47 protein-coding genes and 1 tRNA gene (1 of these 48 only partly in view) are annotated in these 51,380 nt (G+C 68.7%); 31 read left to right on the top strand and 17 right to left on the bottom strand.

The window, feature by feature from the left end; all coding sequences use genetic code 11:
* A partial coding sequence (locus IXW21_RS13875; RefSeq protein WP_194764836.1) for a helix-turn-helix domain-containing protein occupies nt 1-205 on the bottom strand: 205 nt, incomplete at its 3' end.
* 94 nt (nt 206-299) lie between these two features.
* Complete coding sequence (locus tag IXW21_RS13870) at nt 300-863, bottom strand: GNAT family N-acetyltransferase (protein ID WP_194764835.1); 564 nt, start codon at nt 861-863, stop codon at nt 300-302.
* Nucleotides 864-940: 77 nt separating this feature from the next.
* Between IXW21_RS13870 and mfd the strand changes: the two genes are divergently transcribed.
* Entirely contained in the window at nt 941-4,504 is a 3,564-nt protein-coding gene (mfd, locus tag IXW21_RS13865; RefSeq protein WP_194764834.1) for a transcription-repair coupling factor, read from the top strand.
* 16 nt (nt 4,505-4,520) lie between these two features.
* Here the strand turns inward: mfd and IXW21_RS13860 are convergent, their stop codons facing one another.
* Nucleotides 4,521-5,402 (bottom strand): SDR family oxidoreductase, encoded by an 882-nt coding sequence (locus IXW21_RS13860; RefSeq protein WP_194764833.1) that lies wholly within the window; start codon nt 5,400-5,402, stop codon nt 4,521-4,523.
* A 174-nt stretch (nt 5,403-5,576) separates the two neighbouring features.
* Between IXW21_RS13860 and IXW21_RS13855 the strand changes: the two genes are divergently transcribed.
* The 4 genes from IXW21_RS13855 (at nt 5,577) to IXW21_RS13840 (ending at nt 10,981) form a co-directional block, all read left to right on the top strand.
* Complete coding sequence (locus tag IXW21_RS13855) at nt 5,577-5,738, top strand: hypothetical protein (RefSeq protein WP_194764832.1); 162 nt, start codon at nt 5,577-5,579, stop codon at nt 5,736-5,738.
* A gap of 38 nt (nt 5,739-5,776) precedes the next feature.
* Nucleotides 5,777-6,463, top strand: coding sequence for a gamma carbonic anhydrase family protein (locus IXW21_RS13850; protein ID WP_228528524.1), 687 nt, complete (start codon nt 5,777-5,779; stop codon nt 6,461-6,463).
* Complete coding sequence (locus tag IXW21_RS13845; RefSeq protein WP_194764831.1) at nt 6,460-9,399, top strand: aminotransferase; 2,940 nt, start codon at nt 6,460-6,462, stop codon at nt 9,397-9,399. The genes IXW21_RS13850 and IXW21_RS13845 overlap by 4 nt, the downstream gene beginning before the upstream one ends.
* A gap of 154 nt (nt 9,400-9,553) precedes the next feature.
* Complete coding sequence (locus IXW21_RS13840; protein WP_194764830.1) at nt 9,554-10,981, top strand: APC family permease; 1,428 nt, start codon at nt 9,554-9,556, stop codon at nt 10,979-10,981.
* A gap of 97 nt (nt 10,982-11,078) precedes the next feature.
* Here the strand turns inward: IXW21_RS13840 and gdhA are convergent, their stop codons facing one another.
* Complete coding sequence (gene gdhA, locus IXW21_RS13835) at nt 11,079-12,449, bottom strand: NADP-specific glutamate dehydrogenase (RefSeq protein WP_194764829.1); 1,371 nt, start codon at nt 12,447-12,449, stop codon at nt 11,079-11,081.
* A gap of 144 nt (nt 12,450-12,593) precedes the next feature.
* On the bottom strand, nt 12,594-15,281 hold the full coding sequence (locus tag IXW21_RS13830; RefSeq protein ID WP_323742258.1) for a phosphoenolpyruvate carboxylase: 2,688 nt from the start codon (nt 15,279-15,281) through the stop codon (nt 12,594-12,596).
* 105 nt (nt 15,282-15,386) lie between these two features.
* Between IXW21_RS13830 and nhaA the strand changes: the two genes are divergently transcribed.
* From nhaA to IXW21_RS13810, 4 genes are all read left to right on the top strand, one after another.
* The gene (gene nhaA, locus IXW21_RS13825) at nt 15,387-16,553 is read left to right on the top strand and encodes a Na+/H+ antiporter NhaA (RefSeq protein WP_194764827.1); all 1,167 of its coding nucleotides are present in this window, start codon (nt 15,387-15,389) and stop codon (nt 16,551-16,553) included.
* Between the two features lie 68 nt (nt 16,554-16,621).
* Nucleotides 16,622-17,233: a MazG family protein gene (locus tag IXW21_RS13820; protein WP_228528564.1), complete on the top strand. Its 612-nt coding sequence runs from the start codon at nt 16,622-16,624 to the stop codon at nt 17,231-17,233.
* Between the two features lie 65 nt (nt 17,234-17,298).
* Nucleotides 17,299-18,570, top strand: a complete 1,272-nt coding sequence (locus IXW21_RS13815) for a histidine--tRNA ligase (RefSeq protein ID WP_228528563.1) — start codon at nt 17,299-17,301, stop codon at nt 18,568-18,570.
* Between the two features lie 51 nt (nt 18,571-18,621).
* The gene (locus IXW21_RS13810) at nt 18,622-19,431 is read left to right on the top strand and encodes an SGNH/GDSL hydrolase family protein (RefSeq protein WP_194764824.1); all 810 of its coding nucleotides are present in this window, start codon (nt 18,622-18,624) and stop codon (nt 19,429-19,431) included.
* Here IXW21_RS13810 and IXW21_RS13805 read toward each other — a convergent pair.
* The gene (locus IXW21_RS13805; protein WP_194764823.1) at nt 19,403-19,924 is read right to left on the bottom strand and encodes a VOC family protein; all 522 of its coding nucleotides are present in this window, start codon (nt 19,922-19,924) and stop codon (nt 19,403-19,405) included. The genes IXW21_RS13810 and IXW21_RS13805 overlap by 29 nt on opposite strands.
* Nucleotides 19,925-20,009: 85 nt before the next feature.
* On the opposite strand from IXW21_RS13805, the gene IXW21_RS13800 reads away from it, so the two are divergent.
* Nucleotides 20,010-20,813 (top strand): helix-turn-helix domain-containing protein, encoded by an 804-nt coding sequence (locus IXW21_RS13800; RefSeq protein ID WP_194764822.1) that lies wholly within the window; start codon nt 20,010-20,012, stop codon nt 20,811-20,813.
* On the opposite strand, the gene IXW21_RS13795 is transcribed toward IXW21_RS13800, so the two are convergent.
* Both IXW21_RS13795 and IXW21_RS13790 read right to left on the bottom strand, forming a co-directional pair.
* The gene (locus IXW21_RS13795) at nt 20,814-22,040 is read right to left on the bottom strand and encodes an APC family permease (RefSeq protein WP_194764821.1); all 1,227 of its coding nucleotides are present in this window, start codon (nt 22,038-22,040) and stop codon (nt 20,814-20,816) included.
* Nucleotides 22,041-22,089: 49 nt separating this feature from the next.
* Complete coding sequence (locus IXW21_RS13790; protein WP_194764820.1) at nt 22,090-22,560, bottom strand: PaaI family thioesterase; 471 nt, start codon at nt 22,558-22,560, stop codon at nt 22,090-22,092.
* Between the two features lie 99 nt (nt 22,561-22,659).
* On the opposite strand from IXW21_RS13790, the gene IXW21_RS13785 reads away from it, so the two are divergent.
* From IXW21_RS13785 to IXW21_RS13740, 10 genes are all read left to right on the top strand, one after another.
* On the top strand, nt 22,660-23,010 hold the full coding sequence (locus IXW21_RS13785) for a GntR family transcriptional regulator (RefSeq protein ID WP_194764819.1): 351 nt from the start codon (nt 22,660-22,662) through the stop codon (nt 23,008-23,010).
* Entirely contained in the window at nt 23,007-24,026 is a 1,020-nt protein-coding gene (locus IXW21_RS13780; RefSeq protein ID WP_194764818.1) for a DUF1648 domain-containing protein, read from the top strand. The genes IXW21_RS13785 and IXW21_RS13780 overlap by 4 nt, the downstream gene beginning before the upstream one ends.
* 67 nt (nt 24,027-24,093) lie before the next feature.
* Nucleotides 24,094-25,044, top strand: a complete 951-nt coding sequence (locus tag IXW21_RS13775; protein WP_194764817.1) for a CPBP family intramembrane glutamic endopeptidase — start codon at nt 24,094-24,096, stop codon at nt 25,042-25,044.
* A 31-nt stretch (nt 25,045-25,075) separates the two neighbouring features.
* The gene (locus IXW21_RS13770) at nt 25,076-25,735 is read left to right on the top strand and encodes an O-methyltransferase (RefSeq protein WP_194764816.1); all 660 of its coding nucleotides are present in this window, start codon (nt 25,076-25,078) and stop codon (nt 25,733-25,735) included.
* A 100-nt stretch (nt 25,736-25,835) separates the two neighbouring features.
* On the top strand, nt 25,836-27,116 hold the full coding sequence (gene eno, locus IXW21_RS13765; RefSeq protein ID WP_194764815.1) for a phosphopyruvate hydratase: 1,281 nt from the start codon (nt 25,836-25,838) through the stop codon (nt 27,114-27,116).
* A 171-nt stretch (nt 27,117-27,287) separates the two neighbouring features.
* Entirely contained in the window at nt 27,288-27,710 is a 423-nt protein-coding gene (locus tag IXW21_RS13760) for a septum formation initiator family protein (RefSeq protein ID WP_323742257.1), read from the top strand.
* A 61-nt stretch (nt 27,711-27,771) separates the two neighbouring features.
* Nucleotides 27,772-28,314, top strand: coding sequence for a DUF501 domain-containing protein (locus IXW21_RS13755; protein ID WP_194764814.1), 543 nt, complete (start codon nt 27,772-27,774; stop codon nt 28,312-28,314).
* Between the two features lie 11 nt (nt 28,315-28,325).
* Nucleotides 28,326-29,615 carry a S8 family serine peptidase gene (locus IXW21_RS13750; RefSeq protein ID WP_228528523.1) on the top strand — a complete coding sequence of 430 codons (1,290 nt, stop codon included), beginning with the start codon at nt 28,326-28,328 and terminating at the stop codon, nt 29,613-29,615.
* Between the two features lie 39 nt (nt 29,616-29,654).
* On the top strand, nt 29,655-31,079 hold the full coding sequence (locus IXW21_RS13745) for an NAD(P)/FAD-dependent oxidoreductase (RefSeq protein ID WP_194764812.1): 1,425 nt from the start codon (nt 29,655-29,657) through the stop codon (nt 31,077-31,079).
* Between the two features lie 296 nt (nt 31,080-31,375).
* A complete protein-coding gene (locus IXW21_RS13740) occupies nt 31,376-32,203 on the top strand; it encodes a cation-transporting ATPase (RefSeq protein ID WP_194764811.1) in 828 nt (275 codons plus the stop codon).
* Between the two features lie 20 nt (nt 32,204-32,223).
* Here the strand turns inward: IXW21_RS13740 and IXW21_RS13735 are convergent.
* Nucleotides 32,224-32,296 (bottom strand) — tRNA-Leu (locus tag IXW21_RS13735).
* 135 nt (nt 32,297-32,431) lie between these two features.
* Between IXW21_RS13735 and IXW21_RS13730 the strand changes: the two genes are divergently transcribed.
* The 3 genes from IXW21_RS13730 to IXW21_RS13720 all read left to right on the top strand — a co-directional run bounded on the left by IXW21_RS13730 (nt 32,432) and on the right by IXW21_RS13720 (nt 35,644).
* Nucleotides 32,432-33,679, top strand: a complete 1,248-nt coding sequence (locus IXW21_RS13730; protein WP_194764810.1) for an alanine racemase — start codon at nt 32,432-32,434, stop codon at nt 33,677-33,679.
* Nucleotides 33,676-34,989: a D-arabinono-1,4-lactone oxidase gene (locus IXW21_RS13725; RefSeq protein WP_194764809.1), complete on the top strand. Its 1,314-nt coding sequence runs from the start codon at nt 33,676-33,678 to the stop codon at nt 34,987-34,989. Before IXW21_RS13730 ends, IXW21_RS13725 begins: the two co-directional genes overlap by 4 nt.
* Before the next feature lie 88 nt (nt 34,990-35,077).
* The gene (locus IXW21_RS13720; protein ID WP_194764808.1) at nt 35,078-35,644 is read left to right on the top strand and encodes a LemA family protein; all 567 of its coding nucleotides are present in this window, start codon (nt 35,078-35,080) and stop codon (nt 35,642-35,644) included.
* A gap of 73 nt (nt 35,645-35,717) precedes the next feature.
* Here IXW21_RS13720 and IXW21_RS13715 read toward each other — a convergent pair whose 3' ends face one another.
* Both IXW21_RS13715 and IXW21_RS13710 read right to left on the bottom strand, forming a co-directional pair.
* Complete coding sequence (locus IXW21_RS13715; protein WP_194764807.1) at nt 35,718-36,203, bottom strand: hypothetical protein; 486 nt, start codon at nt 36,201-36,203, stop codon at nt 35,718-35,720.
* Complete coding sequence (locus IXW21_RS13710; RefSeq protein ID WP_194764806.1) at nt 36,200-37,462, bottom strand: winged helix-turn-helix domain-containing protein; 1,263 nt, start codon at nt 37,460-37,462, stop codon at nt 36,200-36,202. Before IXW21_RS13710 ends, IXW21_RS13715 begins: the two co-directional genes overlap by 4 nt.
* A gap of 76 nt (nt 37,463-37,538) precedes the next feature.
* On the opposite strand from IXW21_RS13710, the gene IXW21_RS13705 reads away from it, so the two are divergent.
* Together IXW21_RS13705 and ilvA are read left to right on the top strand one after the other, a co-directional pair.
* Nucleotides 37,539-38,735: an AI-2E family transporter gene (locus IXW21_RS13705; protein ID WP_194764805.1), complete on the top strand. Its 1,197-nt coding sequence runs from the start codon at nt 37,539-37,541 to the stop codon at nt 38,733-38,735.
* Nucleotides 38,732-39,961, top strand: coding sequence for a threonine ammonia-lyase (gene ilvA, locus IXW21_RS13700; RefSeq protein ID WP_194764804.1), 1,230 nt, complete (start codon nt 38,732-38,734; stop codon nt 39,959-39,961). The genes IXW21_RS13705 and ilvA overlap by 4 nt, the downstream gene beginning before the upstream one ends.
* A 71-nt stretch (nt 39,962-40,032) precedes the next feature.
* On the opposite strand, the gene greA is transcribed toward ilvA, so the two are convergent.
* Both greA and IXW21_RS13690 read right to left on the bottom strand, forming a co-directional pair.
* Nucleotides 40,033-40,524, bottom strand: a complete 492-nt coding sequence (gene greA, locus IXW21_RS13695; protein ID WP_194764803.1) for a transcription elongation factor GreA — start codon at nt 40,522-40,524, stop codon at nt 40,033-40,035.
* A 96-nt stretch (nt 40,525-40,620) separates the two neighbouring features.
* Nucleotides 40,621-41,007, bottom strand: coding sequence for a DUF4307 domain-containing protein (locus IXW21_RS13690; RefSeq protein ID WP_194764802.1), 387 nt, complete (start codon nt 41,005-41,007; stop codon nt 40,621-40,623).
* A 69-nt stretch (nt 41,008-41,076) separates the two neighbouring features.
* Between IXW21_RS13690 and IXW21_RS13685 the strand changes: the two genes are divergently transcribed.
* On the top strand, nt 41,077-41,361 hold the full coding sequence (locus tag IXW21_RS13685) for a hypothetical protein (RefSeq protein ID WP_194764801.1): 285 nt from the start codon (nt 41,077-41,079) through the stop codon (nt 41,359-41,361).
* A gap of 40 nt (nt 41,362-41,401) precedes the next feature.
* Here IXW21_RS13685 and trhA read toward each other — a convergent pair whose 3' ends face one another.
* Complete coding sequence (gene trhA, locus IXW21_RS13680) at nt 41,402-42,130, bottom strand: PAQR family membrane homeostasis protein TrhA (RefSeq protein WP_323742256.1); 729 nt, start codon at nt 42,128-42,130, stop codon at nt 41,402-41,404.
* 97 nt (nt 42,131-42,227) lie between these two features.
* On the opposite strand from trhA, the gene IXW21_RS13675 reads away from it, so the two are divergent.
* From IXW21_RS13675 to IXW21_RS13655, 5 genes are all read left to right on the top strand, one after another.
* Nucleotides 42,228-43,007: an isoprenyl transferase gene (locus IXW21_RS13675; RefSeq protein ID WP_194764851.1), complete on the top strand. Its 780-nt coding sequence runs from the start codon at nt 42,228-42,230 to the stop codon at nt 43,005-43,007.
* A 35-nt stretch (nt 43,008-43,042) separates the two neighbouring features.
* On the top strand, nt 43,043-44,173 hold the full coding sequence (locus IXW21_RS13670) for an aminotransferase class V-fold PLP-dependent enzyme (RefSeq protein WP_194764800.1): 1,131 nt from the start codon (nt 43,043-43,045) through the stop codon (nt 44,171-44,173).
* A gap of 158 nt (nt 44,174-44,331) precedes the next feature.
* Nucleotides 44,332-45,711 (top strand): PhoH family protein, encoded by a 1,380-nt coding sequence (locus tag IXW21_RS13665; RefSeq protein WP_194764799.1) that lies wholly within the window; start codon nt 44,332-44,334, stop codon nt 45,709-45,711.
* Between the two features lie 139 nt (nt 45,712-45,850).
* A complete protein-coding gene (locus IXW21_RS13660) occupies nt 45,851-48,082 on the top strand; it encodes a carbon starvation CstA family protein (protein WP_194764798.1) in 2,232 nt (743 codons plus the stop codon).
* Nucleotides 48,082-48,288: a YbdD/YjiX family protein gene (locus tag IXW21_RS13655; RefSeq protein ID WP_194764797.1), complete on the top strand. Its 207-nt coding sequence runs from the start codon at nt 48,082-48,084 to the stop codon at nt 48,286-48,288. The genes IXW21_RS13660 and IXW21_RS13655 overlap by 1 nt, the downstream gene beginning before the upstream one ends.
* Before the next feature lie 100 nt (nt 48,289-48,388).
* On the opposite strand, the gene IXW21_RS13650 is transcribed toward IXW21_RS13655, so the two are convergent.
* The 3 genes from IXW21_RS13650 to IXW21_RS13640 form a co-directional block, all read right to left on the bottom strand.
* Nucleotides 48,389-49,225, bottom strand: a complete 837-nt coding sequence (locus tag IXW21_RS13650; RefSeq protein ID WP_194764796.1) for a DUF559 domain-containing protein — start codon at nt 49,223-49,225, stop codon at nt 48,389-48,391.
* Nucleotides 49,226-49,425: 200 nt separating this feature from the next.
* On the bottom strand, nt 49,426-50,844 hold the full coding sequence (locus tag IXW21_RS13645) for a class II fumarate hydratase (RefSeq protein ID WP_194764795.1): 1,419 nt from the start codon (nt 50,842-50,844) through the stop codon (nt 49,426-49,428).
* 113 nt (nt 50,845-50,957) lie between these two features.
* A protein-coding gene (locus tag IXW21_RS13640) for a carbonic anhydrase (RefSeq protein WP_194764794.1) crosses the window boundary here: on the bottom strand, nt 50,958-51,380 show its 3' portion. Its footprint extends 228 nt past the window's final position; only the last 423 of its 651 coding nucleotides appear in the window; its start codon lies off the right edge, out of view — the gene reads right to left on this strand; the stop codon is at nt 50,958-50,960.

The following is a 51,380-nucleotide window of genomic DNA, read 5'->3' as shown; positions in this document are numbered from 1 at the left end:
TCCGCGCAGGATGGGACCTGGCGACACTGGACCGGTCCACCAGCCCCGCGGGGCCGGACTCGCGGAACCTGCGCCACCACCGCCACGCCGTCGTGCGCGAGATACCCATCTCCGCCGCCACATGCGCGACGGCACGACCGGACTGGATGCGCTGAACCATGATCAACCTGCCGGCCGGAGTCAGCCGGGCATTAGCGTGGGACACGAGAAGCCTCCGTGTGATCGAGCTGCAGAACTAGACAGCTCCAACTCGACACCGGAGGCTTCTCCTACGTCAACAACGATCTGGGTCAGTACAACTAGAGCACCGGCCAGGCGACCGGGGTGCGGTCGTCGGTCGCGAGCAGCCCGGCGAGCCAGCCGTCATCACGACCGCGCTGGCTCGTGAGGCCCTGACGGGACATGCCCTCGTAGCGGAACCCGAGCGCACGTGCAGCGCGGGCGGAGGGGATGTTGCCGACCACGGCGCGCCAGCCGAGGCGCGCGACGTCGAGTTCGCGGAAGGCCCAGTCGACGACCTCGAGACCCGCCTCGACCAGATAGCCGTTGCCGCGGGCCTCGGGGGTGACCCAGTATCCGATCTCGGCGTACCCGCCCGCCGGATGCCCGACGATGTGGTGCAACCCGATCGAGGCGACGAGCTCGTCGTCGCGATAGGCGCACCAGATCGCCTGGCTGCCGCCCGCCCACCACTCGCCGATCAGACGCACGTACTCCTCGGCGTCCGAGCGGAAGTACGGGCTGGGCACGGTCGTCCACCGGGTGATCTCGGGATCCTGGCAGGCAGCCGTGATCGCGTCGACGTCCGCCTCGTCGGGCACATGGAGGACGAGGCGTTCGGTGGTGAGGGTGACCGGTTCCATCCGAGAATCCTATGGCGGCGATCACGGCACTCTCGGGCATCGGGCCCGGTGTCGGTGGCCGCGACTAGGCTTGTCCGGTGACTGTTCCGGGGATTCTGCGCGCCTTGGAAGAGGCGTCTCTTTTTCGTGACGCCCTCAGCTGGGCGCAGACCGATGCCGATCTCGGCCTCGTCGACGGCCTCGACGCCCCGGCGCTCGCCGGGCTGCTCGAGAAGCGTCGCGCCGCCGGGCATCCCGCCGCACTGCTCGCCGTCGTACCGACCGGGCGGCGCGCCGAGAGTCTCGCCGCGGCGCTCGGCGCCTACATCCCCGACGCCGAGATCCTGACGTTCCCCGCCTGGGAGACGCTGCCGCACGAGCGCCTCAGCCCGAGCCCCGACACGGTCGGCCATCGACTGCAGACGCTCCGCCGCATCGCGGAGTGGCCGGGGGGCCACCCGCTCGTCGTGGTGGCCTCGGTGCGGGCGGCGCTGCAGCCGATCGCCGGCAATCTCGGCGAGATCCCCCCGCTCGAGCTGCGCGCGGGCACGCGGGGACACGAACTCGACCGCGTCGTCGAGCAGCTGGTCGAGCGCGCGTACTCGCGCGTCGACATGGTGTCGCGTCGTGGGGAGTTCGCGGTTCGCGGCGGCATCCTCGACGTCTTCCCGGCGATCTCGGAGCATCCCTTCCGTGTCGAGTTCTTCGGCGACGAGGTCGATCAGATCCGCGCGTTCTCGGTCGCCGATCAGCGCTCGCTCCCGGGCGACGTCACCGGCGTCGACCTCCCGCCGAGCCGTGAGCTCCTGCTGACGCCCGATGTGCGCGATCGTGCACGGGCTCTGATCGATGGCTTCCCGGCCATCGCCGGAATGCTCGAGAAGATGTCCGAGGGCATTCCCGTCGAAGGCATGGAGTCTCTGCTCCCGGCAGTGTCGGGTCCCCTCAAGTCGCTCGCCGAATACCTGCCCGAGGGCAGCGCCACCGCGGTCGTCGACCCCGAGCGATCCAGTGCCCGAGCCATCACGCTCGGAGAGACGAACCGCGAGTTCCTCGATGCCGCATGGAGTGCCGCGACCTCGGGCGCCTCGGCGCCCATCGATCTGGGCGCCGGAGACTTTCTCACCATCGCGCGACTCCGTGAGGTCGTGCGCGACCGCGGCGGCGTGTGGTGGCGGCTCAGCCCGTTCTCGATCGGAGGCGAGGACGCCGAGACGATCGACGCCGCCGTGATCCCGTCGTTCCATGGCAACGTCGACGGTGCGATCTCGTTCGTCGACGCCAAGGTCGCCGAGGGCTGGCGGGTGGTCATCATCGCAGCCGGCGCGGGTCTCGTCGACCGGGCGCGTGACGTGCTCTCCGATCGCGGGGTGGCTGCGCGCGTGGTCGAGAGGCTCGACGACGCGCCGGACATGAGCGTCGCGACGCTCGTCACCGGATCCGTCGAGGCGGGATTCCAGATCGCCGAGGCGAAGCTCGCCGTCCTCACCGACAACGAGTTCTACGGCCGCACCATCGGCGGCGACCAGCGTGTCGTCAAGAAGCTCGCATCCCGCCGCAAGAACGTCGTCGACCCGCTGCAGCTCAAGCAGGGCGACTTCGTCGTGCACAACACGCACGGGATCGGCCGGTTCGTCGAGATGACGCAGCGCGAGGTCTCGACCGGCGGACGCAATGCGACCAAGTCGACGCGAGACTACCTCGTGCTCGAATACGCGCCTTCGAAGCGCGGCTACCCGGGTGACAAACTGTTCGTCCCCACCGATCAGCTCGACCTGCTGTCGAAGTACGTCGGCGGTGAGGGCCCGACCCTCTCGAAGATGGGCGGCAGCGACTGGTCGCAGGCCAAGGGCAAGGCCCGCAAGGCCGTGCGCGACATCGCGGTCGAGCTCGTCAAGCTGTATTCGGCGCGCATGAGCGCGAAGGGCCACGCGTTCGGCCCCGACACCCCCTGGCAGCGGGAGCTCGAAGAGGCGTTCCCGTTCGCCGAGACCCTCGACCAGCTGCAGACCATCGACGAGATCAAGGCCGACATGGAGCGACCGATCCCGATGGACCGGCTGCTGTCGGGAGACGTCGGCTTCGGCAAGACCGAGGTCGCCGTGCGCGCCGCGTTCAAGGCGATCCAGGACGGCAAGCAGGTCGCGATGCTCGTGCCGACCACGCTGCTCGTGAAGCAGCATCTCGAGACCTTCACCGAGCGCTTCGCCGGATTCCCGGTCAAGGTGCGCCCGCTGTCGCGCTTCCAGACCGACAAGGAGGCGCGTCTCACTCTCGACGGGCTGCTCGACGGCACGGTCGACATGGTGATCGGCACGCACCGCATCCTCACCGACCAGGTCATGTTCAAGGACCTCGGCCTGATGATCATCGACGAGGAGCAGCGCTTCGGCGTCGAGCACAAGGACACGCTCAAGAAGATGAAGATGAACGTCGACATCCTCGCGATGAGCGCGACGCCGATCCCTCGGACGCTCGAGATGGCGGTCACCGGGATCCGCGAGATGTCGACTCTCGCGACCCCGCCGGAAGACAGGCATCCGATCCTGTCGTTCGTCGGTCCGCGCAGCGACAAGCAGATCACCGCGGCGATCCGCCGCGAGATCCTGCGCGAGGGTCAGGTGTTCTTCGTGCACAACCGCGTGCAGTCGATCCAGCGGGTCGCGGCCGAGCTCGCGGAGCTCGTTCCCGAGGCGCGGATCGCCGTCGCGCACGGGCAGATGGGAGAGCACGCGCTCGAACAGGTCGTCGACGACTTCTGGGAGCGCAAGTTCGATGTGCTCGTCTCGACCACGATCATCGAGACCGGTCTCGACATCTCGAACGCCAACACGATCATCATCGACCGCGCCGACAAATACGGTCTCAGCCAGCTGCACCAGCTGCGCGGCCGGGTCGGACGCGGGCGTGAGCGCGCCTACGCGTACTTCCTCTACGACGAGATGAAGCCGCTCAGTGAGACCGCGGCAGACCGACTGCAGACCATCGCCGTGAACAACGACCTCGGCTCCGGCATGCAGGTGGCGTTGAAGGACCTGGAGCTTCGCGGCGCGGGCAACCTGCTCGGCGGCGAGCAGGCGGGCCACATCGCGGGCGTCGGATTCGATCTCTACCTCCGCATGATCGGCGAGGCGGTGGCGACCTTCCGTGGCGAGGACGTCGACTCGGGGCAGGAGCTGCGCCTCGAGCTGCCCCTGGAAGCACGGATCCCCGAGTACTACATCGACAGCGAGCGGCTGCGTCTCGAGGCGTATCAGAAGCTCTCGGCGGCCTCGAGCGCGACGGCGAAGGACGACGCGATCGACCTGGTCATCGACGAGCTCACCGACCGCTACGGAACCCCACCCGAAGACGTCGAGGGCCTGATCGCGGTCGCGCGCCTGCGTCGCCGCGCCGCTCGGGCCGGACTCTCCGATGTCGTCGTGATGGGGTCGAACCTCCGCATCGCACCCGCCCGGCTCGAGGACTCGATCAAGGTGCGTCTGCAGCGGCTCTACCCCAAGGCGAAGCTCGTGGCCGGTGGCGAGGCGCTCGTGGTGCCGATGCCCACGGTTCCTACGGCCATCGGCGTCGGAGTCGAGCCGCTGCCGGACGCGGAGCTGCTCCAGTGGGTCGGGCAGCTGTTCACCGCGATCTTCCCCGAGCCGGTCTCGGTCGAGTGAGCGTTCGATCGAGCTCCTAGAGCGAGAAGCCGCCGTCCGTGGTCAGCACCTGACCGACCACCCATGAGCCGGCGTCGGTGCACAGCCAGCCGATCAGCCGCGCCGGATCCTCGGGGCGCCCGACGCGGCCGAAGGGGGTTCCGGAGATCCACTCATCGACGCCGGACAGGTCTCGATCCGTCGTCTCGGCATCGAGATATCCGGTGTTCACGGGCCCGGGATTGACGGTGTTCAGCACGATCCCGACGTCGAGCAGCTCGGCGGCCGTCGAGCGGGTGATGCCCGACAGCGCGGCCTTGCTCGTGGCGTAGGAGATCTCCCCGCGCATGGCGCCATGGATCTGCCCGGAAGTCATCCAGATCACGTGACCGGTCGGCTTCTCGAAGGGGCCGAGTGAGGGGATGCTGTCGCCGGGACGGGCGGTCGGTGTGACGTCGCCACCGAGCTCCTGGCGTCGCCGACGCGCGAACCCGGCTGTCAGCAGCAGTGAGGCACGGGCGTTGGCCTGCCAGTGCGCGTCGAGTCGCTCGGCCGTCATATCGAAGATCGTGCCGTCGCCGCCGCTCATCGCCTGGTTGCAGACGACGATGTCGAGCCGGCCCGACAGCGCCGATGCCGCATCGAGGAGCGGTTCGATGCTCGCGGGGTCCCGCAGATCGGCCTGAGCGTCGCCCAGGACGGCTCCGTCCACGAGAGCGTCGCGCATGCCCGAACGCACCGCATCGAGGTCGTCTGCGCCCCACGGATGGTCGAGATCATGGGGGCGGAAGTGGTGGAAGAACACGTTCGCCCCGAGTGAGGCCAGCGTGGTCGCGGTCGCGAATCCGATGCCGCGTCGGCGGGAGACGCCGGTCACGAGCGCGGTGCGTCCGAACAGGGGGAGATCGGTGGAGTGCATGGGTGAGCCTTTCGATCGAGGATGCCCCGGGCGCGCCGAACGGCGGCCGGAGGCGGGAGAGGATCGAGTCACCTGCATTGCATGGTCGCCAGAGTAGCAGGGAGGGTCTACTCACTCTCGGCGTGCGCGTCAACGGGGTGGGCGAGGGCGACGTGCCCCGCGCATGCTCCCCCCATGTGGATTCTCCTGATCCTTCTTCTCGTGGTCTGGGCCGGCCTGGCCGTCTTCGGCTTCCTCGTCGAGGGACTGCTCTGGCTGGCGATCCTCGGCATCGTGCTCTTCCTCGCGACCGCGATCGTCGGCATGCTCAGAGGACGTGCTGCCACGAAGGAGTGAGGCTCTCTTCGCGGTGCCGACGACGCTACGCTGGCGTCATGTTGTACGAGCACCTCGGGGCTCGGCCCCGGATCCATGACACCGCCGTCGTCGCTCCCACCGCCGTCGTCTCCGGCGATGTGACGATCGGACCCCACTGCCAGGTACTGCACGGCGCCGTCATCACGGCCGAGGGCGGCCCCATCACGCTGGGCGAGCACGTCATCGTGATGGAGAACGCGCTGATCCGGGCGACGGCGGCGAATGCCGTGCACATCGGATCCCACACGCTGGTCGGCACGCTGGCGAGCATCGCCGGTGCGACAGTCGGCGAGGAGGTCTTCCTGGCCTCGGGTGCCCGGGTGTTCAACGGCGCTCTGGTCGGCGACCGGTGCGAAGTGCGCGTGAACGCCATCGTGCACCGGCGCGCCGTGCTCCCCTCCGGCACGGTCGTGCCGATCGGGTGGGTCGCGGTCGGCGACCCCGTGCAGCTGCTGTCACCCGACCGCGATGCCGAGATCGCGGCAGCGCAACCGGAACTCGACTTCCCCGGTCATGTGTTCGGAGTCGACCGTGACACTCCCGACCTGATGGTGCAGCTCACGGAGCGCTACGGCACCTCTCTCGCGCGGCACGCCGCCGACGTGCAGGTCACCGACGTCCAGGTCACCGACGTGCAGGTCACCGCCGTGCAGATCGACGATGCGCACTCCGACGGGGGCGACGGCTCGGCGGGTCGCGAGTGAGCACCGGCGCAGGACTCGTCCGCCCGGAGGTGACCCCGGCCGATGCCGTGCTGATCGCGCACGAGTGCTACGGCATCGACGCCGAGGCGACCGAGCTCGGCAGCAATCAGGACCGCAACTTCGTGCTGGTCGAGCCGGACGGCACGCGAAGCGTGCTGCGGGTGGACAACCCCGTGGTCGGCGACGACGCACGCGATGCGCAGCACCTGGCGCTCGAGGCGTATCGGAGCGCGGGCGTCCGGGTTCCCGCGGTCCTCCCGGGGCTCGACGGCCTGCTGACGCAGCGGTGGGGTGGGTTCGCCGTGCGGCGGAGCGAGTTCGCCGACGGTGAGGAGCTGGTCGACGCGGGGTATCTCGCCCCGGTCGTGCTCGCCGAGTTCGGCGCGCTCGCCGCGGCCTCTGTCAACGCGCTGGCCTCCCTCGAGCATCCGGGGCTCGATCGCGAGCAGATGTGGGACATGCGCGTCGCCCATGAGCAGGTTCGCGTCCTCGCCTCGTCGATCGGGGAACCGGTGCTGCGGCGGCGTGTGCTCACCGCCGCGGACGAGGCGCGGGCCGCGCTGGCGCGGGTCGCGGGCGCCCTCCCGATGCAGCCCATCCACGGCGACCTCACCGATGACAACGTCATGGGGGTGCGCGGCCCCGACGCGAGACTGCACCCGCACACCGTGCTGGATCTGGGTGACCTCGGACTGGGATGGCGCGTGGCCGAGCTGGCCGTCTGCGCCTCGTCGATGCTCCACCACGAGCCGGATCGGCCTCTTCGTGCCCTCGACACGATCGGCGCGTTCCACGCCGATGCCCCGCTCAGCCGTGAGGAATCGCTCGCGGTCTGGCCGCTGCTCGTGCTGCGCGCCGCGCTGCTCGTGGCGAGCGGCTGGCGTCAGCTCGAGATCGACGGTGACAACGAGTACGCGCGTGAGCGCATCGCGGGGGAGCAGGCGATCTTCGACGCGGCGACGGCGGTGCCTCTGGTCGAGGCGACGGAGCACGTGCTCGCGCGTCTCGGCGTCGAGGCTCGGGAGTTCGACGCTCCGGGCTTCCCCGGTGACGTCCTCGGCTTCCTGCCCGATGTGAGTGGTCCTCTGCGCGTGATCGATGCCGGGGTCGAAGCGGATTCGCTGGATGCGGGCCGCTGGGCCGCGCCCGACGCCGAGGCACGGCTCATCGAGAACGCCTTCGCCGACGGCGCGCGCGTCGCGGTGATGCCCTACGGCGTCTTCCGGCTCACCCGCACGAGCCTCGACACGGCGGACGCCGCCGCGACCTGGCCCATCGAGACCGAGCTGCACATCGCTCCCGGACCCTCCTCGCGGCTGCTCGCTCCTGTGGCAGGCGACATGTCCGTGGTGGGCGATCGTGTGCGCATCGCGACGCGTGACGGGTGGGTGCTCGAGATGCGTGCCACGGAGCTCGAGCCGGTGCGCTCCGCCACGGTCGAGGCCGGAGAGAACATCGGCAAGCTCGCGGCGTCGTTCGAGACGAGGACGATCGTGCTGGCGGTGCGTCGCGATGATGCTCTCGACCAGGAGGCGATCGTCGGCGGCTCGCGACTCGTCACCCCCGAGCGTGTAGCGGCCTGGGCGCGACTCTCTGCCGACCCTGCACCGCTGCTCGGCCTGCCATCGCTGGCGCGTCCAGACGAGTCGGCAGCCGAACTCCGCCGCAGGGAAATCATCTTCGCCGAGGCGCAGGAGCGCTACTACGAGCACCCGCCGCAGATCGAGCGCGGCTGGCGCCACCACCTCATCGACACCACCGGACGCAGCCACGTCGACATGGTCAACAACGTCGCGGGACTCGGGCACGGTCACCCCGCGATCGCCGCGGCCGCCGATCGTCAGCTTCGCACTCTTGCGACCAACTCGCGCTTCCTCTTCCGCGACCTGGCCGAGTACAGCGAGCGTCTGATCGCGCTCATGCCGCAGGGGAGCGGGCTCGACACCGTGCTGCTCGTGAACAGCGGCTCCGAGGCTGTCGATCTCGCCCTGCGTCTGGCTCAGGCGGCGACCGGTCGCCGCACCGTCGTCGCTCTCCGCGAGGCGTATCACGGGTGGACCATGGCGAGCGATGCCGTCACGACGAGTGCCTACGACAATCCGCACGCGCTCGAGTCGCGGCCCGACTGGGTGCACGTCGCCGATGTGCCGAACCCCTTCCGAGGCACATACCGAGGTGACGGAGCGGCCGCGGGATACCTCGCCGACCTCGACGATGACCTCGATGCTCTCGCCGGCGAGGGCAGGGGCGTCGCCGCGTTCCTCTGCGAGTCGGTTCTCGGCAATGCGGGCGGTGTGCTTCTGCCCGAGGGGTACCTGACCGGCGCCTACGACCGTGTGCGCGCGCGGGGCGGCCTGTGCATCGCCGACGAGGTGCAGGTGGGATTCGGCCGCATGGGATCGACGTTCTGGGGGTTCGAGCAGGCGGGCGCCGTTCCCGACATCGTGACGATCGCGAAGCCCATGGGCAACGGCTTCCCGATCGGAGGTGTGATCACGTCGAAGCGGATCGCCGATGCGCTGAGCAGCCAGGGACAGTTCTTCTCGTCAGCCGGGGGCAGCACCCTGAGCTGTCGGATCGGGCTCGCGGTGCTCGACGCGATGATCGAGGATGACGTGCAGCGCAATGCTCTCGAGATCGGCTCGCGTCTCGCCGACGGCCTGCGCGAGCTGGCCGACCGGCATCCGCTCGTCGGCCCCGTGCACGGCGCCGGACTCTATCTCGGCGTCGAACTCGTGCGAGACCGCGAGACCCTCGAACCCGCGGCGGCCGAAGCCGCTGCGATCTGCGAGCGGCTGCGCGAACTCGGAGTCATCGTGCTCACCACGTCGGAGCGATCGAACGTGCTCAAGGTCAAGCCTCCGCTGTGTCTCACTGCCGAGAGCGCTGACCACGTGGTCGCCATGCTCGACCGTGTGCTCACCGAGGGATGGTGACGGATCCTTCGAAAAGCGCGCGAAACGCTCATGTTAAAAGCGCATTTCGAATCGGATTCCCTCTTCCGCTGACGAATCGCACGGGTCCATACTGTTGCTCACAGAGCCGGATGCCCCGAAGTCCGGCCCCTGCGCTGTTCTCGAGGGAGTGCACATGGCCACGAAGACGAAGCCGCTCGCGCAAGGCGGCGGAACACTCAGGCGCAATCTCGGCCTCTGGGCGATCGTAGGTCTCGGACTCGGCTACATGACGCCGACCGTCGTCTTCGACACGTTCGGCATGGTCGCTCGCGACACCGACAACGTCGTCCCCGCCGCCTATCTGGTCGCGCTGGTGGTCATGGTCTTCACCGCCATCAGCTACGGCAAGATCTCCAGTGCCATCCCCAGCGCAGGCTCCGCGTACACGTACGTCCGCGAGTCCATCCATCCCAACCTCGGCTTCATGGTCGGCTGGACCTCGCTGATCGACTACGTGCTGCTCCCGATGGTGAACTGCCTCATCATCCGCAGCTACCTCGAGGCGCTGTTCCCCGACATCCCGGGGTGGATCTGGGTCGTGCTCTACTGCATCCTGGTCACGTCGATCATCTACATGACCATGCGCGGCACCTCGAACATGAACATGATCCTGCTCGTGTTCTCCATCGTCGTGATGGTCGTCTTCGTCGTCATGGTGGTCGCACAGCTGATGCGCGGCGAAGGGGCGGCCACGATCGCCTCCGCCGCTCCGTTCATCCATGACGGCGCGACGCTCAGCGCGGTGCTCATGGGGGCGACGATCGTCTGCTTCTCGTTCATCGGATTCGACGCCGTCACCATGTACGCAGAGGAGGCGAAGGATCCGAAGATCATGCCCAAGGCGATCCTCCTCACCGTGCTGCTCGGAGGCGCGATCTTCCTGATCGCCGGATACGTCACGCAGCTGCGCTTCCCCGATTGGAACGAGTTCGCGCCGGGCGGAGACATGCAGTATGTCGAGGATTCCACGCTGCCGATCATCGGCAACCTCGTGGGAGGCAACGTGCTCATGGCGGTGCTGACCGCCGCCGGATTCTGCGCGACCCTGGCCTCCGGCCTCGCCTCGCACGCCTCGGTATCGCGCATGCTGCTGGTGATGGGACGCAACAACGTGCTCCCGCAGAAGGCGTTCGGCTACATCAACCCCCGCACTCACACGCCGACGTTCAACATCGTGCTGGTCGGTGCGATCTCGCTCCTCGCGATCCCGTTCACGCTCGAACTGATCGCGGCGTGGATCAACTACGGCGCACTGATCGCCTTCACGTTCGTGAACATCTCGGTGATCGCGTGGTTCGCGCTGCGCAAGGGCCGTCGCAAGACCCCGGGAGACATCGTCAACTACATCGTGATGCCGGGAATCGGAATGCTGCTCACCGGACTGCTCTGGGCGAACCTGCATTCGGATGCACTCGTCGGAGGTCTGACCTGGACGGCGCTCGGAGTGATCTACCTCGCCGTGATCACGAGGGGCTTCCGCAAGAAGGTGGTCGCCTTCGACGAGAACCAGGCGGTGACCGGTTTCAACAAGGTCGTGAAGGTGCCGGTCGACGAGACCTGAGGTTGCTCACCGCTCCGATTCTCTTCGAATCGCGCACTGTGCAGAAAACGACATGCGAAACCTGCAAAGTGCGCGATTCGAAACGAGAGGTGGATGATCAGATGACACCCTGTGCGAGCATCGCACCGGCGACGCGCTCGAAGCCGGCGATGTTCGCGCCGGCGACGTAGTCACCCGCGACGTCGTACCGCTCGGCGGCGTCGAAGGCGGCGCTGTGGATGTCGGCCATGATCTCGCGCAGCTTGTTCTCGCTGGCGTCGAAGCTCCAGCGCTGACGAGAGGCGTTCTGGCTCATCTCGAGTGCAGAGGTCGCCACACCGCCGGCGTTCGCGGCCTTGCCGGGCGCGAACAGGACACCCGCGCTCTGGAAGGCCTCGACCGCGGCGGGAACGCACGGCATGTTCGCGCCCTCGGAGACCGCACGCACACCGTTCGCGATGAGCGCCTCGGCCGCGTCGAGATCGAGCTCGTTCTGCGTGGCCGACGGCACGGCGATGTCGACGGGAACCTCCCACACGCTGCCGCCCTCGACGAAACGGGCGCCGGGACGCCGGTTCGCGTACTCGACGATGCGAGCGCGCTCGACCTCTTTGATCTGGCGGAGCAGGTCGACATCGATGCCGGCGTCGTCGACGACGTAGCCGGAGGAGTCGGAGGCCGTCACGGCGGTCGCGCCCAGCTGCGAGGCCTTCTGGATCGCGTAGATCGCGACGTTGCCCGAGCCCGAGACGCCGACGCGCTTGCCGTCGAGCGAGTCGGCGTGCACTCCGAGCATCTCCTGAGCGAAGAAGACGGCACCGTAGCCCGTGGCCTCGGTGCGCACCTCGGCGCCGCCCCAGCCGGTGCCCTTGCCGGTGAACATCCCCGACTCGTGGCGGTTGGTGATCTTGCGGTACTGGCCGAACAGGTAGCCGATTTCGCGGCCGCCGACGCCGATGTCACCCGCGGGCACGTCGGTGTGCTCACCCAGGTGGCGATAGAGCTCGTTCATGAACGACTGGCAGAAGCGCATGATCTCGGCATCCGAGCGGCCGTGCGGGTCGAAGTCCGAACCGCCCTTGCCGCCGCCGATGCCCTGGCCGGTGAGAGCGTTCTTGAAGATCTGCTCGAAGCCGAGGAACTTGATGATCGAGAGGTTCACCGAGGGGTGGAAGCGGAGTCCGCCCTTGTACGGGCCGAGGACCGACGAGAACTGGATGCGGTAGCCGCGGTTGACCTGCAGGCGTCCGGCATCGTCGACCCACGGGACGCGGAAGAGGATCTGTCGCTCCGGCTCGACGAGACGCTCGAGGATGCCACCGTCGACGAACTGAGGATTGCGCTCGAGCACGGGAGCGATCGAGTGCAGCACCTCGTGCACGGCCTGCTGGAACTCGGGCTCGTGCGGGCTGCGGGCCAGCACGGTGTCGAAGACGGGCTGTACGGACTCGGCGAGCGGGTGGAAGTCAGCGGAGGACGAAGAGGTCACGCGAGAGCTTTCTGACGGGGGATGGGAAGAGAGCGATCGTGTCGCGTGAAGGGTCGCCGGATCGGGCGGAGTTTTCACTCTATCGGGCACCGGGATGTGAGATCTCTCACATCCCGGTACACAGCACGCGTCACCGACGGAGGGTCATCCGGTGTTCTGCAGGCCGGCCGCGACACCGCTGACCGAGAGCAGCAGCAGGCGCCGCTGCTCGTCGTCCGAGCCGGATCCCGTCGCCTCGGCAGGGTCGCGCAGAGCCCGGAGGGCACGGAGCTGCAGCAGGGACAGCGCGTCGACGTACGGCGTGCGCAGCTGCACGGCACGCTGCAGGATCGGCTTGTTCTCGAGCAGCCCGACACCCCCCGTGAGGCGGATCACCCATTCGCGCGTCAGCGACATCTCGTCGAGCACGAGCTGGGCGAGGTCATCGCGGTCGCCCAGTGCGAGGTACTCGCGGGCGATCCGCTCGTCGGTCTTGGCGAGACTCATCGCGACGTTGTCGATCATGGTGCGCAGCAGCGGCCACTCGCGGTAGGCCTCGGTGAGCCGAGCCTCGTCGCCGACCGCGGCCAGCGCCGTGCCGAGCCCGAACCAGCCGGCGAGGTTGATGCGCGCCTGGGTCCACGCGAACACCCACGGGATGGCGCGCAGATCCTCGAGCGACTCGACCGACAGGCCGCGTCGTGCGGGACGCGATCCGAGGGCGAGCAGGCCGATCTCCTCCATCGGGGTGACCGTGGCGAACCAGGGGGCGAAGCCCTCGGCCTTCACGAGCGAGAAGAAGCGGTCTCGCGAGGAGCGGTCCATGACGGCGGCGATGTCCGCGAAGCGGGCTGCCGCGTCGCTGGTGCGCTGCTCGACGGTGGGAGATGACGCGAGCAGGGTCGCCGCGGCGACCTGGTCGATGTGGCGCATGGCGATCGCCGGCTCGCCGTAGCGGGCGAAGATGACCTCTCCCTGCTCGGTGAGCTTGAAGCGGCCGTCGACCGAGTGCGGCGGCTGGGCGAGGATCGCCGAGTTCGCCGGTCCGCCGCCGCGTCCGAGAGCGCCGCCGCGGCCGTGGAAGAGCGTGAGCTCGAGACCCTGTTCCTTCGCCCACTGGGCGATCTTCTCCTGGGCCTCGTAGAGTGCGAGGTTCGCGGCGACCGGGCCGACGTCCTTCGACGAATCGGAGTAGCCGAGCATGACCTCGAGCTTGTTGCCGGTCGCGGCCAGGCGCTCCTGGAACTCCGGGAAGGTCACGGTCTCGGCGAGGATCTCGGGGGCCGCCTGCAGGTCGGCGAAGGTCTCGAACAGCGGCACGACGTCGAGCACGGGCGCGTCGTCGCCGAGCGCATGCTTCGCGAGCCGGTGGACGTTCGCGAGGTCGGATGCAGCCTGCGTGAACGACACCACGTATCGTCCGGCTGCGCGGAGACCGCGGTCGCGCTGGATCTCCGCGATCGCGCGGAAGACCTCGAGCACCTCTTCGGTCTGGGCGCTGATCGCGTCGCCGGCCTCGAGTTCGGCGAGGGCCTTGGCGTGCACCTGCGAGTGCTGACGGACCTCGAGTTCGGTCAGGTGGAACCCGTAGGTCTCGACCTGCCAGATCAGATGCTGCACGCCCCCGAACGCGTGGCGCTGGGCGCCCGCCTCTCGCAGTGAGGCCTGCACCGCGCGGAGGTCGGCGAGCAGTTCTTCCGGTGCCGCGTAACGCTGCTCGTCACCGCGTCGCGTCGCTCCGACGCGGTGCGAGAGAGCGAGCAGGACGCGACGATACGGCTCGCCGGGGGAGCGGGCTCCGAGCTCCTCGGCCCTTCGCGGCTCGGCGGCGGCGAAGCGGTCCCAGAGCGCGGTGACCTCGGCACTCGGTGGCGTGTCGTCGGCATCGAGGGTGAGGGTGCGTCCGATGCGCTCGAGTGCGCGCTCGAGTCCGCGCAGCACGTGGTCCGCCGCGATCTGCGAAGCCTCACGCGTCACCGATGCGGTGACGAAGGGGTTGCCGTCGCGGTCGCCGCCCACCCACGAACCGATGCGCACGAACGCCGGAACGACGGGCTCGGTCGACCCCGAGTCCTCCCCGCGCAGTGCGTCGTCGATGCGGCGGTACACGTGCGGGACCGTGGTGAAGAGCGTCTCGTCGAAGACGCTCATGACCTGGCGCACCTCGTCGGTCGGAGAGGGCTTCTGCGCGCGCAGCGGCGCGGTGCGCCACAGGGTGTCGATCTCCTCGAGCATCCGGCGACGGGCGCGGTGCTCCTCGGCGCCGCCGTCGCTCGCCGCGTCGTGCTGCGTCAGCAGCTCGGAGAGCCGTCGGATGCTCGACGAGACCGCGCGGCGGCGCGCTTCGGTCGGATGGGCCGTGAACACGGGGTGGAAGCGCAGGCCTTCGAGGCGGCGGCGCGCCTCATCGTCGCCGACCTCCGTCTTGAGTCGGGCATATGCCGTGGCCACCGTGTCGGCGGCATCCTCACGCCCGGGCTGGCCTGCGCGCTCACGGAGCACGCGCACGCGCTGGTGCTCCTCGGCGAGGTTGACGAGGTGGAAGTAGCACGTGAACGCGCGAGCGACCTCGTCGGCACGGGCGATGCTGAAGGACTCGGCGATGGCTGCCGCGCGCTGGAACGCGTCGGAGGTCTCTTCGTCGTAGGCCTGGATGGTGGCGAGTCGCAGCCGCTCGACGTCCTCGAAGAGATCGTCGCTGCCGGACTCTCGCAGCACCTGGCCGAGAAGCGCGCCGAGCATTCTGACGTCGGAACGCATCGCGTCCGGAATGCCGCGGCCCGCCTCGAAGCGACCGATGATGCGGATTGCCGAGGTGTCGGTGGGCTCGGGGAAGGCGTGTTCGGGGGTCACCGTTCGAGAGTATCCCGGGTCGGGGTGGTGCTCGGAACTCATGACGGTCCGAGACGCGGGTGATGAGTCTGCTGCCGGGTGACGGTCAGAACTACCATGGAGGCGATGCGCATCTCCGCGAACCCCCTCCGTGGACAGCAGTTCCCCGCTGTCCTCCTTCTCGTCGCCGCCGGCCTCGGCCTGCTGCTGGCGAACCTGCCCTCGCACGACGCCTTCGCCGCTGTGCTCGACTTCCACATCGCCGTGCCGGGCACGTCCCTCGATCTGTCGATCGAGCACTGGGTCTCCGACGGTCTTCTGGCGGTGTTCTTCCTGGTCGTGGCGATCGAGCTGCGGCACGAGCTGACGCACGGCGAGCTCGATTCTCCGCGCAAGGCTCTGCAGCCCGCGATCGCGGCGGCGGGCGGCGTGCTGGTGCCGATCGCGGTGTACCTGCTCATCGCCGGCGACGCCTCGACGGTCACGGGCTGGCCCATCCCGACCGCGACGGACATCGCCTTCGCCCTCGGTGTGCTCGCCATGTTCGGTCGCGGCCTGCCGTCGACGGTGCGCGTGTTCCTGCTGGCGCTCGCGATCCTCGACGACATCATCGGCATCATCTTCATCGCCGTGCTGTTCGCCCACGACGTGCAGTGGCTGCTGCTCGGCCTGGCCGTCGTCGCCGTGACGGCGTTCTGGCTCCTCAGCCGCGTCCTGCATGCGAAGGGGCACCCGGCGATCACTGTCGGGATGGTGCTCGTCGGCGTGGTCGCCTGGGGGCTCGTGGCCGCATCGGGCATCCATGCCACGATCGCCGGCGTGATGCTCGGTCTCGTGATGTCGCCCGTTCCTGCGGGTCGCACCCGGCACGCGCTCGAACCCACGGTCAACGGCGTGATCCTGCCGGTGTTCGCCTTCGTCGCGGCGTTCGTCGTGATCCCCGACCTCGCACTCTCCGAGCTCTCGCCGGCCTTCTGGGGCATCGCCATCGCGCTCCCGGTCGGCAAGATCGTCGGCATCTCGCTGTTCGGCTGGCTCGCCATGCGCATCCGCCCGCGAGGCACGGCGCCCGCTCTGCCGTTCGCCGACATCCTCGCTGCCGGTGCCCTCGGCGGCATCGGCTTCACGGTCTCGCTGCTCCTGGCGAACCTCGCGTTCGCCGCAGATGCGGGCATCCGCGATCAGGCGATCCTCGGTGTGCTCGTCGGATCGCTCCTGGCGCTCGCGCTGTCGGCCGTGATCGTGTCGCTCCGTGCACGCTCGTATCGGCGGCTGAGCGCGGCACGCTCATGATCATCCGCGAGGAGGGGCAAGTGACCGACGAGCAGGAACTCGATCCGCTGCGTGCGGCGGCGGAGACCATGCGCGAGGTGCGTGACCGGTGCGTCTGGTCGCAGCAGATCACCCACCGCGACCTCGTGCCGTATCTGATCGAGGAGTCGCACGAGGTGATCGACGCGGTCGAATCCGGCACGCGTGCGGATCTCCGCGAAGAGCTCGGCGACCTGCTCTGGCAGGTGCTGTTCCATGCGGCCATCGCGGCCCAGGACCCCGATGATCCGTTCGACATCGACGACGTCGCCGACACCCTGACCGAGAAGATGCTCCGCCGGCACCCCCACGTGTTCGCGGGGGAGGTCGCGACCACCCCCGATGAGGTGCTCGTGCACTGGAACGCCGCGAAGGCGGCGGAGAAGCGCACGAGGCGGAGTGTGCTCGACGGCGTTCCTCGAGGGATGCCTGCACTCGCGCTCGCGCAGAAGATCGTCGGCCGAGCGGCCGGTGCGGGTGTGGACGTCGCTCGGCCGAGTGACGTCGCCGCGGCTGTGCCCTCGACGGAGGCCGAGCTCGGCGACGCGCTGCTCGAGCTCGTCGCGGTCGCGCGGGCCGAAGGATGGGATGCGGAGCGCGCGCTGCGTGTGCGGCTCCGCGGACTCGAAGCAGACGTCCGCGCCGCCGAATCCGACGACTGACGCCACGGGCCGCCCCGCCGACCTGGAAGGATGGAGGCGTGGCTACTGTGAACCCGCCGCGCGGCATGCGCGACATCCTCCCCGCCGACAAGGCCCGCCGTGAGCGCGTCCTCTCCGTCATCCGCGATCGCTACCGGTCGCACGGATTCGACGAGATCGAGGCGCCCGCGCTCGAGGAGTACTCGCGCCTGCACGCCGGCATCGGCGGCGACAACGAGAAGCTCGCCTACAACGTGCTTCGCCGCGGGCTCGACGCCGAGGCGATCCGCCAGGCCGCCGACGACCAGGGCGCCCTGGCCGACCTCGGACTCCGCTACGACCTCACGGTGCCGCTCGCTCGCTTCTACGCGAGCAACCGCGGGCAGCTGCCCGGTGTGTTCCGGGCCATCCAGATCGGCCCGGTGTGGCGTGCCGAGCGTCCGCAGAAGGGGCGCTACCGCCAGTTCGTGCAGTGCGACATCGACATCATCGGCGATGACTCGTCGAGGGCCGAGGCCGAGCTCATGGTCGCCTCGCTCGACGCCGTCGACGCACTGGGACTCGAGGGTGCGACCGTGCGCATCAACGATCGACGCGCGCTCGACTGGATGCTCGACAGCTTCGGCTTCACCGCTGACGAGCGGCCTGGCGTGCTGATCACGATCGACAAACTCGACAAGATCGGGCCAGAAGGGGTGGCCGCGGAGCTGCGCGAACGCGGCGCCGCTGCCTCCGCCGTCGACGCCTTCGAGTCGTTCCTGCGTCGCCCGCAGACGATGGAGTACAACCCGTTCGGTGAAAGGCAGATCCGCAAGGCACTGCCAGAGAACGCGCCGGAGGAGATCGTCGGGCACCTGGTCGGCATCGGCGAGGCGGTGGCCGCGGGCCGCCCTTCGGCGGGCTCGGGGACCCAGAGCACGGAGATCCCGCTGGTCTTCGACCCGTTCCTCGTGCGCGGAATGGGGTACTACACGGGAACGATCTTCGAGCTCGCGCACCCCTCGGTGTCGTATTCGCTGGGTGGCGGTGGCCGCTACGACGGCATGATCGGGCGATTCCTCGGCCAGCAGGTGCCTGCGGTCGGTTTCTCCCTCGGCTTCGAGCGCCTCGTCGACCTCGTCACCGCGGGAGCGGATGCCGAAGAGCGCGCCGTCGTGCTGATCCACGATGCCGACGTGCCGGTCGCCGAGCTCGTGACCCACAAGGCGGCACTCGTGGCATCCGGTGCCAGGGTGCGGTTGGAGCGCCGCACGAAGAACGTGAAGGCACTGCTCGAGCGCTCGGCGGCCGACGGGTACTCGGAATTCGCGACCGTCGCGGCCGGTGCCGCTCAGCTGGAGCTCAAGCCGCTGTCCTGAGCGGCGGACGCCGTTCACGCGGCGTTCACGCCGGTCGGGTCGAATCGGCGCATGAGACGACAGCATCTCGTCGCCGTGGCAGGGGTCGGTGTCGCTGCGACGGCGGTGTTCGCCGGCATCCGATCCGTCCTCTCGCATCAGGCGGCCGTCGCCCGACGGCGCATCGGCAAGCCGCTCGGCGAGCAGTCGATCGATGCCGACCGGCTCTGGCGTCCGTCGCTCGGAGGCGAGCCGATCGAGCTGCTCCTGCTCGGCGATTCGCTGGCGGCGGGCCTCGGCGCCGAGCGGCGTAAGCAGACCCTCGGCGCTCGCCTCGCCAAGGCGCTGGCGCGACGGATGGGCAGGCCCGTGCACCTGCGCACCGCGGCGGTGGTCGGCTCGGAGTCTCCGGATCTCGCGGCACAGCTCGCCGGTCTGGCAGCGGGCTACGCGCCGCATGTCGCCGTGATCGTGGTGGGCGGGAACGACGTCACGCACCGGATACCCGTCGCCGTCTCGGCACAGCACCTTCGCGACGCGATCCTGCGTCTGCGTCGTCGCGGAACCGAGGTCGTCGTCGGAACCTGCCCCGATCTCGGGGCACTGCGTCCTGTGCCTCAGCCGCTGCGCCGTCTGGTCTCCAGCCTGTCGCGCAGGCTGGCGGAGGCGCAGACAGAGACCGCGCTCGCCGCGGGGGCGCGCCCTGTCGATCTCCGTCGCGCCGTCGGCCCGATGTTCTTCGATGATCCGGACACCATGTTCAGCATGGATCGATTCCATCCGAGTGCTCTGGGGTACCGGCGCACGGCCGAGGCGCTCCTTCCGACAGCGTGCCTCGCCGCGCAGACCGCGCTCAGCTCGCGCCGTCAGATGCCGCACTGAACGACGCCGCCCACTCGGCCACCCGTCGCGCGCTCTCCTCGTCCGACAGGTCTTCGACGCGGGTCATCACCGACCACCGGACGCCGAAGGGATCCCGGATGCTCGCGTAGCGGTCGCCCGACACGAAGGTCGACGTCGCCTCACGCACGGTCGCCCCCGCCGAGACGGCCCGTTCGACGACGGCATCCACGTCGGGGACGTACAGACCCATCGAGTAGCAGTCGTCATCGCCCGAGGGCGCGGGCACGAGGTGGTACTCGGGACTCGGCTCGCCCAGCTGCAGATGTCCGAGACCGAAGTCGAGGTCGGCGTGGGCGATGACGCCTCCGAACTCCGTGACGTCGACGACGCGGGCACCGAAGACGTCGCGATAGAAGTCGATCGCCTCGCGCGCGCCGGCGATCGCGAGGAACGGGGTGAGGGAGGTCGCGCTGTGCGGTCGTCCGTCTGTCGTGTGTGCGCCGGTCGCGCCGGTCATGCTCTCGGTGGTCATGCAGTCAGAGTAAGGATCCGACGGCGGTATGCGCTTGAACATTCGCGACAGTCTCCCGGCACGTGGAGCGGATTACGCTGGTGCGATGGTCAGCCGGACGCGTGGGGTGCTGTACCCGGCGCGATTGCCGGAATTCCACCGTCTGCCGCCGGTCGGGGCGGCAGGGGACCTCGCGGTGTGGTTCTGGATTCCCGAGTGGGACATCGAGCCGGGCAGGTCGTCTCGGCAGGACGTCGTGGGCTATCCGGCGATGAACCTGGTGGTCGAGCAGGGTGCGGTCACCTTGTCGGGTGCGACGACCCGCGCATCGCATCGCGACCTGAGCGGTACCGGGTGGGCGGTGGGTGCTCTGCTGCGCCCGGCCGCCGTTGCGGCGCTCGTCGATGATCCTGCGGCGCTCGTCGACGCCGAGAGGATCGTCGACGCCTCCGACCTCCTCGAGGCTGTCGGCGCCGCCATGCGCACGGGCACCGGGCATCGCGAGCGTGCCGTCACGGCGTTCTCCGAGTGGCTCGTGCGCAGGGCCGGTCGGATCGACGGCGCGGCATCTCAGGCGAACGCGCTCGTCGATGTCCTGATGGGAGACCATGCAGCCGACACGGTCGAGGAGGCCGCGACGCGGCTCGCGGTGTCGGTGCGTACCCTGCAACGGCTGGCCCACCGATATGTCGGAGTCTCTCCGTCCGCGATGATCCGGCGGAGACGGCTGCAGGAGGCCGCCGAGCGGCTGCGCCTCGACTCGGGTCTCGATCTGACCGAGCTCGCGGCCGAGCTGGGCTATGCCGACCACGCACACCTGACGCGCGACTTCCGCCGCGTCCTGGGCATCGCTCCACGCACGTATCGCGGAGGAACAGGTGAGGAACCCTCAGGGACCCCGCACGCCTGATCAGCGCGTCAGCCGCAGTCGGACCACCCTGTAGAGCACCCCGATCAGCACGACGGACGTTCCGACGATCGAGGCCAGCATGGGCAGGGTGTTCACGAGCAGCAGGCAGCCGAGCGCCCCGACGACCTGCAGTGCTCGGGGGTAACGGCGCGCGGATGCCCGTTGACGGAATGCCGCGGCGTTCGCGATCAGGTAGTACAGCAGGACTCCGAAGGAGGAGAACCCGATCGCGTCGCGCAGATCGGCGACGAGCACGATCGCGACCACGATGACGGCGATCATGATCTCGGCTCGTCGGGGCACCTGCCGGCGCTCGTCGACCTGGGCGAGAAAAGACGGCAGATCCTTCTCCCGTGCCATCGCCAGCGTCGTGCGGCCGATCCCGGTGAGGAGTGCGAGCAGCGCTCCCAACGAGGCGGCGGCGGCCGTGATCCGGACGACCGGCGTGAGCGCGGCCCACCCGGTCGATGAGAGGGCGTCTGCCAGCGGAGTGGAGCTCGACGCCGCATCGCCGCCGAGGGTGACGATCACCGTGACCGCGACCAGCAGGTATACGACCACGGCTCCACCCAGCGCGAGGGCGATCGCACGAGGGATCGTCCGTGCGGGGTCGATGACCTCTTCGCCCATGGTCGCGATCCGCGCGTACCCCGCGAAGGCGAAGAAGAGCAGTCCGGCGCCCTGGAGGACACCGTAGGCAGTCGCGTCCGGAAGAGGGGAGGGGGTCGCCGCGGATGCCGCGCCGAGTCCGACCGCGACCACGACGGCCAGCCCGAGAAGCGAGCAGATCACGAGGATCCGAGTCGCGAGAGCCGTCCGCGTGACCCCGAGGCAGTTGACGGTCGCCAGCGCGACCACCGCCGCGATCGCGACAGTCGTCTGCCAGCCGTCTGGGGCGGCATACGCGGCGAAGGTCATGGCCATCGCGGCGCAGCTCGCGATCTTGCCGATCACGAAGCTCCATCCGGCGACGAACCCCCACCACGGACCGATCTCCGCGCGGGCGTAGGCGTAGGTGCCGCCGGCGACCGGATGCACGGCGGCGAGCTGAGCCGATGCGGTGGCGTTGCAGTAGGCGACGATCGCAGCGATCACGAGCGCTATCAGCAGGCCGCTGCCTGCGACCCCGATCGCCGGCGCCCAGACCGCGAAGACGCCGGCGCCGATCATCGAACCGAGTCCGAGGGCCGTGGCGTCGCCGAGCGTCAGGCGGCGAGCGAGGGGCATCCCGTCATCGTCGCACGCCGGAGTGAACGACAGGTGTCGTCCTCGGGGATCAGTCTCGTGCCGCAGTGACGCGCTTCTTCTCACGGATGTACACCTCGCGCCGCACCCTGGCGACCACGTCCCCCTCACGGTCAGTGATCACGGTCTCGAACCACTCGAGCACCTTCGCTCCGCCGTGGGCGCGCTCGCGGATCTCCGCGGCGCGCTCCCTGCTGACCTCGAACTCGGCCGTGAGCACGCCGCGGCCGGGTTTGAGGAACTCGATCTCGCCCCGGGTGTCCCACACCACGTAGTCGCGTCCGAGCTGGTGCATCACGAGCATGAAGAAGTAGGGATCGGTCATCGCCGACATCGAGCCGCCGAACGCCGTCTTGACGTAGTTGCGGGTGAACACGTTCACGTGCAGCTCGACGGTCGCGTGGGTCCAGTCCTCGCTGAAGCGGCGGATCCGTATTCCGCTGAAGAGGTTGGGGATCCAGAGGCTCATGCCGAGGGCGAGGCGGCGGGGAGTGATGCGCATGGGGTCAGTGTGGACGACGCGGTCAGTGAGGCGAAGCTTGCTGGAGGGTTCCGACAGTTGTTATAGTTCTCATATAACTAATAGAATTTGAGGACCGCGATGCTGATTCGAATCGACGCCGACAGTGCGCGGCCGCTCTTCGACCAGGTCGCGGCGTCCGTCCGGGCCGACGTCCTGACCGGGCGGCTCGGTCCCGGCGATCGCCTGCCTGCCGCGCGCGAGCTGGCCGACGCCCTCGAGATCAACCTGCACACGGTGCTCCGCGCCTATCAGCAGCTCCGAGACGAGGGGTTGATCGACCTTCGTCGCGGCAGGGGAGCGGTGGTCGCAGCCTCCGCCGCACCTCTGGCCGAGCTCTCGCAGGACATCACCGCGCTCGTCGCTCGCGCCGCCTCCCTCGGCGTCTCGCCCACGACCCTGGCCGCCCTCATCACGGAGACCGACGTATGACCCCCGAGATCCGCAGAGCCCGCACCGCCTTCTGGTGGGTGGGGGTGATCCTCCCGCTGGTCCTCATCGCGCTCTCGAGCATCGTCGTGATCGCATGGCTCCCCGACGTGCCTGACCCGGCCGCGATCCACTGGGGTCCAGACGGGGCCGACGGCTTCGGCCCGCCATGGATGCCTCTCGCTCTCCTCATCGGTATCGGCGGCGGTACCGTGCTTCTGTTCGCCTTCATCGCGCTGTTCTCCCATCGGCTCCCTCAGCGGGGCGCTGCAGCACCGGTCCCGCAGCCGCAGTGGTCCTCCACGGCACGACTGCTCGGCGCCGCGAGCCTCGGTGAGGCGGGCCTGATGTCGATCCTCGCGATCGTCTCCACCGCCGCGCAGCGCGGGCTCGACGACGCGGCGGATGCCGCCGACATCACCCCATGGGTGCCCGTCTTCCTCGTCGTCTTGGCGGGACTCGGCGTCGCGGGATGGTTCCTGCAGCCCTCGGCTCCGGTCTCTCCCGATTCGTCGGGAGAGCCTACGACGCCGCTGCCCCTGGCCGATCACGAGCGCGCCGTGTGGATGAAGACCGTGACGATCGCACGCATCGGCCAGGTCGTGCTCGGCAGCGCTGTCTTCATCGTGGTCGCCATGAGCGTGCTTCTCCTGGCTCAGGGCATCGCCGCGGGGTGGATCATCGCCGCCGTCGCGCTGGTGCTCGTCGCGCTGGTCATCACCGGTCTCAGCTTCCGCGTCCGTGCCAGCGCCGCCGGCCTTCGGGTGCGCTCCGTGGCCGGATGGCCCCGACTCGAGATCGCCGCCGACGAGATCGCCGGCGCACGCGCGGTTCAGGTCGACCCTTTCGCCGAGTTCGGAGGATGGGGCTACCGCTTCGGTGTGGACGGTCGTCGCGGGATCGTGCTCCGCAAGGGGGACGCGGTCGAGGTGACCCGCACGAACGGGCGGGTGTTCGTGGTCACAGTCGACGACGCGGCCACCGCCGCATCCGTCCTGGCCGCCGCCACGCAGCGCTGACAGCGCACCGCACCGCCAGAACTCGCACGTAGACAGACAGACAGACAGATCGATCGAGGAGAGCATCATGACCCGCATCCGCGTCGCCGCCATCATCGCCTTCACTGTTCTCGCATGCGGACTCGCTTGGCTGGTCGCGCTGCCGCTGTGGCTCGGCGACGGCCTCGCCGAGCCGATCGCAGGGCTGCTTCTGCCCGTGATGATGTTCACTCCTGCCGTCGCGGCCGTCATCGTGACGTTCGCCCTGCGCGTGCCGTCGTCGGGGGAGCGCGTGCGATTCCTCGGGCTGTGGCCGCTGCGCCCGGCCAAGCGAGTCATCTGGCTCATGGTCGCAGGATGGCTCGCCCCGCCGCTCCTCGTGGGCCTCAGCATCCTGGCCGCGGCGGCGCTGGGGGTCATCCAGCTCGATCCGACGTTCGCCGGGTTCTCGGCCGAACTCGCGAAGATGCTTCCGGAGGGCACACCGATGCCTCCGATCGAGCTGTTGGTGATCTCGCAGATCGCGATGATCCCGCTGGGTGCACTCATCAACGGCGTCGTCGCCTTCGGTGAAGAGCTGGGGTGGCGTGGATGGCTCGTCCCCGCGCTGCGACCGCTCGGAACCTGGCCGACGCTGCTCATCAGCGGAGCGATCTGGGGTCTGTGGCACAGCCCGGTGATCCTGCTGGGCTACAACTTCGGCCGCACCGACATCACCGGCGTTCTCTTCATGATCGGCGGATGCATCGCCTGGGGCATCCTGCTGGGGTGGCTGCGCCTGCGGTCCGCCTCGATCTGGCCCGCGGTGCTCGCACACGGATCTCTGAACGCGGCGGGCGGACTCGTGATCCTCTTCGCCGCATCGCAGCCCGACCTCGCACTCGCCGGGCCATTGGGCGTCGCGGGATGGATCGTGGCCGCCGTCGTCATCGCGATCCTCGCGGTCACGGGTCAGTTCCGACAGCAGCCCGAGCTCGCCGACGCGCCCGGGCGGCTGTTGTCCGCCCCTCGCTGGGGAGAGCGCCCGCCGGCCCCTTGACGCCCCACGGGCCGCGCGGTTTGCTGAGGTCATGGATTCCACCCCCGACGCCTGGTCGAATGCCGACGCCTACCTCGCAGACCTGCTGGTCGGCCACGATCCAGGGCTCGAGGCTGCTCTGACCGCTCAGCGCGATGCCGGCCTGCCCGAGATCGAGGTCGCACCGGTCGGCGGCAAGTTCCTCCACCTCCTCGCTCGCATCAGTGGCGCTCGCCGCGTTCTGGAGATCGGGACGCTGGGTGGCTACTCGACCATCTGGCTGGCCCGCGCCGTCGGTGCTGACGGCCGCGTCGTCACGGTCGAGGCGGAGGCCGACAACGCAGCCGTGGCGCGGGCGAGCATCGACGCGGCAGGCGTCGGCGACCGGGTGGACATCCGCATCGGACGCGGCGCCGATGTGCTGCCGACCCTGGTCGGCGGCTTCGACCTGGTCTTCATCGACGCCGACAAGGAATCGAACACGATCTACCTCGACTGGGCGGCGAAGCTCGGGCATTCCGGCGCCGTGGTCGTCCTCGACAACATCGGCCGTGACGGCGAGATCGTCCGCGAGGACACCACCGACACGAAAGTGATCGGTACCAGGGACGCGCTGCGGATGCTGGGGGAGGACCCCCGCTTCGACGCCACAGCACTGCAGACGGTGGGGGTCAAGGGCTGGGACGGCGTGGCGCTCGCAGTCGTGGTGTGAACACTCGGGGGCGACCCCGGGGCTCGCGCTCGGGCGGGCTAGACTGGGGCGCGGATCGACGACGCTCCACACACCTTTTCTCTGAGCAAGGAGCACATCAGTGGCACTGATCGAGGCTGTAGGCGCACGCGAGATTCTCGACTCGCGCGGAAACCCGACCGTCGAGGTGGAGGTGCTCCTCGACGACGGCGTCGTCCAGCGGGCCGCCGTCCCGTCCGGTGCATCCACCGGCGCATTCGAGGCGTACGAGCTCCGCGACGGCGACAAGAGCCGTTACGGCGGAAAGGGCGTCCTCAAGGCCGTCGACGCGATCATCGACGAACTCGGCCCGGCTCTCGAGGGCGTCGAGGCGAGCGAGCAGCGCATCGTCGACGAGATCCTGATCGAGACCGACGGCACCGAGAACAAGCAGCGCACCGGCGCGAACGCGATCCTCGGCGTGAGCCTCGCCGTCGCCAAGGCCGCGGCCGACTCGGCCGACCTGCCTCTGTTCCGCTACCTGGGCGGACCCAACGCGCACGTGCTGCCCGTCCCGCTCTTCAACGTCATCAACGGCGGTGAGCACGCCGACAACGGCATCGACATGCAGGAGTTCTTCCTCGCGCCGATCGGTGCCGAGACCTACTCCGAGGCGCTCCGCTGGGGCGTCGAGACCTACCACGTGCTGCGCGGCGAGCTGAAGGCCGCCGGCTACGCGACCGGCCTCGGCGACGAGGGTGGCTTCGCCCCCGACCTGCCCAGCAACCGCGAGGGTCTCGACTTCCTCGTCAAGGCGATCGAGAAGGCCGGCTTCACGCCGGGCACCGAGATCGCCCTCGGCCTTGACGTCGCCGCCACCGAGTTCTTCACGGACGGCGTCTACCGCCTCGACAACAAGGACTGGACCGGCCCCGAGCTGATCGAGTACTACGAGGGTCTCGTCAAGGACTTCCCGATCGTCACGATCGAGGACGCACTCGCCGAGGACGACTGGGACAACTGGAAGCTCCTCACCGACGCCCTCGGCTCGAAGGTCCAGCTCGTCGGCGACGACCTGTTCGTCACCAACCCGACGCGCCTCGCCGACGGCATCAAGCGCGGCGTGGCCAACTCGCTGCTCGTCAAGGTGAACCAGATCGGAACGCTCACCGAGACGTTCGACGCGGTCAGCCTCGCGCAGCGCTCGGGCTACACGGCGATGCTCTCGCACCGTTCGGGTGAGACCGAGGACACCACGATCGCCGACCTCGTCGTCGCGACGAACGCGGGTCAGATCAAGGCGGGTGCGCCTGCTCGCAGCGAGCGCGTCGCGAAGTACAATCAGCTTCTGCGCATCGAGGAAGAGCTGGGCGACGCCGCGGTGTTCGCAGGCCGTTCCGCGTTCCCGCGCTACCAGGGCTGACTTCAGCCGACGATTCATCCGGCTCACTGAGCCGAACCCGGAGGAGGAGCCGTGGCACGACGACCGGCTCCTCCTTCGGCGTCTCCGGGCACGCCTCGGCCGGGGACTTCCGCGCGATCCGGATCCTCGCGACCTGCTCGTTCCGCTGCCGCGTCCGAGCGCCGTGTCGATGTGCGAGAGTGGGCCTCCGGCATCCGCCTGTCCGCGTTCTCGGTCATCATGCTGTCGCTCGTGGTGCTGGGGGCGTGGGTGCTCGTCCCGACGCTCGGAACGTTCATCGACCAGCGGCAGAAGATCGCGGCTCTCGAGAACTCGATCCAGGTCTCGCAGGACGAGATCACTGCGCTCGAGAACGAGCGCGAACGCTGGAGTGATCCCGCGTACATCACGACCCAGGCCCGCGAGCGTCTCTACTACGTGAAGCCGGGGGAGGTCGTCTACCTCATCGACAACGACATCGACCCCGCCGCCCTCCCGCAGGAGCAGGCGCCGGTCAGTGACACGCTCGAAGAGACCCCGTCGGACTGGATGCACCAGCTGCTGCGCAGTCTGACGGCTGCAGGACTCAGCGACACCGCCGTCGTCGGCGAGTGACGCGGCGGTGCCGGCGGCTCGCTTCGAGCATCCTCTCGGTCGTCTCCCGTACGCTGGACGGGTGACCACCCCGCCTTTCGCTGCCCCCACGACCGCCGAGCTCGCCGTGGTGTCGGCCCAGTTGGGGCGGCCCGCACGCGGTGTCGTCGGAATCGCCGCACGGTGCGTCTGCGGCAACCCCACCGTCGTCGCGACGACGCCTCGGCTGCCTGACGGCACGCCCTTCCCCACCTTCTACTACCTGACCCATCCGGCGGCGACGGCGGCGATGTCGACGCTCGAGGCGACGCAGGTGATGCCCGAGCTGGCGGCCCTGCTCGCCGACGACGCGGACGTCGCGGCAGCCTACCTCTCGGCGCACGAGGCGTATCTCGCCGATCGTGCACAGTTCGGTGACGTCAGCGAGATCGACGGCATCTCCGCCGGCGGCATGCCGACACGCGTCAAGTGCCTGCACGCGCTGGCGGGACATGCTCTCGCTGCCGGTCCCGGCGTGAACCCGATCGGGGACCGGGCGCTCGAGCGGTCCTCATGGTCGCCCGACCGCTGCCGCTGCGAGGCCCCCGGCGCTGCCGTGCGTGAGGTCGAGGACTCGTCGGCATGAGGCCGCGCCGGATGCTCCGTGGCGCCGTCGCGATCGCGGCGGTCCTGGCATCCGTGCTGCTCCTCGGTTCGACGGCGTCGCCCACTCCGACACCTCCACCCGTTCCTGACGATCCCTCCGACCCCGTTCGCGCATCGGAGTACTGGCTCGACGGCGCGGGAATCCGCGACGCCTGGCACACGACGCGCGGGAAGGGCGTGACGATCGCCGTGATCGACACGGGCATCGCGAGCGTGCCCGGGGTCTTCGATCAGGCGGTGATCGGCGGCACCGACGTGTCCGGCACGGGGACGCCCGACGGCCGCACGCCGCTCGGCGCGATCGACGGCAACCACGGCTCCTGGGTCGGGTCGTTGGCCGCAGGACGAGGCGCCGCGGACGGTACGGGCATGATCGGCGTCGCCCCTGAGGCGAACCTCCTGTCGATCTCGGTGGGATTCGGCGCGGCGGCGCGCGTGCCGTTCACCGAGCAGGTCGCCAAGGGCATGCGCTGGGCCGTCGACAACGGCGCCGACATCATCAACCTCTCCTTCACGACCAACACCCTCGATTGGGACCCGAGTTGGGACGACGCCTTCCTGTACGCGTTCGAGCACGACGTCGTGGTCGTCGTCGCCGCGGGCAACAGGGGGAGCGGGACCAACATCATCGGTGCTCCGGCGACGATCCCCGGCGTGCTGACCGTGGGTGGCGTCGATCAGACGGGAACCGCGAGCCTCGAGGCCTCGACCCAGGGCATCACGATCGGCATCGCCGCGCCGAGCGAGGGGCTGCGCGGCGTCTCGGCGGACGGCGACGTGGCCCGATGGAGCGGCACGAGCGGCGCGGCGCCGATCGTGGCCGGCATCGCCGCGCTGATCCGATCCGCGCACCCCGATCTCGACGCGGCCAACGTCATCAACCGCATCATCCGCACCGCCATCCCCGTCGAGGGCATGACGCGCACGCCCGACCCGCTCTACGGGTACGGGCTCATCGATGCCGAGGCGGCGATCAGCTCGGACGTCCCGGCGGTCGACTCGAATCCCATGGGCGACCTCGCGGAATGGGTCCGGCTCTTCCGCCGCGCGGAGTCCGAGCCGCAGCCCGTGCCCACCGTGACGCCGGTGACGATTCCGCCGCTGCCTGCCGCAGACGCCCCGACCGAGCCGGGTTCACCGTTGCTTCCCAGCGCTGATTCACTGCGTTACGGTACCCTGCCGCTCATCGCGCTCACGGTCCCTGGTATCCTGGTAGCGCTTGGCGTCACCGCAGCTGCCCGGCGCATCCGATCGGCGCGCGCTCGCACGCCACATCCCTGACTCCCGAGGAGTTGTTCCCCTGTGCCTCAGAACAGCACTGTGCCCAAGATTCTGATCGTCGGTGGAGGCTATGCAGGCTTCTACACGGCGTGGAAGCTGGAGAAGCACCTTCGCAAGGGTGAAGCAGACGTCACCATGGTCGACCCGCTGCCGTACATGACGTACCAGCCGTTCCTCCCCGAGGTGGCCGCCGGCTCGATCGAAGCCCGCCACTCGGTGGTCGCGCACCGTCGTCACCTCAAGCGCACGAACGTCCTCACCGCCAAGGTGACGGGCATCAACCACGCCGAGAAGGTCGCGACGATCACCCCTCCCGTGGGCGACCCGTACGAGTTCGCGTACGACCAGATCGTCGTGACGGCCGGTGCCGTCTCGCGCACCTTCCCGATCCCGGGCATCGCCGACAACGCGATCGGCCTCAAGACGATCGAAGAGGCCGTCGCGATCCGTGACCGTCTCATGTCGAACTTCGACAAGGCCGCTTCGCTGCCCGCAGGCCCCGAGCGCGACCGTCTGCTCTCGGTCGTCGTGGTCGGCGGTGGCTTCGCCGGTATCGAGGTCTTCGCGGAGCTGCGCTCGCTCGCTTCTTCGCTGGTCTCGAAGTACCCGCAGCTGAGCTTCGAGGACACGCACTTCCACCTCATCGAGGCGATGGGCCGCATCATGCCCGAGGTCTCGCTGCAGACGAGCGAGTGGGTGCTCAAGGACCTCGCGAAGCGCGGTGCCAACGTGCACCTCGACACGCAGCTCACCAGCGCCGTCGACGGCAACGTCGAACTCTCCACGGGCGAGGTCATCCCGACCGACCTCATCGTCTGGACCGCCGGCGTCATGGCGAACCCGACCGTCGTGCGCGGCGGCGACCTCCCGATCGAAGAGCGCGGTCGCATCCAGACCCGTGCAGATCTGCGCGTCGGCACGCCTGAGGCATTCGTCGAGGGTGCCTGGGCAGCCGGCGACGTCTCGGCAGTGCCCGACCTCTCGGGTGGCGGTGTCGGCGGCTTCTGCGTGCCGAACGCTCAGCACGCGGTGCGTCAGGCGAAGCTGCTCGCGAAGAACCTCGTCGCCGTGCTGCGCGGTGAGGACCCGAAGGAGTACTTCCACAAGAACCTCGGCGCCGTCGCGGGCCTCGGTCTCTACAACGGTGTCTTCCAGTCCGGAAAGATCGCGCTCAAGGGTTTCGTCGCCTGGGTCGCGCACCGTGGTTACCACGGCCTCGCGATGCCGACGTGGGAGCGCAAGTTCCGTGTGGTGTGGGGGTGGTGGAACAACCTGTGGCTCGGCCGCGACCTGGTGAACCTCGAGACCGTGCAGAACCCGCGCTACGTCTTCGAGGAGTTCGCCGCGCGTCCGCGTCCTGCGGCCGACGCCCCGGCGCCGACCGCAGCTCCGGCCGCGAAGGCGGAGCCGCCGGTCAAGAAGGCCACGGCGAAGAAGCCCGTCGAGGCGACTGCCGCGAAGTAGACGCGCCGTTCTCACGAATGCCCCGATCCCAGCGGATCGGGGCATTCGTCGTCTGCGGGCGGCATCGCCTGTTCGCACCGTATTCATAGCCGGACCCGCTACGGTGATGCTCGCAAGGGGAGTACTCCCGACTGCGGTGGCGTCGTCACTACGGGCATGAAGTCGTGTCCCGGCCCACCGGCCCTTCTCGGGTGGAGGAGACCTGGCGTCCGTATCCGCGGACAGCCGTCGAACCCCTGCCCTCCGAGGTCGTGCGTCCGGTGGCTGTTCACACGCCACACGAAGGAAGTACGACCATGGGAATGCTCGACCGTCTGATCGGAATGGCCTCACAGGCTCTCGACCTCGATGGCAAGAAGGGCGACGCACGCCCGTCGGAGACCTCGCGGTACGCGCCCCCCGCACGGGGAGGCGTCCGCGACCCGTACAGCCCGCCGCCCGCATCCGGCGCGACTGCCCGGACGCAGGGCGCCGGCGGATCCCGGCGCGGAGGCACGGATGCCGATCGCGCGGCGATCGCCCGCTATGACTATCTGCTGCAGACCGCGGATCCGCACCGTGTCGAGGAGATCCACCGCGAGGCGTTCTCGCGTCTCACGCCGGCACAGCGCGCCCAGGTGCAGGAGCGCATGAACGCGGAGCTGCCGCCGCATGAGCGGCCGGCATCGGCATCCGCCTTCGACCTCGCCCGAGCCGCCGGTCGCACCGAGGCTGCGGGACCCGGGCGGATGCGGGGACTGCTGTCGCGCGTGCGAGGTGTCGGTGCCGCCGGCGTCGTCGGTGGGGCGGCCGTCGGCGTGCTCGGAGTGGTGGCCATGGGAGCGGTGACGAGTGCGGTCGCCGGTCCTCTGCTCGAACAGGCTGCGGGTCTCGGCGTGGATTTCGATGCACTCGCGCAGGGCGTCGACCTCGAGGCGATCGCCGGCGGTCTCGGAGCAGAGGATCTGGTCTCCGGCGCGGCGGAGGGAGTCTCGGGCGCGGTCGACGGAGTGTCGGGCGCAGCCGAGGGTGTGCTCGGATCGGCAGGAGAGGCCGTGTCCGGATTCGGCGACACCGCGGGAGAGTGGGGCCAGAAGCTGGGCGACCTCGGGATCCCTGGGATCGGAGATCTCTTCGGGCGCTGAGTCCCGGTCTCGCAGGTGGGTGCCCCCGCTGGGACTCGAACCCAGACTGAAGCGATTTTAAGTCGCCTGCCTCTGCCATTGGGCTACGGGGGCGTGCGGCCGATGCCCTGGCTCAGCGTACACGGAGCGAGAGACCGTATGTCCTCCGCAGCGTCGACGATCATGGCCCCGTGCGACCCGGTCCCGAAAAGCATGACCCTCGGTCCACCCACGCCGTAGGGTGGGGGAGTGCTCGACCTCACCGCTGATCTGAGCCCTGACCGGGGACCCTCGTCCGTCGCTCCGGAGTGGCAGGATCCCTCTCGATACTGGCCACGCCTGTCCGCGGCGACCGGTCATCTGCCTGCCCCTGTGGCGGTCATCGATCGAGACGCCCTGCAGCACAATGCGATGGATCTCCTCGTCCGCGCGGGCGGTCTGCCCATCCGCGTCGCGTCGAAGTCGGTCCGCGTGCGGGCGGTGCTCGACGCCGTGCTCGCACTGCCGGGGTATCGCGGCATCCTGGCGTTCACACTCGCGGAGGCGCTCTGGCTGGCCGAGACCCACGACGACATCGTGATCGGGTATCCGACGGTCGACCGCGTCGCCCTGACAGAGCTGTTCTCCTCAGAGGGAGCGGCGAGACGCATCACGCTCATGGTCGACGATCCTGTGCACCTCGACATCGTCGACAGCGTCGCGCCGGCGGGCAGTCGACCGGACATCAGGGTGGCGATCGATGCCGACGCCTCGTGGCGCTCGGCCACGCTCGGGCACATCGGGGTGCGACGGTCGGCGTTGTTCAGCGCCGGCGAGGTCGCTGCCTTCGCCCGACAGATCGTCCGGCGCCCCGGTTTCACTCTCGTCGGCCTGCAGATGTACGAAGCGCAGATCGCCGGGCAGGGCGATGACGCCGGTCCGGATGCGCCGCTGATCCGGTTCGTGCAGTCACGCTCCCGCGCCGAACTCCGCGAGCGTCGGGCGGCGATCGTGGCGGCACTCTCGGATGTCGCGCCGCTGGAGTTCCTCAACGGCGGAGGGACCGGATCGCTCGAGTTCACAGGCAGCGACGAGTCGCTCACGGAAGCGAGCGCGGGCAGCGGACTCCTCGGGGGTCACCTGTTCGACGGGTACCGTTCGTTCCGTCCGGCGCCGGCCTCGGCGTTCGCGTTCGATGTCGTCCGTCGGCCTGCCGTCGACATCGCCACGGTCCTCGGTGGCGGGTGGATCGCCTCGGGCCCGGCCCTGGCGTCGCGGCAACCGCTGCCGGTCTGGCCGCAGGGCTTGCGGACCTTGGCCCGCGAGGCCGCGGGCGAGGTGCAGACGCCGCTGCAGGGGCGGGCCGCAACGGGGCTCGGCATCGGGGATCGCGTCTGGTTCCGTCACTCGAAGAGCGGCGAGCCTGCGGAGCGCATCGATCGGTACCACCTGGTGTCCGGCGACGAGGTCGTCGACGAACTGCCGACATACCGCGGCGAGGGGAAGGCGTTCCTGTGACGAGGATCGGCGGCACGTGGCAGAACTGGGGACGCTCCGCACAGGTCCGGCCGCTCCGCGTCGAGCGCCCGCGCAGCCCGGAAGGCGTGCAGCGAGCGATTACGGCAGCTCTCGCGCACGGGCTCAGCATCAAGGCGGTGGGCGCGGGACACAGCTTCACAGGCATCGCGATCGCACCCGGAGTGCTGCTCGAACTCGACGACATGCAGGGACTCGTCGCGGCCGATCAGCAGAGCGGGCGGGTCACGCTGCTCGCCGGAACCCGGCTGCACCGCATCCCGGCGCTGCTCGCTCCCTACGGGCTCGCGATGGAGAACCTCGGAGACATCGACCGGCAGTCGATCGCCGGGGCGGTATCGACCGGAACCCACGGCACCGGATCCGGTTTCGGCGGTCTCGCGACCCAGGTGGTGGGCGTCACGATGGTCACGGCATCCGGTGACTTCCTCCGCGTGGACGAGAACAACAGCCCCGAGCTGCTCCCGGCCGTCTCGCTGGGACTCGGCGCTCTCGGGATCATCGTCGAGATCACGCTGCAGTGCGTGCCGGCGTATGCGCTCAGCGCCGTCGACGAGCCCGTTCCGCTCGACGACGTGCTGGCCACTATGGACGATCGCGTCGCATCCTCAGATCACTTCGAGTTCTACTGGTTCCCGCACACCGAGGTCGCCCTGACGAAGCGGCAGACCCGTATGCCGGAGTCCACCAGGCGGCAGCCGCTGCCCGTCGTCGGCCGATGGATCGACGAGACGCTGCTCTCGAACGGCGTCTACCGCATGATCTGCGCGGGAGCACAGCTCGTGCCGGCGATCACGCCTCCGTTCAACAGGCTCGCCGTGACGCTCACGGGTGACCGTCAGTATGTCGATCGGTCCCACCGGGTTCTCACGCAGAGTCGCACCGTGCGCTTCCGAGAGATGGAGTACGCGCTGCCCGCGGAGAACGTGATCCCGGCGTTCTGCGCCGTGAAGGAGCTGATCGAGCAGCGGGGATGGCGCATCGAGTTCCCGATCGAGGTGCGCTTCGCGGCGGAAGACGACCGATGGCTTTCGACGGCGCACGGCAGAGCGACGGGCTACGTCGCGGTCCATCGCTATTGGCGGGCCGATCCCACAGCCTACTTCGAAGCGGTCGAGCAGATCATGCTCGAGCACGGAGGCAGGCCGCACTGGGGCAAGCTCCACACGCTCGACGCGGCGCAGCTGCGTGATCGGTATCCGCGATTCGACGACTTCGTCGCGCTGCGCGACAGACTCGACCCCGAGAGACGATTCGCGAACCGGTATCTCGATCGAGTGCTGGGGGAGTGAGGCACCCCGTCTGCACGCGGCGCGCACCCAGTCGGCGTGCAGACTGCGCGGATAGGATGAGAGAAACACGAGGAAGGGTGGGCCTCTGATGGAATGGCTCGTGCCAGTACTGATCGTCGTCGGTGTGATTCTGCTCGTCGGAATCTACCTCTGGGCGACGTACAACTCGCTGGTGCAGCTGAAGGTCCGTGTCGATGAGGCATGGAGCGGCATCACGGTGCAGCTCAAGCGCAGAGCTGATCTGATCCCCAATCTGATCGAGACGGTCAAGGGGTATGCGTCGCATGAGAAGGCGGTGTTCGAGAACGTCACGCGTGCCCGAGCCGAGACCCTCTCCGCCGGCGGTCCCGGTGAGGCCGGAATCGCAGAAGGCCACCTCCAGCAGGCACTCCGCAGTCTCTTCGCGGTCGCCGAGGCGTATCCGCAGCTGCAGGCGAGCCAGAACTTCCTTCAGGTGCAGCAGGCACTCGTCGACACCGAGGACAAGATCCAGGCCGCACGCCGCTTCTACAACGGAGGGGTGCGTGAGCTGAACACCAAGATCAAGGTCTTTCCGAACAACCTCTTCGCGAAGGGACTCGGTTTCACCGAGCGGGAGTTCTTCGAGGTCGCCGACAGCGGCGCGATCTCCGAACCGCCTCGCGTGCAGTTCTGATTCCGACGCCGAAGGCCCGATGCGCATCGCATCGGGCCTTCGGCGTTTTCGGATCGCGACGTGGAGGCGCACGTCACCAGATGTCGAGGTCGACCTGTGCGCCCGAGATGATGACGTCGCCCCGGACGGACCACGACTCGGTGCGGTAGGTCTCCGTCTTCGCCGCCCCGTCCTGTCCCGTACCGGTGACCGTCGCGACGAGCACGCCGCCCCGGGCGACGAAGTCGCTGTCGGCCAGTTCGAGAACGGGCATCCGCTCGATACGGAAGCGGGTCTCGTCGACGGCCGCGAACTCCGTTCCCCAGGGGATCCGGATGCCGCATCCCTCGGGTGCGGCGCCGCCGACGATCACTTCGCCTGCGCACTCCTCGAGCTGCGCCTCGAGCGTCTGCTGGGCGAGCTCCTGCGGGTCGGCAGACGGACTCGGTCGAGCGGACGCGACGGGCGACTCGACGGGCGAGGGCGGGTCGCTCGACGCCTGCCAGACCCACACCGCTGCGCCGGCGAGTACGAGAGCAGCGGCGGTGCCGGCCACGGCCCATGCGACTCGGCGGTTCATGACGTGCGCTCTCTGGCGTGCACGTGACGGCGGACCGATGCGTCGGGCTGGAAGGAGAGAGCGGCGTGCAGACTCTCGGCCGCGGAACCCCAGCCCGACACCGAGATGTGCGCGAGACCCTGCCAGGATGCCGCGAGAGCGAGCTCGACGGCGATCCGCTCCGCGTCCTCAGCGGGATTCGCCTGAGGCTCCCACCACGCGGACTGCACCTGCAGGGTCGACGTCGCGCGGTCGGCTTTGAGATCGACACGAGCGACGATCCGATCGCCGACGAGCACGGGGAGCGAGTAATACCCGTATCGCCGCTTCTCGGCGGGCACGTAGATCTCGATGCGGTAGTCGAGCTCGAAAGCACGGAGTGCCCGATCTCGGAACCAGACGATCGGGTCGAAGGGGGTCAGCAGCGCGGCCGCATCGACGCGGCGGGGCAGCACCGCTTCGCGGTGACGCCATGCCGGTATCGACCGGCCCGCGCGGTCCCATCCGCGGACGGCGACGGGCAGCAGCTCGCCCTCGTCGACGAGGTCGGCGATCGATCGCGATACCGCCGCGCGGTCACGGATGCGGTGGTAGTCGGCGAGGTCGGACTGGGTCGCCACCCCGGAGGATCGTGCCGCGCGTCGGGTGAGCTCGCGGATCGCCTCATCGCGGGGTACGTGCGTGGAGAGGATTCCGGCGGGGATGATGTTCTCGGCGAGAGCGTAGCTGCGCTCGAATCCCTTGCGTCCGCTGATCGCGACATCGCCCGTGCGCCAGAGATGCTCGAGGGCGAGCTTCACGTCGTCCCAGTCCCACCAGGTGCCGCGCTCGCGCGGAGCGTCGGCTCGCAGGTCGGCCGGACGGAGCGGTCCTCGACCGCGCAGCTCGTCCCGGACCCACTGCAGCGTACGGGCGTTGGTGCTCATCCAGGAGTCGGGGCCGGCCCAGCGAGCGCGGAAGTCGTCCATGCGGAACCGCCAGAGCGGCCAGTCCTCGACGGGGATGAAGGTGGCCTCGTGAGCCATGTACTCGACGTAGTGAGTCGTTCGCGCGTGGAACACCCGATCCAGCAGTGCCGGGTCGTACGCACCCAGTCGCGAGAACATCGGGAGGTAGTGCGAGCGCGCGAACACGTTGACCGAGTCGATCTGCAGCACACCGAGCCTGCCCATGACCCGGTGCATATGCCTCGCGGACACGGAACTCGGTCGGGCACGCGTGAATCCCTGCGCGGCGAGCGCGATCCGTCGTGCCTGACTGGCGCTGAGAGTGTCGGTCACGTCGTCAGCGTATCGCCGGGCACCGACACCGTAACGCTCGTCAAGACCGCGGGTGGCCGCGCCGTAGACTTGGGCGATGAGCGAAGAGCAGCGTCCGAGACTGAGGGATCTCTTCCGTCCGCGCGCCGCAGCCCCGGATCGTCCCGCGGCCACCGCGACCGACGAGGCGGTGCCTGTCGGCCTGCGCATCACGGCGGCCTACGCCTGGCGGCTCCTTCTGATCGCCGCTGCTGTCGCGGGCATCATCTGGCTCGTGATCGAGCTCAAGCTCCTCGTCATCCCCCTCATGGTCGGCATCCTCATCACGGCGCTGCTGTGGCCCGCGATGCAGTGGATGCTGCGGCACCGCTTCCCCCGCTGGCTGGCTGTGACGCTGGCGCTCATCGGCACGCTGACGATCGTCTCGCTGCTGTTCTGGCTCGTGATCTGGCAGGTGCGAGCGCAGTTGCCGGATGTGCAGGAGCGCAGCTCGGCGGCGATCGAGGAGTTCCGTCAGTTCCTGCTGACCGGACCCCTGCACCTCAGCGAGACCCAGATCCAGGGCTACATCGACCAGGGCCTGCAGATCATCAACGAGCAGACGCAGGCGCTGCTCAACGGCGCTCTCGCTGTCGGCACCACGGCCGCGCACGTCGTGACCGGGGCGGTGCTCTCGCTGTTCATCCTGATCTGCCTCCTCGCGGACGGGCGTGGCATCTGGAAGTGGACGCTGCGGCTCTTCCCGCGTGCCGCGCGGCCCGCCGCCGATGCCGCGGCGAGCAACGGCTTCGCCACCATCGTCAACTACGCCCGCACGCAGCTGCTCGTGGCGGCCATCGACGCGGTCGGCATCGGAGTCGGCGCGGCGCTGCTCGGTGTTCCCCTGGCGATCCCGGTCGCCGTACTGGTGTTCCTCGGTTCTTTCGTCCCGATCGTCGGTGCTGTCGTCACCGGCGCGATCGCCGTGCTCCTCGCCCTCGTCTACAACGGTCCGTGGATCGCGCTCGCGATGCTGGCCGTGGTGCTCGGCGTGCAGCAGCTCGAGGGCCACATCCTGCAGCCGATCCTGATGGGGTCGGCGGTCAAGGTGCATCCGCTCGCCGTCGTCCTCGTCGTCGCCGGTGGGTCGATGGTGGGCGGGATCCCGGGAGCCCTGTTCGCGGTGCCGCTCGCGGCGTTCGTGAATGTGGCCGCGGTGACCGTCAGCACCGGCTCGTGGCGAACCGGCGACCAACCCGATGCAGACCTGATCTGGAGCACAGTTCCGCGCGAAACACGACGGAGGAATCGATGAGCGCAGTCCCCAGCCTGACCGAGTTCGAGAGCGCAGCTCACAGTCTGGCTGAGGTGATCACGCACACGCCGACGCTGCCGTCGCGCGCGCTGTCCGACATTCTCGGGGCGCCCGTGCTGCTCAAGATGGAGAACCTGCAGCGCACCGGCTCGTTCAAGATCCGGGGCGCGGCGTATCGCCTGTCGCGGTTGAGCGCCGAGGAGCGCTCTCGCGGCGTCGTCGCGGCATCGGCCGGCAACCACGCCCAGGGGGTCGCTCTCGCGGCCCAGGCACTGGGAATCCCCGCCACGATCTTCATGCCCATCGGGGTGCCCGTGCCGAAGCTGCTCGCCACGCGAGGATACGGCGCCGAGGTCGTGCTCGAAGGCGAGACCGTGGCGACGTCACTCCGCCTCGCCTCGGAGTTCTCCGAGCGCACCGGAGCCATGCTCATCCACCCGTTCGATCACCGCGACGTCGTCGTCGGTCAGGGCACTCTCGGACTCGAGCTGCTCGAAGACGCTCCCGAGGTCGACACGATCGTGCTCGGAATCGGTGGAGGCGGTCTCATCGCCGGGGTCGCCGCTGCGGTCAAGGCCAGGGCCGCCCAGCGCGGGCGCTCGGTGCGCATCATCGGTGTGCAGGCCGAGAACGCCGCAGCCGTGCCGCCTTCGCTCGACGCCGGGCATCCGGTCGACATCGAGACCAGGCCGACCATCGCCGACGGCATCCTGGTGGCCCGCCCCGGCGCGATCCCGTTCGACATCATCAAGGACCTCGTCGACGAGGTCGTCACGGTCTCCGACGACGATCTCGCGCGCGCGATCCTGATCCTGCTCGAGCAGGCCAAGGTCGTCGTCGAGCCCGCGGGGGCCGCGGGCGTCGCGGCGATCCTCGCAGGCAAGGTGTCGGCGACCGGTACGACGATGGCGGTCCTGTCCGGAGGCAACATCGACCCGCTCCTGCTGCAGCGGGTGGTCTCGCACGGTCTCGCGGCATCCGGCCGCTACCTGACGATCCGCATCCCGCTGCCCGACCGCCCCGGTCAGCTCGCTCGGGTGTCGGAGCTCATCGCCGAGGCGGGAGCCAACGTGATCGAGGCCATGCACACGAGGCACGGACACGGACTGCAGATCAGCGAGGTGATCCTCGAGCTCAGCGTCGAGACCCGCGGTGCCGAGCACTCCGAGCACACGCTCGACACGCTCCGCCGTGCGGGGTTCGAGCCGATGATCGTCCCCGACTGACCCGACTCGGTCAGCCACACGAGAAGAGGCCCCGTCCATCAGGACAGGGCCTCTTCTCGTGCTTTCGGGGGTCAGCCCGTGTACGTCTCGACGTTCACGATCTCGACCGAGATCGAGCGGCCGTTCGGAGCCTCGTACGACGACTTCTCTCCGACCTTGAGGCCGAGGATCGCCTGTCCGAGCGGGCTGGCCTCGCTGTAGACGTCGAGGTCGCTGCCGCCGGCCGCGATCTCACGACTGCCGAGCAGGAAGACCTCTTCACCGCCGGCGACGAGCGCGGTCACGACCGTGCCGGGCTCGACGATTCCGCGGCTGGCCGGAGCCTCGCCGACCTTCGCGGTCTTGAGCAGTCCCTCGAGGGTGCGGATGCGGGCCTCCTGCTTGCCCTGCTCGTCCTTCGCGGCGTGATATCCGCCGTTCTCCTTGAGGTCGCCCTCTTCGCGCGCCGCCTCGATGCGCTTGGCGATCTCGTCGCGTCCCGTGGTCGAGAGGTGTTCCAGCTCGGCGACGAGCCGGTCGTAGGCTTCCTGCGTGAGGAAGGGAACCTGAGCGTCAGTGGACATGACGAAGCTCCTTCGTTAGGTACCCGCCCACGGTCCGCGGGGGATATGCCAAGACGCCCCGGCACGGTGCCAGGGCGTCGTCTGTCTGCGTCGAGTCTAAGCGACCCAGCAGGCCTTCACCAAACCTGTCGTGGCCTCGCCGACGGTGGGCACCGTCACTGAGGAGGTCTGCGAGTGGCTGTCGCCGGCTGGGATCTCGACGACCTTCCAGCCCACGACGCCGAACTCCTCGTCGAGCGCCTCGACGACGCAACCCACGTCCTTGCCCTGCACGCCGGTCACCTGGAAGCGCACTTCGACACTGTGCTCGTCGATCAGGTCGAAGCCGAGGTCATCGGAGTCGACCGAGTTCATCTGGGTGGAGACGACGCTCCAACCGAGGGCCGCGACCAGCGCCACGGCGGCCAGAATCCCCACGATCCAGGGCCATCTGCGTCGCCGCGTACGGCCATAGCGTTCGTCGAGCTGCTGTGCGGTCGTCACAAGGGGGGTCTTCCGGTCGTTAGGCTGGTGATTACAGGTTATGCGACCTGTGCGTGAAAGGCAGATTCCATGCTCGTTCTGACCGAGACCCCGATGCCGACGCCCTCGATGACGGTGGCTCCGGAGCTCGTCACCCCCGGCTTCGTGGGGTTCGCCGCCGTCATCGTGGTCCTGATCGCGGTGATCCTGCTGATCCTCGACATGAACCGCCGGATCCGCCGAGTGCGCTACCGCGAAGAGGTCCGTGAGGAGCTCGACGCCGAAGAGGCGGCACGCGCTGCCGATGAGGCCACCGAGACCGACGCCGATCTCCCCGTCGTCCGTGAGGGCGACGACGAGCCCGAGAAGCGCTGACGACCCCGAGAAGCGCTGAGGCCGGCGCCCTCGAGCGCGATCAGGCCCCGAGCGAGGGACTCAACGGCTCGAGTGCGATGAGCAGGCATGCCGTCCAGTGACAGAGGAACGCGAGAACCGTGCACACGTGGAAGATCTCGTGGAATCCGAAGCGGCCCGGCCACGGATTCGGCTTCTTGAGCGCGTAGACGATCGCGCCGCCCGTGTAGAGCAGTCCACCGACGATGACGAGGATCATCATAGAGACGTTCGCGACGAGCAGGTCCGCCATGTACATGACCGCCGCCCATCCGAGCAGCAGATACAGCGCCACGTAGAGCCACCGCGGGGCGTTGATCCAGAAGACCCGGAACAGGATTCCCAGCAGGGCGCCGCTCCACACCAGGATGAGGAGCAGCGCGCCCTTCCCCGGTGGCAGGGCGAGCACGGCGAGCGGTGTGTACGTGCCGGCGATCAGCAGCAGGATGTTCGCGTGATCGATGCGCTTCAGGATGACCTTGACCCTCGGGTTCCACTCGAAGCGGTGATACAGCGCCGAGTTGCCGAAGAGGAGCAGTGAGGTGGCCATGAAGACGGCGGCCGCCCATTTGGCGGCGCCGCCCTGAGCGACGATGATGAGGACGACGCCCGCGACGATCGCGACCGGAAAAGTGCCCGCATGGATCCAGCCCCGCCAGGTGGGTCTGATGTCGACCTGCGCATCATGAGCCGCTTCATCGAGAAGCGGCAGCTGGGGCAGATCCTGTGCTGAGGACTCGGGTGTGCTCACGTGCTCACTCTAGGCGGCACGCCATTCCACCAGGCGTACATATCCTGAGCATCCACCTCCTGCCTTCCGAAGCGCAGCACGATAGCGTAGGGAGGTGATGACACGCGAGGGACAGGGGCGAGGGCCGCTGTACCGGCTTTACACCAACAGGCTGCGCCGCCATCTCGACCCCTCGACCGTCCCCCATCACGTCGCGATGATGATCGACGGGAACCGTCGCTGGGCGCGGCAGCTCGGATACGCCACACCCGCCGAGGGTCATCGCGCGGGCGCGGCGAAGATGCGAGAGTTCCTCGGGTGGTGCGATGAGCTCGGAATCCGCGTCGTCTCCCTGTATCTGCTGTCGAGCGACAATCTGCGAAAGCGCGATTCTGCGGAGCTCGCCGATCTCATCGAGATCATCGCGGAACTCGCCGAGGCGCTGTCGCGTGAGGGCAACTGGCGTGTCAAGCACGTCGGCCGCGCCGACATTCTGCCTCCGGAGCTGGCGCGAGTCCTCGCCGATGCTCAGGAGCGCACGCGAGACCACACAGGACTGCACGTGAATCTCGCCGTCGGCTACGGGGGCCGCAACGAGATCGTCGACGCCGTGCGCAGCATCGTCACCGCGCATCAGGCATCCGGTGGGACGATCGAGGACCTCGCCGCGCATCTCACGCCCGACATGATCGGCGAGCACCTCTACACCGGGGGACAACCGGATCCCGATCTCGTGATCCGCACCAGCGGAGAGCAGCGGCTGAGCGACTTCCTGCTGTGGCAGAGCGCGCACAGCGAGTTCTACTTCGTCGAGGCGCTCGGCCCCGATCTGCGTCAGGTCGACTTCCTGCGCGCCATTCGTGATTTCGCCGATCGTGACCGCCGGTACGGGCGCTGACATCGTGCGCTGTCTCGGCATGCCAGAATGACGCGATGAGCGCCTTCGACGACTACCTCGCCACGTTCGATGAGGAACAGGGATATCTCAACTGGGCTGCGTTCGGCCCGCTCTCGTCGTCGGTCCGCGATGAGGTCTTCGCAGACGCCGATCTGCTCGCCAGCGGGCGCCCGTCGTCACTCGCGCTGGTCGCCGAGCGCGTGGCGCAGGCGCAGCAGGCTGTCGCGGAGCTGCTCGGCGGCGATGCCGCCGACATCACGCTGCAGCCCTCGTCGACCCACGGTCTCATGCACGCGATGTTCGGTCTGCGCGGCCATGTCATGGCGGGCAGCGCCGAGTTCCCGAGTGTGAGCCTCACGCTCGAACGTGCCTCCGCCGCCTCGCGGGGCGCGCTCACGCCGCGCTGGCTGACCCCCGATGACGGTCGCATCACGGTGGATGCCGTCGCCGAAGCGCTCGACGACGACGTCACCGCGCTGGTCGTCAGCCATGTCGACTTCCGCACCGGCTATCGCGCGGACCTGCCGGCGCTGCGTGAGCTCCTGGGACCTCAGCGCCTGCTGATCGTCGACGCCGTGCAGTCGGTCGGAGTCGTCGATGCCGACTACGCGGCCGCCGATGTCGTCGTGGGGCACGGTTACAAGTGGCTGCGCGCCGGGAGGGGCAGCGGATTCGCTCGGTTCTCGGCGACCGCGCGCGAACGCATCGCGCCGGTTCTGAGCGGCATCACCGGTTCCGCGGCGCCCGGCCTCCCGGTCGACGATCTGCCTGCGCCGTCGCCGTCTGCACAGGCCTTCACCGTCAGCGGCCCCGACACCCTGGCGGCCGGTCGGCTCGCGTCCGGGGCGGGTGATGTGCGCACCGCGGGCGTCGCCGACATCGAGGCGCGCATCGCCGACCACGTGGATACGATCATCGAGCTCGCCGATCGGCAGGGGATCGCGGTGACGTCGCCCAGGGAGCGCGAGCGTCGCGCGGGTATCGTGGCTCTGGCACCGGCCGAGCCTGCTCGGCTCGCGGCGGCATTCGCCAACGCCGGGATCTCGATCACCGCGCGTGGGGCGTCGCTCCGGCTGGCCCCGCACGCAGGCACCGGGCAGGCGACGATCGATCTGCTCGCGCAGACGCTCGACGCCTACGGCAACAGTCCGTTCACGAACCTGTAACGAAACCGTGGCGTGTCGACGCGTCGAAATGTCGGTGCCTGGTCGTAGCTTCTAGTCATCGGGCAAGGTGCCCGTCGGGTCGGCCTCAGGTTGACGACTCGTGACCCCCTGGTCGACTCGTTCGAACAACCGGGATTCTCCCGGGTCGGGAGTGGGTCGTGACCTCACGTACAGCGCAGCAGTCCAGCACCGCGCAGCAGTCCACCCGTAAGACGACGACGCGAGCCGCGTCCGCAGACTCCGATCAGGATCTGCGGACCTACGTGCTCGACACGTCGGTCCTGCTGAGCGATCCGCAGGCGTTCTTCCGGTTCGCCGAGCACTCGGTGGTCCTTCCGGTCGTCGTCATCACCGAGCTCGAGGGCAAGCGCCACGACCCGGAGATCGGCTACTTCGCTCGCCAGGCTCTGCGGCACCTCGACGACCTGCGCATCGAGCACGGTCGACTCGACTTCCCCGTCGAGGTCGGCGAAGGCGGCACGCTCCGCGTCGAGCTCGCGAACACCGATGCGTCCGTGCTCCCTGCCGGTATCCGGCTCAGCGACAACGACACGCGCATCCTGTCGGTCGCGATGCACCTCGCGCAGGACGGTCAGGACGTGACCATCGTCTCGAAAGACCTCCCGATGCGTGTGAAAGCGGCGTCGCTCGGTCTGAGGGCCGAGGAGTACCTCGCCGAGCAGGCGGTGGACTCCGGCTGGACGGGCATCACGTCCCTCGACCTCTCGGGCGACGAGATCAGCGACCTCTACGAGAGCGAAGTCGGCATCAGCGAGGATGCCCGTGGCCTTCCGGTCAACACCGGACTCATCATCCACTCGGAGCGGGGCTCGGCACTCGGCCGTGTGACCGGCGACGGCGAGTACCGGCTCGTGCGCGGCGACCGGGACATCTTCGGGATGCACGGGCGCTCGGCCGAGCAGCGCATCGCGATCGATCTGTTGACCGATCCCGATGTCGGCATCGTCTCGCTCGGCGGGCGAGCCGGAACGGGCAAATCGGCGCTCGCCCTCTGTGCCGGACTCGAGGCGGTGCTCGAGCGACAGCAGCAGAAGAAGATCATCGTGTTCCGCCCGCTCTTCGCCGTCGGCGGCCAGGAGCTCGGGTACCTCCCCGGCGATCAGGGCGAGAAGATGGGTCCCTGGGGCCAGGCGGTCTTCGACACGCTCGGCTCGGTCGTCTCGGGCAACGTCATGGAAGAGGTCGTCGAACGCGGCATCCTCGAGGTTCTTCCGCTCACTCACATCCGCGGGCGATCGCTGCACGATGCCTTCGTGATCGTCGACGAGGCGCAGTCGCTCGAGCGCAACGTGCTCCTCACGGTGCTCAGCCGCATGGGACAGAACTCGCGCGTCATCCTCACGCACGATGTCGGGCAGCGCGACAACCTGCGGGTCGGTCGCCATGACGGCATCGCCAGCGTGATCGAGACGCTCAAGGGGCATGATCTGTTCGCGCACGTGACGCTCATGCGTTCCGAGCGCTCGGCGATCGCGGCCCTGGTCACCGAGCTCCTCGAGGGCGGCGAGCTCAGCTGAGACAGTCGGAGAGCGGATGCCGCGATGTCGCGGCATCCGCTCTCACGCGTCCGGGACATGCCCCGGCGATCCGCGTTCCTTATCGCCGGGCCCAGGTTTAGGCTCGGGGCATCAACCGCAGACGATGGAGTGATGCGCGATGAGCGATGCGACGAAGACCGTGGATGACGAGCAGCTGCCGCCCGTGGCGGTGGATGAGAGACCGCGGTGGACGCCGCTGAAGATCGTGCTCTGGGCGGCGATAGCGATTCTCGGGGGCGTCGCGTGGACGATGCTCGCGATCGTCCGCGGTGAGACCGTGAACGCGATCTGGTTCGTGTTCGCCGCCGTCTGCACCTACCTCGTCTTCTACCGGTTCTATTCGAAGTTCATCGAGCGCAATCTCGTCAAACCCGACGACCGGCGCGCGACCCCCGCCGAATACAAGGCAGACGGCAAGGACTACGTCGCGACCGACCGTCGCGTGCTCTTCGGACACCACTTCGCCGCCATCGCGGGTGCCGGTCCTCTCGTCGGGCCGGTGCTCGCGGCCCAGATGGGGTACCTGCCGGGCACGATCTGGATCATCGTCGGCGTGGTGCTCGCAGGCGCCGTGCAGGACTACCTCGTGATGTTCTTCTCGATGCGCCGAGGCGGGCGCTCGCTCGGCCAGATGGCCCGAGACGAGCTCGGACGCTTCGGCGGCACCGCAGCGATCATCGCGACGCTGCTCATCATGATCATCATCACGGCGATCCTCGCCCTGGTGGTCGTGAACGCACTGGGCGAGAGCCCCTGGGGTGTGTTCTCGGTGGCGATGACCATTCCGATCGCCCTGTTCATGGGTGCCTACCTGCGCTGGATCCGCCCCGGCAAGATCACCGAGGTCTCGCTCATCGGCTTCGTCCTTCTGATGGCTGCGATCATCGGCGGCGGCATGGTCGCAGAGACCGACTGGGGCCAGGCCATCTTCACGCTCGATCGCACGACGATCGCGTGGGGCATCATCATCTACGGCTTCATCGCCGCGGTGCTCCCGGTGTGGATGCTGCTCGCACCTCGCGACTACCTCTCGACCTTCATGAAGATCGGCGTGATCGTCGCTCTCGCCGTCGCGATCGTGTTCGTGCGTCCCGAGATCACGGTGCCTGCGTTCAGCGAGTTCGCGGGTGGTGAGACCGGGCCGGTGTGGGCGGGAGCACTGTTCCCGTTCCTCTTCGTGACCATCGCGTGCGGAGCGTTGAGCGGTTTCCACGCCTTGATCTCGTCGGGCACCACACCGAAGATGATCGAGAAGGAGAAGCAGACCCGCTTCATCGGTTACGGCGGGATGCTCATGGAGTCGTTCGTGGCGATCATGGCGCTCGTCGCCGCGATCTCGATCGATCGCGGGCTGTACTTCGCGATGAACTCCTCGCCCGCGGCGACCCTCGGCACGGTCGAAGGTGCGGTGGCGTTCGTGAACGGTCTCGGCCTGACCGGGGTCAACCTCACGCCCGAGATGCTCACGAGCACAGCTGAGGCGGTGGGGGAGGAATCGATCGTCTCGCGCACGGGCGGCGCGCCGACCCTCGCACTCGGCCTCGCGCACATCATGCAGCAGTGGATCGGCGGCACCGGCATGATGGCGTTCTGGTACCACTTCGCGATCATGTTCGAGGCTCTGTTCATCCTGACCGCGGTGGACGCCGGCACCCGCGTCGCACGCTTCATGCTGCAGGACTCGGTGGGCAACGTCATCCCTCGTTTCAAAGACACCTCGTGGCGGGTGGGAGCGTGGATCTGCACGGCGGTCATGGTCGCCGGCTGGGGCGCGGTGCTCATCATGGGGGTCACGGATCCGCTCGGCGGCATCAACACCCTGTTCCCGTTGTTCGGCATCGCGAACCAGCTGCTCGCCGCGATCGCGCTCGCGGTCGTCCTGACGATCGTGGCACGCAGACGCACCTTCACGGTCCTCTGGGTGGTCGCACTGCCACTGGCGTTCGTCACCGTGGTCACGGTGACCGCATCTCTGCAGAAGATCTTCTCGACGGTGCCGCAGGTCGGCTACTTCGCGAACCACGTCGCGTTCCGTGACGCTCTCGCGGCCGGGGAGACCTCGTTCGGCACCGCGACGAGCGTCGCGGCGATGGAGGCTGTCGTTCGCAACACGATGATCCAGGGCATCCTCTCGGTGACGTTCCTCGTGCTGTCGGTGATCGTCATCGCGATCTCGCTCGTGAAGGTCCTTCGAGCGCTGCGTCCTGGTCCCGTCGTCGATCATGAGGACGCCGAGCTGCCGTCGCGACGGTTCGCCCCGGCCGGGCTCTTCGCTTCGGCGGAGGAGCGCGCGGTCGAGAAGCAGTGGGCTGCGCTGCCCTCGTCCGCCCAGCCGACGAGGGGGCACTGATGGTCGTCGCTGTCGCGGATGCTGCGCGCCGGGTGTGGCGGACCGTCGCCTGGTACGTGAACGGTGTGACGGGGCAGTCGCGGTATGCGGCCTACGTCGCCCACGAGCGGACGCGACATCCCGATCATGAGCCGCTCAGCGAGCGCGAGTTCTGGCGGGCGCACTATGCCGCACAGGATGCAGACCCCGGGACCCGCTGCTGCTGACCGCAGCTGGCGGATCCGTCCCGATCTGCGGACTTCGTCCCGATCTGCGTCCGCGCCCCGGGGGAGTGCCCGCAGATCGGGACCGGGTCCGTGAATCGGGTCACGCATGGGCATTCAGGCGGGTGAGAGCTGCGAGGATCGCCGCCTGCACCGTCGGCCAGTCGTGGATGACCTGTGCGTAGTCGAAGCGCAGGGTCTCGTAGCCGAGCGCAGAGGCCGATGCATCACGCACGAGGTCTTTGTGCCTCAGCGACGCGCCGTCATGGTTCTCTGTCCCGTCCGTCTCGAGGATCAGTCTGCTGCCGACGACGAAGTCCACACGGCCGACTCCGGAGATCGACACCTGGCACTCGAGGCGGATGCCGAGCACATGCAGACGCAGCCGAAGCAGCGACTCGAGGCCGCTGTCCGAGTGCGGAAGTGCGAGATCCACGAGCCACCGCGCCGCGGCCGGGATCATCGCTCGGACCCTGGCCTGTGCGGCTCTGGTGAGCAGTCCGAGGCGCAAGGCTGACTCGTAGGCCGCGAAGAAGGCCTCATCTCCTGCGCACCGTAGGAAGTGCGCGAGGGCGACCTCGACGGTGGCCTGTCCGAGGGGTGGGACGCCCCGATAGTAGTGAGACACACACCGGCACGCATCGTGAGCATGCGCGTGGCGACTTCTGCCGAGCCAGACGTGCGGCACGCTCACGGGCGCGAGAACCCAGATCCCCAGCACCTGAAGCACACTCGCGCAGGTCAGTGCGCCTCCGTGGGCCGTGGCTGCTCGCACCTGACGATCGATCCGGCCGGACGCGAACACGCCATCACGGACGCGCTCGATCTCACCTCGCTTCACGGCGCGCGACAACGCGCGTCTCGTGAAGCCCAGCGTCTGCAGATGGGCGCCGCGGGCGAGTCCGCCGAGGCGGGTGATGGTGTCGGCGGCAGAGAGCATGACTGAGATTCTGCGTGTCCACGGCATCCGTCGAGACCGATCCGCACAGAGTCGGGGTGCCACCGTTCTCATCCGACATCGGTGCAGAAACAGACGAGCGCCCCGATCTGCGGAGCATGTCCCGATCTGCGCGCCATCCACCGGGAATGGTGCGCAGATCGGGACGAAGTCCGCGAATCGGGGCGCTCAGCGCGTCGAGATCAACCCGGGTGCGTCATCGACAGCAGGTCGAGCTTCTCGTCGAGCTGCTCGAGCGTGAGGTCGCCGCGCTCGACGTAGCCGAGGTCGATCACGGCGTCGCGCACCGTGATGCCCTTCGCGACCGAGTGCTTGGCGATCTTGGCCGCGGCCTCGTAGCCGATCAGCTTGTTGAGCGGCGTGACGATCGAGGGGCTCATGCCCGCGAACGCGGCTGCGCGGTCGAGGTTGGCCTGCAGTCCGTCGACGGTCTTGTCGGCCAGCACGCGCGAGGCGTTCGCCAGCAGACGGATCGACTCGAGTACGGCGGTGCCCATGACCGGGATGGCGACGTTGAGCTCGAACGAGCCGGATGCGCCGGCCCAGGCGACGGTCGCGTCGTTGCCGATCACGCGGGCGCAGACCATCAGCACGGCCTCGGGGACGACGGGGTTGACCTTGCCCGGCATGATCGAGGATCCGGGCTGCAGGTCGGGGATGTGCAGCTCGCCGAGCCCCGTGTTGGGGCCGGAGCCCATCCAGCGCAGATCGTTGTTGATCTTGGTCAGCGAGACCGCGATGGTGCGCAGCGCACCGGATGCCTCGACGAGGCCGTCGCGGTTGGCCTGGGCCTCGAAGTGGTCCTTCGCCTCGGTGATGGGCAGCTCGGTCTCGGCGGCGAGCAGCTCGATGACCTTCTGCGGGAATCCGAGAGGCGTGTTGATGCCGGTGCCGGTGGCCGTGCCACCCAACGGAACCTCGGCGACACGGGGGAGAGCCGACTGCACGCGCTCGATGCCGAGTCGCATCTGGCGGGCATAACCGCCGAACTCCTGGCCGAGGGTGACGGGCGTCGCGTCCATCAGATGGGTGCGGCCGGACTTCACGGCGTCCTTCCACAGCTCAGCCTTCGCCTCGAAGGCGACGGCGAGGTGGTCGAGAGCGGGGATCAGCGTGTCGATGAGTGCCTGCGTCACGGCGATGTGCACGGAGGTCGGGAACACGTCGTTCGACGACTGCGAGGCGTTCACGTGGTCGTTCGGGTGCACGTTGGCGCCGAGGATGCGGGTGGCGAGCGTCGCGAGGACCTCGTTCATGTTCATGTTCGACGACGTGCCGGAACCGGTCTGGTAGGTATCGACCGGGAACTCGGCGTCGTGCGCACCGGACGCGACCTGGTCGGCTGCCTGCGCGATCGCGTCCGCGATGGCGCCGTCGAGCGTGCCGAGCTCCTTGTTGGCGAGCGCCGCGGCCTTCTTGATGCGCGCGAGCGCGGCGATCTGGGTGGACTCGAGGCCCTTGCCCGAGATCGGGAAGTTCTCGACCGCGCGCTGTGTCTGCGCACCGTAGAGCGCGTTCACGGGCACGCGAACCTCGCCCATGGTGTCGTGCTCGATGCGGTACTGCGACTCATCGCCGCCGTGCTGGTGTGTGTCGGTCATTCCGAACCCTCCTTGGTTGCGGGGTCGTGCCCCTCGGTGTCGATTCTGGCTGAGTCGATGTCGGCTCAGCCGGTTCTCGACTGAGCGGTTCCCTGCCCAGTCGACTCCCCGGCTCAGTCGGTTGCGTCGGTGTCGATTCCGACCGTGATGATGGGCATCGCGGTGCCCTCGGACAGGCGGTAGTTGGCGCCGACGATACCCAGACGGCCCTCGGCGACCGCGTTGGAGATCACCTCGGACGACTGCAGCAGGTCGCTCACGGTGTTGCGCAGGTGCTCCTGACCGACCAGGTCGGCATCGATCTCGTCGACGGTCGTGCCGCCGTTCTCGACCAGAACCTTGCGGGCGGCGGGCACGATCGGCGCGATGAGCTTCCAGATGTGCGGAGGCAGGGGAGCGGCGTCGATGGCCGTTCCGTCGATGGCGGCGCGCACGGCACCGCACGAGTCGTGCGCGAGCACCACGATCAGCGGGACGTTGAGCACGGCGACCGCGTACTCGAGGCTCGCGACGATCGACTCGCCGATCACCTGACC

The organism is Microbacterium sp. UFMG61 (genome assembly GCF_015354505.1).
Classification (GTDB): Bacteria; Actinomycetota; Actinomycetes; order Actinomycetales; family Microbacteriaceae; genus Microbacterium.
Note: the sequence above shows the minus strand (reverse complement) of the source record. Positions and strands in the feature narration are given on the sequence as shown.

Bases quoted from the DNA above. Each gene is read 5' to 3' on its own strand.
- IXW21_RS13870 (WP_194764835.1), bottom strand. From the start codon at position 863: ATGGAACCGGTCACCCTCACCACCGAACGCCTCGTCCTCCATGTGCCC.
- IXW21_RS13860 (WP_194764833.1), bottom strand. From the start codon at position 5,402: ATGCACTCCACCGATCTCCCCCTGTTCGGACGCACCGCGCTCGTGACC.
- IXW21_RS13855 (WP_194764832.1), top strand. From the start codon at position 5,577: ATGTGGATTCTCCTGATCCTTCTTCTCGTGGTCTGGGCCGGCCTGGCC.
- IXW21_RS13850 (WP_228528524.1), top strand. From the start codon at position 5,777: ATGTTGTACGAGCACCTCGGGGCTCGGCCCCGGATCCATGACACCGCC.
- IXW21_RS13840 (WP_194764830.1), top strand. From the start codon at position 9,554: ATGGCCACGAAGACGAAGCCGCTCGCGCAAGGCGGCGGAACACTCAGG.
- nhaA (WP_194764827.1), top strand. From the start codon at position 15,387: ATGCGCATCTCCGCGAACCCCCTCCGTGGACAGCAGTTCCCCGCTGTC.
- IXW21_RS13820 (WP_228528564.1), top strand. From the start codon at position 16,622: ATGCGCGAGGTGCGTGACCGGTGCGTCTGGTCGCAGCAGATCACCCAC.
- IXW21_RS13815 (WP_228528563.1), top strand. From the start codon at position 17,299: ATGCGCGACATCCTCCCCGCCGACAAGGCCCGCCGTGAGCGCGTCCTC.
- IXW21_RS13810 (WP_194764824.1), top strand. From the start codon at position 18,622: ATGAGACGACAGCATCTCGTCGCCGTGGCAGGGGTCGGTGTCGCTGCG.
- IXW21_RS13805 (WP_194764823.1), bottom strand. From the start codon at position 19,924: ATGACCACCGAGAGCATGACCGGCGCGACCGGCGCACACACGACAGAC.
- IXW21_RS13800 (WP_194764822.1), top strand. From the start codon at position 20,010: ATGGTCAGCCGGACGCGTGGGGTGCTGTACCCGGCGCGATTGCCGGAA.
- IXW21_RS13795 (WP_194764821.1), bottom strand. From the start codon at position 22,040: ATGCCCCTCGCTCGCCGCCTGACGCTCGGCGACGCCACGGCCCTCGGA.
- IXW21_RS13790 (WP_194764820.1), bottom strand. From the start codon at position 22,560: ATGCGCATCACTCCCCGCCGCCTCGCCCTCGGCATGAGCCTCTGGATC.
- IXW21_RS13785 (WP_194764819.1), top strand. From the start codon at position 22,660: ATGCTGATTCGAATCGACGCCGACAGTGCGCGGCCGCTCTTCGACCAG.
- IXW21_RS13780 (WP_194764818.1), top strand. From the start codon at position 23,007: ATGACCCCCGAGATCCGCAGAGCCCGCACCGCCTTCTGGTGGGTGGGG.
- IXW21_RS13775 (WP_194764817.1), top strand. From the start codon at position 24,094: ATGACCCGCATCCGCGTCGCCGCCATCATCGCCTTCACTGTTCTCGCA.
- IXW21_RS13770 (WP_194764816.1), top strand. From the start codon at position 25,076: ATGGATTCCACCCCCGACGCCTGGTCGAATGCCGACGCCTACCTCGCA.
- IXW21_RS13750 (WP_228528523.1), top strand. From the start codon at position 28,326: ATGCTCCGTGGCGCCGTCGCGATCGCGGCGGTCCTGGCATCCGTGCTG.
- IXW21_RS13740 (WP_194764811.1), top strand. From the start codon at position 31,376: ATGGGAATGCTCGACCGTCTGATCGGAATGGCCTCACAGGCTCTCGAC.
- IXW21_RS13720 (WP_194764808.1), top strand. From the start codon at position 35,078: ATGGAATGGCTCGTGCCAGTACTGATCGTCGTCGGTGTGATTCTGCTC.
- IXW21_RS13715 (WP_194764807.1), bottom strand. From the start codon at position 36,203: ATGAACCGCCGAGTCGCATGGGCCGTGGCCGGCACCGCCGCTGCTCTC.
- IXW21_RS13705 (WP_194764805.1), top strand. From the start codon at position 37,539: ATGAGCGAAGAGCAGCGTCCGAGACTGAGGGATCTCTTCCGTCCGCGC.
- ilvA (WP_194764804.1), top strand. From the start codon at position 38,732: ATGAGCGCAGTCCCCAGCCTGACCGAGTTCGAGAGCGCAGCTCACAGT.
- greA (WP_194764803.1), bottom strand. From the start codon at position 40,524: ATGTCCACTGACGCTCAGGTTCCCTTCCTCACGCAGGAAGCCTACGAC.
- IXW21_RS13685 (WP_194764801.1), top strand. From the start codon at position 41,077: ATGCTCGTTCTGACCGAGACCCCGATGCCGACGCCCTCGATGACGGTG.
- IXW21_RS13675 (WP_194764851.1), top strand. From the start codon at position 42,228: ATGACACGCGAGGGACAGGGGCGAGGGCCGCTGTACCGGCTTTACACC.
- IXW21_RS13670 (WP_194764800.1), top strand. From the start codon at position 43,043: ATGAGCGCCTTCGACGACTACCTCGCCACGTTCGATGAGGAACAGGGA.
- IXW21_RS13660 (WP_194764798.1), top strand. From the start codon at position 45,851: ATGAGCGATGCGACGAAGACCGTGGATGACGAGCAGCTGCCGCCCGTG.
- IXW21_RS13655 (WP_194764797.1), top strand. From the start codon at position 48,082: ATGGTCGTCGCTGTCGCGGATGCTGCGCGCCGGGTGTGGCGGACCGTC.
- IXW21_RS13650 (WP_194764796.1), bottom strand. From the start codon at position 49,225: ATGCTCTCTGCCGCCGACACCATCACCCGCCTCGGCGGACTCGCCCGC.
- IXW21_RS13645 (WP_194764795.1), bottom strand. From the start codon at position 50,844: ATGACCGACACACACCAGCACGGCGGCGATGAGTCGCAGTACCGCATC.